This window comes from Psychrobacter sp. CX97 (assembly GCF_057396285.1).
The window spans coordinates 1-57,671 of the sequence record NZ_JBXYJE010000012.1 but is presented as its reverse complement, the minus strand read 5'-3'; the positions used below and the strand labels follow the sequence as shown (position 1 = coordinate 57,671).

Sequence of the window (57,671 nt, the reverse complement as noted above, 5' to 3'; positions counted from 1 at the left end):
ATAGCGTCGCTCAATCTCAACCACCAAGTGACTAACCAATAGCTCAGCTTCAACGGCTGCCTGTCGACGTTTTTCCAAGTTGCCTGCAATAACATGTTGCAAATCATCAATAGAGTAAAGATAAACATCATCAAGCTTACCAACGCTTGAATCGATATCCCGAGGTACCGCCAAATCAACCATTAACATCGGCTTATAACGGCGCATTTTAAGCGCACGTTTTGTCATTTTTTTGTCAATCAATACGTTCATGCTACCACTACAGCTACTGACAATATCAGCATGAGGCAGTAATTCTGATAACTCAGATAGTGAATGAACTTCAATCTGTAAATTAGGATGTTTCAACTCTGCAGCAAGCCGTTGTGCCCGCTCAGGTGTGCGATTGCATATCAAAATGCGACTTACCCCTAGCTCTGCAATGTGCTGAGTAACCAAACGATTCATTTCGCCCGCAGCAATAACTAACAGTGTAGTCTCGGTTGGATCATCAAATATTTGCGTGACTAGTTTTGCAGCGGCAAACCCAAGAGAGATTGCCTGTGTACCCACATCAGTGTCATTACGCACACTCTTAGCCGCCGCAAAAACCTGCTCAACTACCCAATTTAAATGATTGGTAAGGTAACCCTCTGCTTTTGCCTGATTGACTGACTTTTTGATTTGCCCAAAAATCTGAGGTTCACCCAAAATCATAGAATCTAGTCCAGCCGCTACACGCACCCAATGCGTTAACGCCTGAGAGTCAATAAAATCATATAAGTAGGGTTGTACTTCAGTCAGAGGTAGGTGTTTAAAATCTGCTAACCACTGGGTCAGCTGCTCAGCAAATGAATGAACAGCACGAGTGGTGGTATCCGTTGATTTAGTATGTTTCGATTTTCGCTTCGCCATCTCGGTATCTGGTGCTAACGCATAAATTTCAGTACGGTTGCACGTTGATATAATCACGCTTCCAGCGCTAATTTTCTTCAACTCTGCTTGGGCAATACGAATATCATCATCCGCAAACGCTAGTCGCTCCCGCAAGGCGACGGGCGCAGTTTTATGATTAACACCGATGACCACAAAATTCATGTACAGTTTACCAAACTAACGAAGTTGAAAGCTTACAACACAGTTCGTTCAAACATGCTATGGATTGCATATTTATCACTAAACCAAGATCTATTAAGTATTTAAAAATCAGGACTACTGATAGCTAAATGTTTGAATATTCAACAGACACTAAGAACCTGTCTCATAAGCTATAATTGGCTATTTTCGCCTAGAATAAACCACTACTTCGTTAAAATTAGGATTAAATAGAGTGACTATTCAACCCAAGGTTTAACTTAATGGTGCCTCGTATTGACTCAAATTATTCTAAAAATCCCCTAACTTTCGCTTATAAATACAGGTTCTAACAATTATTAGCCAATTAAATACTTTATTGAAAATTTACACCATAAATTCTGATGCTAAGCAATAAAACTGTGAATTATATCATTGAATGCTAATTCAATCATGAAAACTATAGCCAATCTATAATATAGTTGATATAAACATAACTCATTCAACAAAATACCGGTTAATGACACTGATGTTTCCCACAACTCTTTGTTCAGTCAGATGAACAACTTATAATTTTGACCCAAATATGCATTTATAATTCAACTACAGAGTCATCTTTTAGCAATTATTACTACTATTACTCCACTTAAAGATGACAATCAAATAAACTCAAACGTGAGCAACCCACCAATGTCCTATTCTAAGCACGATAAACATAGACCAAACTTAGGCTCTAAAGCCGTTGAAAATTATGCAAGTAGCTCAAAAGGTAAGGCCGGTTTTAATCGTATTCTTAATGCTGCTAGATTTTCTATAGATGGTTTTTTAGCGGCCTATAAGAATGAAGCAGCATTTCGCCAAGTCTTTTGGTTAAATCTAGTTTTGTTTATCGCACTGGTGTTTATTCCATTTGTCATGAGCATTAAAATGGTTTTGGTATTTGCCTCCTTTTTATCCCTCATTGTAGAGCTGTTTAACACAGGACTTGAAGCCAGTATTGACCATACTTCTACTGAGCGTCATCCACTTGCAAAAATAGGTAAAGATGTTGGATCAGCAGCTCAGTTTTTAGCATTAACTTTGTTAAGCATACTATGGATAATGGCACTCCGGTCAACCTATGTGTAATTTGAGGCATGCTCTTTATTTGTTATTGAATAACGTCATACTCTATTAAACAGTACTCATTAAATCCATAGCCTATGAAACAGCATTTGTCATTAACATCATGTTCCTATAACGAGCTTATATTATGAGTACCTCAATATTGACTGCCCCATCAGCTGACCTAAGTACTACTATCTGTCCTACTGTTTATCTAGGCACAGGTGGCTACAGTGATACTGATATGCTCGGAACACTATACCCTGTTGGCACAAAGAAAACGGATTTTTTGGCTGAATACGCCAAACAGTATGGTGCGGTTGAGATTAATAGCACCTTTTACGCGCCAATAGGGCATAAAGCTTTCGAGGGTATGCTAAGAAAATCTGAGGCCCGTATAAGATTTGCTATTAAACTGCATCAGGACTTTAGTCATGCGCGCAATGCGACGGCTGAACACGCCTCAGCATTTATTAGTGCTCTACAGCCAATTATTGAAGCGGACTGCTTAGCACCATTACTAATTCAATTCCCGCATGGATTTGATAGAACGGTTGCCAATCGTTTGTACTTAGCAAAATTAACGGATTGGTTCAGTGATTATCCGTTAGCGGTTGAGTTTCGTCATGCCAGCTGGCACACTGCACAGGTTGAGCACAGCTTTCAGAAACATGGGTTAATTTGGTGTAGTGTTGATTACCCAAAAGTAAGTGGATTACCTAGCTCACGTTTGTTATTCACTCAAACCAATAATCAATCAAGAGTTCATCAGAGTCGAAAACGCACTGGCTACCTACGTATGCATGGCAATAATTTAAACTGGTGGAATGTTATGTCTGCCAGTGAGCGCCATGATTATCGTTATTCAAATGACGAAATGAAAGCATGGGCTCAAGCGATTGCTAACCAACGCCAACACTTTGATGAGCTATATGTATTTTTTCAAAACTCAACCAAAGCTCATGCTTATTATAATATAGCCATGTTACGAGATGCTTTGACTGATTTAGAGTTTAAAGTTTTATGACCTTCTTTTGATTTTTTTAGTCAGACCTGAAATTATTTAACCCTTACATTCCAATAACATACACTACCTTACCAATAACATACTTAATATCTACCCACCCCATATCATCCTCACTGACACTTGCCGCTGGATTATCACCGCGTAACCTTAGCCTGACCAATCGAGACTTAGCTGACTGTAGATTTAATAGCTCTGAAGTTATTGGCTTTAAATCAATGAGTTGCTGCTGTTTAATCGCACCACATTTATTCATAGCACATTTATCAATAGCATAATCAAGCTTTGTCACTCGTTTGATAATCTGTCCGTATTTCGGATGATTGACCACCACTATATCCCCGACTTTAAGCGCTGTTGCTAATGCTAAATAATGACTTATAAAATGACCTATAAACGGCAGTTTGTTCAATAGGTGTATAGGCTTATTAAACCGTTTTGATTGCCATACCAATACAAAAGCACCCGACTCAAGGGACGGGTGCATGCTACTACCAGTTACTTTTAAAATACTTAACTTCATTAGGTGGATGATCCTTTTAAGGGGAAATTACCCTGGCTTAACTTAGCCTAACCTTGGATAAACTGTTTCGACTTTTGGCTCATAAGGACAAGTCGCTCGATACGTTTCGATCCCTTTTGAATCCCAAAAAACTTCAGCGAATTCATTGACCAAGGCGACTAGCTTTTCAGCTTTTTCAATACTGGTATTTTGCTTTGCGGCAGAGCCTGCCAGCATAATGTCATGTGCTAGTTTATGAATATTCGGGTACTTATCTAATAAGTTACCTTTAAAGTAATCGCCCCAGATAATACGAATTTCATGTTTAACAGATTCTGCGTGCTTTTCTTTATCCTCGACTAAACGCACAAATTTTGCCATGTCTTCACGGCTATCACTTAAGCCGTCAATTTGTTGACAATAACGTAGTACGCTTAAAGCAAAAATCTGAGCTGGTGTCGTGTCATATATACCGCATGGGATATCGCAATGAGCCGATACTTGATTAAAAGGTATAATTCTATCAATCTTATGTAATAGAGCATGTAACATAATAACTTCCTTATATTAAGTTTAAAGTGGCTTTACTACTTTGTTATTTTATTTTTTTTGTTTCGCAAACTGACGATAAACAAACCAACCACAAACAGCAATTGCTAAGGTAATTGAACCGTAAAATAGAATATGCATAAGCATAGATTCATTAGCATCATGATCATGGCCTGGATGGGCTATTGCGCTGTTAGCCATGACAACATAAGCAAATACCACCATGACTGTGGCAGATAATAGCTGAGGGAACCTTTGTTTTTTCATAATAGTCTCATTCATAATAGTGTCTTCCATAGATAACAGATGGACATTAAGGTAAGTCGTACGATTTATTAATTTCTATTGTGAGCGGATTTAAAAGTAAACCAGAGCCCCCCAACAAAGGGGCTAACTTTTGAAACAGTAAAATTTAGATTTAGCACGATTAACTACTTATTAAACTCTTAATACCCACATAATCTAAAAACTGTTGAATTTACCTTACTAAAATACCATAACCTGAATAATTAAAAATGTAAATGATAATTATTAATGTTTGAGAATATTATATATAAAATTTTGCCAAACTATAAACCAAAAAAAGGATGCTCTAAGGCATCCTTTTTTGGTTAAACTAATGGTTAATAAGGTTTTAAGCTAGGACATGTATTAAACTGGTACTTGACACATCGTTCAAATATCTAAATACAATTTACTCTTCAACCCCAGCGTCTTGACCTTTATATTTCGCATTCGCATAATCCCAGTTTACTAACTTATCTAAAAAAGTGTCGACATAGTCAGGACGGCGATTACGGTAATCAATGTAATAAGCATGCTCCCAAACATCACATGTTAGAACGGCAACTTTATCATGAGCAAGTGGTGTGTCTGCATTAGCCGTTTTCATGATAGAAAGCTTACCGCCTTCAGAATCAGCAACTAACCAAGCCCAACCTGACCCGAATTGGGAAGTAGCAGCATTTTTAAACTCTTCACGGAATTTATCATATGAACCAAAATCTTCTTCGATTTTAGCTTTCAAATCACCAGTAGGTTCGCCCCCACCATTCTGTGGAGTCATGCAGTTCCAGTAGAAAGTGTGGTTCCAAACTTGAGCAGCTTGGTTAAACATAGTTTGCTTACTATCATCTTTTGCTGTTGCTTTGATGATTTCAGATAACTCTTTATCCTCAAGACCAGAGCCAGGTAATAGTTCATTGAGTTTGTTCACATAAGCTGCATGGTGTTTGTCATGATGGAATTCCAAAGTTTCAGCACTAATGTGTGGCTCTAAGGCATCTTTTGCATAAGGTAGATCTGGTAGAGAAATCTTTGACATATTATTTTATCCTTGGCTGATTTAGTCTTCTGTTATACAGACTGTGCTCTGTTATAAAGTTATATAAACAGGTTACACAAGCTAAAGTGGCTATTTTTTGTTAATGTCTCTGTTTTAACGTATTGGTCACACGTCTATTAAAAAATAGAACTTCTGAGTGATAGTTTTTGATCACTGCAAAAGCAATACTATCATAACTTGATAAACGTTTTAATTAAATACCAGTTTCTAATCACGCTCACTCTAATCACGCTAAGCAATACGTTTTTTAATTAATCAATGTTTTAATGAATCATGGTAAGTGCTTAACAAGTCATATTTTCATTATAGCAATTGATGTTGGCAAACTCAGTTACACAATGTTATCCACTGTAACTTGTTAACATCAACGACTAGAACAGCCCTTTTATTTAAAAAATTTCAAACAAAAGCAACCATATATAGCAGACCTTTTTTATAGGTAATGACTTTTGAATGGTCATTCAATATTTTTAAAGCTTTATGCACTTTTTTCTATGTAAAATAACTTAAATGCAATAATTATATGGAGACAATAACAATAAGGATATCGAAAGCAAAACTAACAATCTAATAATTAAAATAATGGGTGTGTTTATGATCGCTAAAACAAAGGTTAAACCTAACTTTAACAATGATATTAAAAATGAAGAAGCTTGTTGGGTGCTGGCTAGCAACAACAAAGGCAAGTTAGCAGAATTTAAGCGGATGTTTGATGAGGCTCATTTAAACATCAACATTTTGCCTCAGGGCGAACTGGGTATTAAAGAGGCTGTAGAAGATGGCTTGAGCTTTGTTGAAAACGCAATTATTAAAGCGCGACATGCTAGCCGTATCAGCGGTTTGCCAGCAATAGCCGATGATTCAGGGCTTTGCGTGCCTGTGCTGGGTAATGCGCCTGGTATTCATTCAGCGAGATACGCAGGCGAACATGGTAATGATGCCAAAAATAACACCAAGCTTATTGCGGACTTACTGCCCTTTAGAAACTCTAATAGAAGCCGTGACTCCGATAGTGGTAAATCACTTAATTCTACAGTCATGGGCTTCACTACTGCAAAGACTGCTACTGCAATAAGTCCTATTCCGATTAGCTCTAGCCCAATCAAAGCGTACTTTGTTTGTGTATTAGTTATGGTGCGACATGCCAATGACCCACTTCCCATTATTGCTCATGGTTTATGGCAAGGTGAAATATTAGATAGCCCACTAGGCGAACATGGCTTTGGTTATGACCCACTATTTTGGATACCTGAGCTACAGAAATCTTCCGCCCAACTCGATGCCGCAACTAAGAACCAAATGAGTCATCGTGCTCGTGCTATGCAAAGTTTGTTGCAACAACTCAAAGATTAATTGTGCTTATAGGGCAATACTTATACCACCATCTTCATAGCACTACTTAACGGATAGAACCATTAATAATTATGATTTATATAGATGTATTAGTGACTTAATAGCAAATATTTCATTATAGAGCTGTCATAGCACCTCGTTTAAATATCTCTTATATTCACTACTGGTACTAGCCGTTGATAATAGAGTTAATAATAGTTATGGGAAATGTGATGAACATGGCGAGTTGAAAAAGTAGATTATTTTTTACTTTGATACACAGATAGACTATACTGTTCTACTTTTAAAATTTTACGGAAATTTTGTTCAAGCTCATAAGACATATGGCGTATGCTTAATTGTCCAAGTTTGCCGTTTTCAAATACTTAAGTTTGAATAAAAACTCCTTCAATAAACATATCTACACTTAAAAGTTATGATGATTATAATCAAACTTTTAAGCGTTTAGAGTATATGCAGTGATAGAGAAGTGATAGTTCCACTTATGATTTTTATGGCAGCGTAGGCGCTCATATTATATAAAGCCTATATCTATATATGATGCATACTACCACTATTCAACCTGTTAACATTTAAATACTTATCAACTAACGACTAATCAACATTAAGGGTTATCCTCCATGGCTAAAGACTTACAAATTACCACAAACAAGCTAAGCGAAAATCAGACTCAACTAACCGTTAAAGTGCCTGTTGAACAAATTCAAAACAAAGTTGAAGGCCGTATTCGTAACGTCGCAAAAACTGCAAAAATTGATGGTTTCCGTAAAGGCAAAGTGCCTATGTCGCACATCCGCTCACAATATGGTGCTGGCATCCAGCAAGAAGTTATTAACGACGTCATCCGTGACACTGTGTTTGAAGCCATTAAAGCCGAAGACGTTCGTGCTGTGGGTATGCCAAACATTGATGACGTAAAACTTGAAGATGAATTCTTAGTCTATCAAGCAACGGTTGAAATTTTCCCAGAAATAGCAGTTGAAAGCATTAAAGATGTTGAAGTTGAACATCACACGGCATCAATCAGTGATGAAGACGTTGAGACTATGGTTGAAAATCTTCGTAAACAACGTCAAGAATTTGCGGATAAAGAAGGCGCTGCTGAAGAAGGGGATCAAGTCACTTTTGATTTTGAAGGGTCTATTGATGGCGAAAAGTTTGAAGGCGGTTCAGCTGAGGACTTCAAACTTGTATTAGGTAGTGGTCAGATGATTCCTGGCTTTGAAGACGGTATCAAAGGCATGAGTGCTGATGAAGAGAAAACCATCGATGTTACCTTTCCAGAAGATTACCAAGCTGAAAACCTAGCGGGTAAAGAAGCACAGTTTAAAATTAACGTGAAAAAAGTTGAAGAGTCAAAACTTCCAGAGATCAATGAAGAGTTCTTAGAACTATTTGGTGTGAAAGAAGGTGGCGTTGAAAAACTTAAAGAAGACGTTCGTAAAAACATGGAACGTGAAATCAAAAATGCCTCACGTAGCCAAGTAAAACAAGCCGCTTTTGATGCTCTATTAGAGAAAAACGAATTTGAAGTACCGCAAGCAATGATTGCTCAAGAAACAGAACGTCAACGCAATATGATGATGCAACGTTTTGCCCAGCAGTTTGGTGGCAGTACTGATAACTTTAGTAAAGACATGCTTCCTGATGAGCTTTTTGCAGAGCAAGCATTGCGTGCTGCCCGTCTTGGCATTCTAGTGGCTCGTGTTATCGAAGAAAACGATCTTAAAGTGGATCAAGAACGTGTTGATACCTTTATTAAAGAAGCCGCTGAAAACTACGAAGACCCAGCTGAGGTTATTGAGTTCTACACCAATGACAAACAACAACGTGCAAACATTGAGTCCGTCGTTCTAGAAGATCAAGTCGTAGACTTTTTACTCAAAGACGCTAAAGTAACTGAAAAAGAAGTCGGTTATCAAGAGCTTATCGCTGCTCAACAACAAGCTGCACAAGCAATGTAATCGATGCAAATAACTTGATTAATAAATAGTTTATTGACGCAACACTCTATTTGTTAATAATGTTAAAAAAGCCCTAACCTATCTAGTTAGGGCTTTTTTTCTAAACGCATCGTACCCTTTTATATAGTTAAAGAAGTCTAAAATGGTTACAAGGCAACCGAGTGCAAGTACCACTGGAGTAGGCTTAACGAGGTTAACGCCGTAACCGTTTAGTAGTTCGCTGACTATAGTAGGCAGTTCTTAGTAGGTCATTAAGTATGGTATACAGTGACTTACCGTTAAAGATATAAGTAATATATCTTGACAGATCAACAACCTAACTCGTTATCTTGCCTTTGATGATAGCTGTTTTTTAGTAGCGCTTATGCCCCATTACCCAAATAATGTGTTCAAAGATGTCTTAACAGGGTTATGGGAGCCCTATGTCGTCATTGAGCTGATTGGTTTGCTATAAATGATTTCAAGTTGTTTAAAGATAAAATGGTAAGATAAAGAATGGCTATAAGCATCACTGATTCGAAGGTAGACTTTAACATTTGAAAGCTAACAATCTCAGCTTAAAATTATTATAATCATCACCGCGCTTGATTTATCTGATAATACCCCAAATTATAAGAAACAGATTCACACCTCATATACCTAGTTTTTAATAATATTAATTTATAAATTGAAGAACTGAAAAGACCTAAAGGATTATTTATGACCCAGTCTCAAGCTCAGCAAGATTTCAACCGCATTACCAACAACCCTCACTTCGATAGCTTAGTAAGCGCCCACGATAAGGTGTTGCGTGACCTACAAGACGCTACCATAAGCACTCCCCAAGCAGCTCTAGTACCTATGGTTGTTGAGCAGTCAGCTCGAGGTGAGCGATCGTTTGACATTTACTCTCGCCTACTGCGTGAGCGCGTTATCTTCTTAACAGGTCAAGTTGAAGATAATATGGCCAACTTAATTGTGGCACAAATGCTATTTTTAGAAGCTGAAAACCCAGATAAAGACATTCACTTGTATATTAACTCGCCAGGTGGCTCTGTCAGCGCTGGTTTAGCCGTTTTTGATACCATGAACTTTATCAAGCCAGAGGTATCTACCATTTGCATGGGCGGTGCTTACAGCATGGGATCATTCTTATTAGCAGCTGGCGAAAAAGGCAAGCGTTATGCACTTGCCAATTCTCGCGTAATGATTCACCAGCCATCTGGTGGTGCTCAAGGTCAAGCAAGTGATATCGAGATTAATGCCCGTGAAATTCTAAAAATTCGTGACCGTCTAAATCGAATTTTAGCTGAGCGCACTGGGCAACCTCTTGAAAAAATTGCGCAAGATGTTGAACGTGATTACTGGTTAGATGCTGTCGAAGCCAAAGAGTATGGTCTGATTGATGAGGTATTAGAACGTCGCCCTGAAGATCTGAAATAAACCTTCTTAGACCTTTATCTTATATGGCTCTAAAACTCATCAACTCGATGTTATTTAGAGGTTATTTAATCAGCGAGCTTATTTAAATTAGCTTAATCGAATTGGCTTAATAAACATGAGCCAATCCACTTAAGCTAATAAGACTAAGCTTTTTTGCTTTATCAGATCAAAAGTTATGAATTACTGTCGCTACTGACACATATTGCTTAACCGTTAATGTCAATTTTATAAAAATTCAAGCAGTCATCAAGTGTTATGCAGTGAAATGACAGACCTATTATTGAGGAGCGCCAAGCATGGCTAAAGACAAAACACCACAGTGTTCATTTTGTGGTAAGAAAAAAAATGAAGTAACCCAGCTCATTGCCGCCGACGATGCCAATATTTGTAATGAGTGTGTAGCGCTATGCACTGATTTGATTGAAGACAGTCGTCAGACTGAAGCCAATGAAGAAGGTGACGATACGGTTATAAGTTCATGGTTAGATAAAAAACTACCCACGCCAAAAGAGATTCGTGAACATTTAGATGGTTACGTTATTGGTCAAGAGACTGCTAAAAAAGCGCTGTCTGTCGCTGTTTATAACCACTACAAACGCTTAAAAGTAAGTGCTAAAGATGCAGCCAATAAGCGAGATAACAAGGTCAATAACGAAAAGGTCGAGCTTACCAAGAGCAACATATTACTCATCGGCCCAACGGGATCTGGTAAAACGCTTCTGGCTCAAACCCTTGCTCGCATGCTGGATGTCCCCTTTGCTATGGCGGATGCCACCACGTTAACTGAAGCGGGCTATGTAGGCGAGGATGTTGAGAACATTGTACAGAAGCTACTCCAAGCCGCTGATTATGATGTTGAGAAAGCAGAGCAAGGCATCATTTACGTTGATGAGATTGATAAAATCAGCAAGAAAGGTGAAAACATGTCCATTACCCGTGATGTCTCGGGTGAAGGTGTTCAGCAAGCTCTGCTTAAGCTAATCGAGGGAACCGTCGCCGCCATTCCCCCTCATGGCGGACGTAAACACCCAAATCAAGAGTTAATTCAGGTAAATACCAGCAATATTTTAGTCATTGTTGGCGGTGCCTTCTCAGGCCTTGATAAAGTCATTCAGCAGCGCACTGAAAAAACAGGCATTGGCTTCAATGCTGAGGTTAAGTCTAAGGATGAAGGCAAGCAAATCTCTGAACTCTTTAAACAAGTAGAGCCTGAAGATTTAATCAAGTTTGGGTTAATCCCTGAGTTAATTGGTCGTTTACCCGTCATTGCCACACTTGAAGAGCTTGATGAAGATGCGTTAATGCAGATTCTAACTGAACCAAAAAATGCCATCGTTAAGCAGTATCAATACCTATTCGAGATGGAAGATGCGGAACTTAAATTTACCGATGATGCTTTAGAAGCCATTGCTAAAAAAGCAATGGCACGAAAAACAGGAGCACGTGGACTGCGCTCCATTGTCGAAAATGCCTTGTTAGATACTATGTATGACCTACCTTCAATGACTAATGTGACCTCTGTGCTGGTTGATGAAACCGTCATCAACGATGGTGCAATGCCCAAAATAGCGTAATACAGCTTTAACTTTACACTGTATAGTGGTTTATGGAAGCGCTTATCATCAAGATAAGCGCTTCTTTTTAGCTATACTCGAACTATTTTAAGAAGGGTATAAATCCAGTGAGATTAACACCGAGGCGACTTATACATATTTCGACCATATTAGCTTAATTAAACAGTGGAGTGCCTATGCAACCATTGAAAACAGCAAACCCAGTATCTCCAAACGCTAATACATTCACTTTTGTGCTTAAATTGACAGTAATGCTTATTGGCGCATTTGCCTTTTTACAGGTCTACTCAATTCAATCCATTTTGCCAATATTGATGGTGGATTTTGACGCCAGCGAAGTCCAAGTCGGAATGGCGGTTGGCGCAACTGTAATGGCGGTTGCCGTTATGTCTCCTTTTTTGGGTATGGTATCAGATGCCATAGGACGTAAATCCATCATTGTCGCAGCCCTTATATTTTTGGCACTGCCTACCGCTTTAATTGCCACAAGTAATACCGTAGAAACCCTTACTATCTGGCGGTTTTTACAGGGGTTGTCTGTACCTGGCATTACCGTCGTTACTATTGCCTATATAGGTGAAGAATTTAAAGGTCGTGCCGTTGCTGATCTGATGGCTTATTATGTTTCAGGATCAGTATTTGGCGGATTTTCTGGTCGATTTATATTAGGACACTTACATGAGTGGATAGGTTGGCGTATGGCCTACTACGTTATGGCAGCCTTAACTTTAGTTGGCGCACTGTGGGTAGCCAAGACCTTACCAGCGTCAACAAACTTTGTGCCAAGTCCTAGATTTCGGGACACATTAATCACGTTTGCTCATCATTTAAAAAACCGCTACGTCATCTCTGCTTGCCTATTGGGGTTTTGTGTGCTGTTTTCTCTAGTAGGTTGCTTTACTTTTATCAATCTACACTTAGCTGTCGAACCCTACACCTTAAGCACGGGGCAGCTGGCTAATATATTCGTGGTATATCTTATTGGGGTGTTTATTACCCCACTCTCTACAAAAATCGTGCACCGCTTTGGTTCAGCTCGCAGCATTATTTTCGCTGTTTTCGTGTCTATGTGTGGTGTTTTGCTGACCCTAGCATCTCCCCTTTGGTTAATTATTGTTGGTTTATCTATTATGTCTTCGGGTGTGTTTATTACTCAGTCCGCCACTATTGGTTATATTGCGACGAATGTTTCAGAAGGACGTTCTTTAGCTTCTGGAATATATTACATGAGTTATTATGCCGGAGGCACATTTGGTGCTTGGCTGTGTGGACTTGCTTATGCGAGAGGTCAATGGTCTTATACCGTTTGGTTGTTGGTAGCAGTGCAAGGATTGGCTTTATTCATTGCTGGTTTCGGTATGATAAAGACAAAACTTAGCCATTGAGCTATTATTTTTTAAAATGCTATTATTCGGCTAAGTTACCAAATAATACAATTGCGTATTGTAAAAGAGTTTGTCAACACTGATGTTTTTATAGCAATTGGTTAATTTGTTATACGATTGACCTGTTATGCCATTGACCTGTAATCAATACTCTGTTAAATTCAAACGATACGATCTGTATCATTAAAACCATTAATCAATATTCTTTAAAACAGTTTAAAATAGTCGAACTTTTTAACACTGTTATTATGCGCAATAAACTGTTATAAAATAAATTGTTATAACGCTAAAAAATTTCGTATTAACAGTGAATTAGCAAGGAATGCTAATTTCAGGCAACCTCAAAATAGCTGTCTACTTTGTCACTTTTTTATCTTGTGATTATATCTATCACTTTTGCTAGCTAAGGAAGGCAATATGCACAACCAATATACGAACTATACCGCTACCTCTACTGAGTCATATTCAGATATCTATAACTCTTCTATAAGTAACCCAACCGAGTTTTGGCGTCAGCAAGCCGAGCGTATTTACTGGCACAAACGCCCTGATCAGATACTAGATGACAGCAATCTACCCTTTGCCAAATGGTTTGTTGGCGGCGAAACCAACCTTTGTTACAACTGCATTGACCGCCATCTGGAAGATCGAGCTGAGCAAGATGCTTTTATTTGGGTTTCTTCAGAAATTAATCAAGAATTACTTGATAATCATCCTGACGTTAAAAAGGCGTTTAGAGCCCTTGATAACTATGTCGAATACTACACCGATTATGCCAAACGTCGACTCACTTATAACACGCTTTATAAAGAAGTGAATTACTTTGCCGATGTATTACAGCGTATGGGAGTTGGCAGAGGTGACCGAGTAATTATATACATGCCCATGATTTTAGAAGCCACTTATGCGATGTTAGCTTGTACACGTATTGGTGCCATCCATTCCGTAGTATTTGGTGGCTTTGCCTCTCACAACTTAGCCGTACGTATGGATGATGCGGAAGCCAAAGTGCTGATTACTGTGGATGCCGGATTACGTGCGGGTAAAGTCATTAACTATAAAAACTTAGTGAATCAAGGTATTAAAGAAGCTAAGTGTAAGCCTGAAAAAGTTATAGTAGTAGACCGCGGTATTATGCCATATAAACCTGAAGACAGAGATGTGGATTATGCTACCGAGCGGCGCATCAGTTGCGATGCAGATGCTCGAGTAGCGCCAGTATGGTTGGAGTCAAGCGAGCCTTCTTATCTACTTTATACCTCAGGCACAACGGGAACCCCAAAAGGTGTACAGCGGGATACGGGGGGTCATGCTGTTGCCCTAGCTACCTCAATGGACTACATCTATGATGGTAATCCCGGCGAAACATTTTGGGCTATTTCTGACATCGGCTGGGCCGTTGGGCATTCTTATACCATCTACGCCCCTCTCTTACGTGGCATGACCAGTGTCGTGTACGAAGGTCTTCCTCATAAACCCAACCCAGGTATGTGGTGGCGTATTGTGGAAGCCAATAAAGTAAACATTATCTTTACCGCTCCTACTGGCATTCGTATGTTGAAGAAACAAGATGAAAGTTGGATAACACGTTATGATTTAAGTAGCGTCAAATCCTTCTTTTTAGCAGGCGAGCCGCTTGATGAGCCAACTGCTGATTGGCTAACAGGTCATATGGGTGTACCAATTTTAGACCACTACTGGCAAACTGAATCCGGTTGGCCAATTCTGAGTCATGTTCCTAAATTTAATCATAAAGCGCACAAATCTGGTTCTCCAGGCTATCCCATGTATGGCTATAACGCCAAAGTGGTTAACGAAGAAACAGGGGAAGACTGTGCCCCTCACGAAAAAGGCATGTTGGTTATTACAGCACCTTTACCCCCAGGTTGTTTAAGTACTGTTTGGCGAAATGATGAGCGCTTCATAAAGAGCTATTTTAACTTGTTGGATGGTAGACAATACTCCACCTCTGACTATGCCATGACCGATGAAAACGGCTATTTTTATATCCTCGGTCGCACTGATGATGTGATTAACGTGGCAGGGCATCGTCTTGGCACTCAAGAGATTGAAGCGGCAATTAGCCAGCATCTAGAAGTTGCCGAGGTCGGCGTTGTCGGTATTAAGGATGAGTTAAAAGGCGAATTACCGATTGCATTCTGTATATTACGAGATCCTTCTATCATTTCAGATACCGAAAATCGTTTTCGTGTTGAACAACAAATTATCGGTACTGTCGTAAAATCTTTAGGAGGTCTGGCTCGTCCTGCGGCTGTTTATTTCCCGAAAGCTCTACCAAAAACCCGGTCTGGTAAAATCTTACGCCGAGCTATTCGGGCGCTTGCCGAGGGTAAGTCGACAGGAGATATGTCAACACTTGATGATCCAACAGCCATTGATGCGGTAAAAGAAGCGTTAGAGCATTATTAAGTTTTGTTCACTATCAGAAATTAAGTTTTGTAAACTATCAGAGAAAGTTAAAGGCGTTATCTTTATTAAAATGCACACTATTAAAATGCACACTGTAAATGATTCATATATTTCCTAACTTCAAGGTAATTCTATTTTACTAGTGGCTAATTATTTAACGCCTCTAAAACTAGATAGCCCTGAGAAATACTTTACTTCTACATTTTTGCAAGGAAGCAATAAATGACCATTTTCGCGATTGTTTTATCTCTTGGTCTGCTGATGTATTTTGCCTATAAAGGGGTTAGTGTGCTAATACTAGCACCTATTCTCGCATTGCTTGCCGTCGTTTTAAGCGGTCAAGCAAACGAATCAATGGGCATTTATACTCAAGTATTTATGAAAGGCATGGGTAGTTTTGCTGTTAAATATTTCCCATTATTTATACTTGGTGCCATCTTCGGAAAGTTAATGGAAGATTCAGGATATGCCTATAGCATCGCCAAAAGTATCGTCGATAAGTTAGGCAGTCATCATGCGTTACTCGCTATTGTGTTAGCGTGTGCCATTTTAACCTATGGCGGTGTTTCCGTTTTTGTCGTCGCATTTGCAGTCTACCCAATTGCAGCAGCCTTATTTAAAGAAGCAAATATTCCTAAGCGTCTTATTCCCGGTGCCATTAGTATCGGTGCATTTACGTTTACTATGACCGCACTACCGGGCACACCCGCCATTCACAATGCCATTCCCATGCCCTACTTTCAAACCGATGCCTTTGCGGCACCCGGCATTGGCATCATTGCTGCTGTCATAATGTTAGGCGGAGGTATGCTTTGGATGAATTATCAGCTTCGCAAAGCTAAATCCGCAGATGAAGGCTATGGTAGCCATATCCTAAACGAAAAAGACTTTGATGTATCCGGCAAAGTCCAAAACTTTTGGCTCGCTTTACTCCCTATTGTTATCGTGGTAGTCGGCAACTATCTTTTCTCAAAAATAATCATACCTATGTGGGACAACAGCTATTTAGCGGGAGAACAGTTTGGCGGAGTGGAGATTAGTTCATTAATCGGGATTTGGTCTATCATTATTTCACTCGCCATTGCCTGCCTTTTTGTTATTATCCTAAACTTTTCTAGAATTAAAAGTTTATCGGAGACCCTAAACGAAGGAGCAATGGGATCATTATTGCCAATATTTAATACCGCATCTGAAGTTGGCTACGGTTCAGTAATAGCGAGCTTAGCGGGATTTGCGGTTATACAGCATTTCTTAATGGGTATCGCCTCAAGTAACCCTCTTATTTCAGAAGCCATTATCATAAACGTATTGGCAGGTATTACAGGATCAGCCTCTGGTGGTTTGGGAATTGCCTTAGAGGTCATGGGTGAAAATTATATGCTTTTGGCCCAACAGTACAATATCAATCCTGAACTAATGCATCGCATTGCTTCGTTGGCTTGCGGTGGCTTAGATGCCCTACCGCATAATGGCGCCGTTATTACCATGCTGACAATCTGTGGTCTAACCCATAAACAGTCCTATGTTGATGTCTTTATTACAGCCGTCGTCGTTCCTATTTTGGCAACTATTGCGGTTATCATACTAGGCACTATGTTTGGCTCTTTTTAAAAATACAATGAAAAGAAAGTTACAAACACATAAGTCACTAAATTTTAAAAAATAACAACGCTATTTATAAAAATTTCCTTGTAAAATGATTTTATATGTATCATTATTTACTAAATTTATTCATTTAATTTCAATAATCTCAATGATATCAGGTCTAATATCATGAGACTTAGTTTAATAAGATTAGTGTAACAAGACTTGGCTTTATATCATTATTTATAAAGAACTAAAACTTTAACAGTTAAAAGATAAGGACATCCTATGCAACAAGTAAAACAACTCATTAACGGTCAATTTATTGACTCAAAAACGCAACAGTGGATTGAGCTAACCGATCCAGCTACCCAAGAAGTCATTGCTAAAGTGCCTCAAACTACCGATGATGAAATTAATGAAGCAGTAGCAGCAGCTAAGGAAGCGTTTAAAACGTGGCGCAAGACCCCTATCTCTACTCGTGCCCGTATTTTCTTAACTTATCAAGCACTTATCCGTGAACATATGGATGAGCTTGCCGAGCTACTAACATCAGAGCAAGGTAAAACTATCGCCGATGCTCGTGGCGATGTGTTCCGTGGATTAGAAGTGGTCGAGCATGCTGCTGCTATTGGCAACTTACAACAAGGCGACTTTGTTGAAAATGTAGGCAGTGGCGTCGATACTTATAGTATTTGGCAACCACTGGGCGTTTGCGCTGGTATTACCCCCTTTAATTTCCCCGCCATGATTCCGTTATGGATGTTCCCGATGGCTATTGCCACTGGTAATACCTTTATATTAAAACCTTCAGAACAAGACCCAATGGTAACCATGCGTTTGGTTGAGCTTGCTGTTGAAGCAGGCGTGCCTAAGGGCGTTTTAAATGTGGTGCATGGTGCCAAACCTACGGTTGATGCGATATGTAATCATCCTGATATCAAAGCGGTATCTTTTGTGGGATCAAGCCATGTGGGCCGTCATGTATATGACCTTGCTAGCAAGGCTGGAAAGCGCGTACAGTGTATGATGGGTGCAAAAAACCATGCGGTTATCCTACCTGATGCGAATAAAGAACAAACCCTAAATCAATTGGCTGGCGCAGCATTTGGCGCAGCAGGTCAGCGCTGTATGGCATTGCCTGTTGTTGTGCTTGTTGGTGAGGCCAAACAGTGGGTAAATGACATCAAGGCTAAGGCAGAAACACTGGTGGTTGCAGCGGGTAAAGATGACAAAGATTTAGGGCCGCTAATTAGTAAATCCGCCAAAGAGCGTGTTGAAGGTTTGATTCAATCAGGTGTGGATGAAGGTGCTAACCTAATTTTAGATGGTCGTGGCGTGGTCGTCGAAGGTTATGAGAATGGTAACTTTGTTGGTCCTACCATCTTTGATAATGTCACTACTGACATGCAGATTTATACGCAAGAAATCTTTGGCCCGGTCATGTGTATCATGCATGTCGATTCTCTAGATGATGCCATTGAGCTAGTCAATGCCAATCCATATGGTAATGGTACCGCAATCTTTACCCAGTCTGGTGCGGCAGCGCATAAGTTCCAGCAAGATATTGATGTTGGTCAAGTCGGTATTAATTTACCCATTCCTGTGCCACTACCTATGTTCTCATTCTCAGGCTCTCGTGGCAGCAAACTTGGCGATTTAGGCCCTTATGGTAAGCAAGCAGTGCAGTTCTATACCCAAACCAAAACTGTTACCGCCCGTTGGTTTGATGATGAGGCCAGTAAAGGTAAAGTAAATACGACTATTTCGATGTAAACATCGGCTATATTCTGCTAGAACGAAATAGCTTTTTTAGCGATAGATTGAAGAAAAATAGTTCTGGATAATTTAGAATATGCTTATTAATGAAAAGTAACTTTTATGAATCAGCTGTTTATGAATCAGCTGTTGACGAGTAGCTTAAAAGAGGTATTTCTTTACAAGTGGCTTGTTGAAAAACAGCTACCAAAAGACAGTCTTTGAAAGAGCAACTTTAGAAAAATATCTGTCAAAATTTGTTGCCCACTGTTCATTATTAGCATTGATTATTAGCATTGATTCAATTGTTTTTTATCAGCTAATCCTATTAATTAACCTTGGGCAGCACCTCTATATAGGACACTTCATGGATTTTAAATTAAATGATGATCAATTAGCATTTCAACAAGCAGCCCGTCAGTTTGCAATAAAAGAACTAAGACCCAACGCCGCAGAATGGGATAGAAATAGCCATTTCCCCATTGATGTGATTAAAAAAACAGGCGAATTGGGCTTTCTGGGCCTGTACACCAATCCAGACTATGGCGGATTAGGACTACCCCGTCTTGACTCTGCTATTGTTTTTGAAGAACTGGCGTGGGGGGACACATCTGTCGCATCCTATATCAGTATTCATAATATGGTTACATGGATGATTGGCGAGTATGCGAAAGATGACATACGTAGTGAAATTATACCTAAATTAGTGAGTGGCGAGCTTTTAAGTAGCTATTGCTTGACCGAGCCTAATGCAGGTTCTGACGCAGGATCCCTAACCACAAAAGCAGTAAAAGAAGGCAGTGGCGATGACAGCTATTATATCTTAAACGGTGAGAAAACCTTTATTTCAGGTGCTGGCTCTACTGATATTTTAGTGGTCATGACTCGTACTGGTGCTGAGGGCCCAAAAGGTGTTTCTGCTCTGGTAGTCGATGCCCATAGTGAAGGTATTAGCTATGGTAAAAACGAGCACAAGATGGGCTGGAAATCTCAACCCACCCGTACCATCCATTTTAAAAATGTAAAAGTACCTGCTAAAAACTTACTGGGTAATGAGGGCGAAGGCTTTAAGTTTGCCATGAAGGGCTTAGATGGCGGTCGTATCAACATTGGTATTTGTGCAGTTGGCACCGCACAGTCGGCATTAGAAACAGCCTTAAACTATGTACAAGAGCGCAAGCAATTTGGCAGTACGCTTGCAGAATTACAATCCGTTCAGTTTAAGCTGGCAGATATGCTGACGCAAACGGTAGCTGCACGTCAAATGCTATACCTTGCGGCAAGCAAAGTTGATAGCAATGATGCGAATGCCACCACTTTTTGCGCGATGGCAAAACGCCTCGCTACCGATTTAAGTTTTGATGTGGCTAATCAAGCGTTACAGCTGCATGGTGGTTATGGCTATCTGAATGAATATCCGCTTGAACGACATGTGCGTGACCTACGCGTGCATCAAATACTTGAAGGGACAAACGAGATTATGCGAGTAATCGTTTCTCGTAAAATGATGGCAGACGATGCGCTAATGAGCTTACGTTAGACTATAAATCATATAGAAACTATATAATAAACAAAAGGTGCAACATGACAACTTATACAAACCTAGACCTATCCATTGACGGTCATATCGCCACATTAACACTGAACAATCCGCCAGCTCACACATGGACTTATGACAGTCTTATGTCATTAAAACAGCTTGTAGAAGACTTAAACAAGAATGATGAGGTTTATGCCTTAGTCGTGCATGGGGATGGTGAGAAATTCTTTTCAGCAGGGGCAGACTTAAACAGTTTTGCTGATGGCGAAAAAGGCAATGCAATTTCTATGGCTATCGCTTTTGGCGAAGCGTTTGAAGCCTTATCAAACTACCGCGGAGTAACAATTGCCGCAATTAACGGCTATGCCATGGGTGGTGGATTAGAAACTGCATTAGCTTGTGATATTCGTATCGCTGAGGCGCATGCAGTAATGGCGTTACCTGAAGCCAGTGTAGGCTTGCTACCTTGTGCCGGCGGTACACAAAACTTACCCTTGTTAGTCGGTGAAGGCTGGGCAAAACGTATGATTCTGTGTGGCGAGCGAGTGGATGCTGAAACAGCATTACGCATTGGCTTAGTCGAGGAAGTAGTAGAAAAAGGAGAAGGGGTTAACGCTGCTCTTGATCTTGCTAAAAAAGTTGCTAAACAATCACCTGTTGCCGTAACTTATTCAAAGCAACTTATTCAAGCCGGTAGACATCAACCTATTGCAAAGAACTTAATCAACGAACGTGAAGCATTTGTTAAGTTGTTTGATACAGCTGATCAAGCTGAAGGAGTTAATGCATTTTTAGAGAAACGTAAGCCAACATGGAAAAACAAGTAGATTAAGCGAGATATCTTAAGTTAAATCGTTGAAATCATTTATATTTAACCCCTTCATTAATATCAGTAATGATCTTAATATGATCTTGATATATAGGTAGGGGTTAGTTAAGCGCCAGCTTATTGGTTTACATACATGCTATTTTAGAGACCACATTAATTAAAGTGTATGATTAAAAAAAGAATGATTAGCCATAAGCCAAATAAGTAAAAGTGCTGTATTGAGTAGAGTAAACGCATTTAATAACCCTACTCTCATGTTGGAATAGTATGATTTTTACCAAAGATCTTTTTTAATTCAACCGTTTAAAATGGTAACCTATATGCAAAACGATTCTAGCCCAACTTCTATCAACGATGACTCTGTATTATTTCACACCTACCCAACCGATTGCGGACACCTCATAGGTGAAATGACTTTAAACTCACCAAAATCACTCAATGCATTGAGTGTAGATATGTGTGAGCGGATGGCAAGTCAACTAGCGCAGTGGCAACAAAATGAAAAGGTTGTTGCTGTATTGCTAAGAGGTAGTGGCGACAAAGCATTTTGTGCAGGTGGTGATATCCGTAAACTATATGACAGCATGGTAGATCATCCACCCTCGCCAAATCCCTATGCCACTGAGTTTTTTAGTACAGAGTACGATTTGTATCGACAGATGCACTTTTATACTAAACCCCTTATTTTATGGGGCAATGGTATTGTCATGGGTGGCGGTATGGGTCTTATGGCGGGTTGTAGCCATCGCGTTGTTACTGAAACCACAAAGTTTGCCATGCCAGAAATAACCATTGGTTTGTTCCCAGATGCTACAGGAAGCTGGTTTTTACAACGTATGCCCGCCAAGTCGGGATTGTTTTTAGGTTTGACTGGCGCTATGTGTAACGCAAGTGATGCGCTACTGGTTAATCTTGCGGAATACGCTATATCGAGTGAGAGTTATGAGCAAATGGTTAAAGCGTTAACCTCAACATCGTGGCACAGCGATTCTGTAAAGCCAGACACGGCGCATATCATTACAAGCCGCTGTTTAGCAACGCTATCAAGCTCCACTAAAGTTGATTTAAAGCCAAGTAAACTGGCCCAATACTGGCAACCCATTCATAAATTAATGACTACTGGGGGGCTAAAAGATATTGATGCTGTATTACAAGATGACAGCAAACTACACCAGTTAGACTCAGACTTTGCTGAAGATAAATGGACTCAAAGAGCAGTGGCAACGTATCGACACGGGTGCCCAGTATCAGCAGCATTAACTCACGCGCTGTATGAGCGTGTCAGTAATTTATCACTTGAGCAGGTGTTATACTTAGAAACAAACGTGGCTGTTCACTGTGCCAATAATCCAGATTTCCAAGAAGGTGTACGGGCCCTGCTTATTGATAAAGATAGAAACCCAAGCTGGTCTCGAACACTTGATGAGTGTTTAACTGCTGAGGGGCAGCAGTACATTGCCAATCATTTCAGTAACCCTTATCCCGAGGCAGCCCACCCGTTTACTAGTTGGCTAAGTGCCGATGCTTTTGGTAATAAAGTGGTTCGATAAGCTAGCCACCCGGTAATTAAACTCATTAATCTTCAATTTATTTTCATCCTATATTCATCAGGGAGTGATGACATGACAACCAATAACAATACGCATATTGCCTTTATTGGCCTAGGTAACATGGGTGGCCCCATGGCTAAAAACCTATTGCAGAGTGGCTATCAAGTTACTGTATTTGACTTATCTGATACGGCCCAGCAAGCTCTAGAAGAAATAGGCGCTAAGATATCCAATTCGCCACAGGAAGCGGTTAGAGGCGCTCAAGTTGTTATCAGTATGTTGCCTGCCGGCAAACACGTAAAAAGCGTTTATTTAGGCGACTCAGAAAGCGGTAAGCTAACTGAAGATGGCTTACTCAATCATTTAGAAAAAGGTACTTTAGTGATTGATAGTAGCACCATTGCAGCGGCAGACGCCCGTATTGTTGCTGAGAATGTGCAAGCACTTGATATAGAGTTTATGGATGCTCCAGTCTCGGGAGGAACAGCAGGTGCAGCAGCAGGCACGCTTACGTTTATCGTTGGGGGCGATGCCGACACCTTTAAACGTGCTAAACCCATACTGAGTGCCATGGGCAAAAATATTTTCCATGCGGGGTCTCATGGTGCAGGTCAGGTTGCCAAAATATGTAACAACATGCTGCTTGGCGTACTCATGAGCGGGACCTCTGAGGCGATAAACCTTGGCGTGCAAAATGGCCTAGACCCCAAAGTGTTATCGGATATTATGTTGCAAAGTTCAGGTCGCAACTGGACACTTGAGGTTTATAACCCCTACCCTAACGTATCCGCTGATGTACCTTCAAGCAAGGGCTATACAGGCGGTTTCATGAGTAAACTTATGCACAAAGACTTAAACCTAGCCTTACAAACAGCTAAAGACACAGGTGTTGATGTCCCCATGGGTACTAAGGCAATGGAACTGTATGATGAACATATTGAAGCACATGGTAATAAAGACTTTTCAAGCATCATAGCCCGTTTTGATAAAAGTCTTTTGAATAAATAAGTTAACTATAGTCAACGCGGTTTGTTATCGCCGTTGAGTTATAAGAATAGTAAACGCTTATAATAGCTGCGGGTTAAAAAAAAGCTCATATCGAATCGATATGAGCTTTTTTATACAAATCCAAAAGGGCATATATAATCTAACCCATTTAACCTGACTTTAAGGAAACCCAGCGCAGCCTATGCAGTAAAATGGCTAGCAAGGGTGACACCATAGTATTTAAAATTAGTTAGATTATACATCAGTGTGACAAAACCCATGGTCAATATGTCTAAACTAAGCGGCTATTAGAAATATATTAACCCTACAAATCATAGAGTAACGCCTTTATATCGCTTGCTGCTCTTTGTAACCTTGGTACCATATTGAGTAAATCATCAACCGACACACGAATAGTCGGTGCATGCACATATAAAGAGGCGACGTAACGCTCTTTTTTATCTAAAATAGGAACTGCGACAGCCACCATTTCAGAAATAAACTCTTCGTTATCAACACTTATGCCTGTTTTTGCAAAGTCATCAAGCTCTGCATTTAATTTATCTGCTTCTACAATGGTATTTTTAGTAAACCTATCGAGCGACATATTATTTAGCATTTTTTTGCGGCTGCGCTGAGACAACTGACTTAAATACAATTTACCGGTAGCCGTACACCACATGGGCGATTTTGCGCCTACAGGTAAATTAATTTGAATAGGCAGCTTGGTTTTTACTCTATTGGTATAAATCATATGCATATTATGAGGCACACCAATTCCACAAGTCTCTTTGACATCACTGACTAAACGCTCAAGCACCACCTGCCGCTCACCGTAAAATTGACGCTGTTGCCATAACTCTACACTTAAGTCTCTGACTCGCCTGCCCGCAATGATACCACCACCGATATCTACAGCGACATAGCCCTCATCTATGAGCTGCTGTAATAAGCGGTGAATCGTTGGTTTAGGTATATCAAGGTCTTGGGATAACTCTAAAGGCGTTATTGGCTTTGCCGAATAAGAGACGGCTTCAATAATTTGTAAGACACGGGTAATCGAGGAAACTTTAGGCATAACACACTCAAACTCTTTAGATTATTGATTGTAATAAGAATACTAGCGACGTTGCTCAACAATCAAAGAGTCTATGCCATTATTCTGTAGCTTTTGCTGTGCGGAGATGACCGTTTGGCGACTATTCATTGGTGAGGATATTACCTGATAAAACACTTGACCATTAGCCATTTTAGTTTTAACAACTCTTGCATCTACTCCTGCCATTAAAACTTGAGCGCGGCGTTTATCAGCCTCTTGTGCGCTACTAAAACTATTGATCTGTAAAATATAAGTCTGTTTCGGTGCGGTGGCCTTAATCGAAGCTGAGGAAGCACCCACTTGCGAACGACTGCTATTCCCAGCACCTTGTGCATTTTGATTAGCAGCATTACTAGGATTGTCGTTCATTGGCTCATCATAGGTGCCTTCTTCCTCAACAATAACCATTTCTTGCTCGCCATCTGCCGCCTGTGGGCTTTGAGACTGCATCGGATCACGTATGATATCTTCAGAGATACCATAGTTATCTGGGTCTTTACTCGTATTATTATCAGTGCGGGGTTCGGTCACTACCACGTCTGGTTCAAGCTCAGCACCATTATTACTGGGCTCTATACTCACTATCGCTTCGTCTGGAATACTGGTAATTTCTTGTTCAGGCAGTAATTCATAAAATTCATAATCATCAGATTCAGATTCTGGCTGATTGATAGGCGCTACGGTTCGCTCTTCAGGTGTACCCGTTGAACCCATATCAATTGGATTAAATAGATACAAAGCAAGGCCTATCATCAAAGTTAGAATCGCCCCAACAAACATCCACAATAAACCTGATGCTCCACTGCTCTTTCTCTTTTCTGTCGCACCCTTTGGTTTTTTTGCTAACATCCACTCTCTCCGTTTTTGAAACTGTCTACTGGTTACTATCTAACTTTAGCATGATTAACTTTAGCATTATTAACGTTAACAATCCAAGCCGAAAATAGCAGTTTGCCTTCCTATCTATTTTACTTACGCCATTGTATATAACCCATCTTTGATCTTTTATTTAGGCCATCATCATGCCAATATATCAGACAACTGCAAGTTAATTTACCAGTCATTTAATTGACAACTTACTACATGCTTGTTGGTGCGGATAGCCCAAGCAGATTTAACCCATTAGCAATCACTTGGCGTACCGCTTTTGACAGACGCAGACGAGCCTGCATCAGTGACAGCTCCTCTTCACTTGGTATCTCATCAGCAATAATACTGACTGGTAGAATACGATTATCGTTATACCAACCATGGAACAATGCTGCTAAATCTTTAAGATAATTGGTCAAAACATGTGGCTCATAGCCTATTGCCGCACGTTTTAACGTCGCAGGGTATGCAGCCAATAATTTTATCAACTCACTTTCAGCCTCGGTCGTCAACAGCTGTTGATGGGCAGCACCTTTAGCATCATCGACTGTAAAACCTTTGTCGACAAGCTTTTCTAGAACACTGCACACGCGGGCATGTGCATATTGGATGTAATACACGACGTTGTCTTTGCTTTGTGATTTGGCAAGTTCTAAATCAAAATCAATATGTACTTCTGGTTTACGCGCCACATAGTAGAAGCGTGCTGCATCGTTGCCGACCTCATGACGCAGTTCACGTAATGTCACAAACTTGCCTGAACGTGATGACATTTGAATTTTTTCATCGCCACGCCATAGTGCCACAAACTGAACCAAGATAACTTCTAGACGTGTCTCATCAATACCTAGGGCAGTTAGCGCTGCTTTTACCCGAGGAATATAACCATGATGGTCTGCACCCCAAACATTAATGACCGTATCAAATCCGCGTTCAAACTTATTTTTGTGGTAAGCAATATCAGAGGCAAAGTAGGTAGTCAAGCCATTAGCACGGCGCACTACTCGGTCTTTCTCATCGCCAAATTCGGTTGATTTAAACCAGGTGTTGCCATCCTTTTCGTATAAGTAGCCTTTTTTATCAAGTTCAGCCAAAACCGGCTCAATGTCATCAGCAATGGACTTTTCACTAAACCAATTTTGAAAATGTACGCCAAAGTCGCCTAGGTCATCTTTGATATCATCCAAAATGGTATTGAGTGCCGCATTTAGAAACAGCTCATAACCGTCATGACCTAATAGTTTTTTGCTATTGGCAATCAGTCCATCAATGTGCGCATTTTTATCGCCAGATACCAAGACTTCCTCGCCATCGGCGCCATCAAGTTCAAATTTAGCATCTTCGGCCACACTGTCACTAATGTCAGCATAGGCATGTACATATTTAGCACCATGCTCATCTTTAACAGACTTAGCAATGTCAGACACATAATCGCCTTTGTAGCCATTCACTGGAAACGTTAACTTCTCTCCATTCAGCTGTAGATAACGCATATACGTACTGGTTGCCAATATATCCATTTGACGGCCAGCATCGTTGACATAATACTCGCGAGTTACCTCATAGCCCACCGCTTCAAGCAAATTTGCCACGCTCATGCCAAATGCAGCACCACGCCCATGACCGACGTGTAAGCTTGAAGTTGGGTTAGCAGAAACAAACTCAACTTGAATCTTCTTGCCCGCAAAATCATTGGTTAACCCATATCGCTCATGTTTATTAAATATGGCGTCCAACACGGCAAACTTAGCATCGCTGTTTAAAAATATATTAATAAAACCCGGTCCTGCCACTTCAAACTTAGCAATACTATCGTTATCGGGCACCGCTTGAATCAGCTGTTCTGCTAAGGCACGAGGGTTGATTTTAGCCGCTTTTGCTGCGGTTAGTGCGATATTACAAGCGTAATCCCCATGTTCAGGATTTTTACTGCGGGTAATTTGACTATGATTTTCCCAACCTTCTGGCAAAACATGGTTTGCAATGAGTGAACTAACGGCAGTGTTAAATAACGACGCAATTTCATCAATTTGAGCTTGTGACATAATTTAATAAACTCTAGTAGGTGTTTAAGTAAGTAATCAGTTAAATATTTACAATAATTTGTGTTAGCGATAGGCTGTTATCAACAGTTGGGGCAAATATTTTTAGCAAACCTGTTAATATATCAAGGTTTGGCTTACATTACCATACTCTTACAACTATGTTAATTTGTAGCGATGTACCTTTCTTCATAGAATTGCCATCTGTGACTGCTTATAATAGTATCAAACCACATTAACGGGACTGATTTATGATTGCTACCCTCTTTGCTGTATCTGCTGACACCATTACCAGTTTAGGCTTATATATTCTCTTGCCTATTTTTATTGGTACGCTGGTTTTCATTATGTTTGACATCTCTAAAAAATCAAATGCAGGTAAAGCAGGGACTTTCTGGATCTTTTTAGCACTGGGTGCAGGATTTGCTGGCTTTATTTTGAAATTAATACTTGAATTTGTATTTGACCGTTGGGTATTGTAACGGTTTAATCACTGCCTATTTTTTCTACTTCTCTACCCTCCTATTATAAAGTATATAGATAATGGAGAAGAACGTTGCAAAGCTTTTAAGGTTCTACAGCCTCCTATATGCAGCTCCTACCTATATGTAGCTATAGTTACTTACACTTTGCATAAGTGATACTCATAAAAGTCAGATGAATGACGCTTGTAATGCATGACGCTTATTTAGTAGCAATCAAGGTTGCTCGCATTGGTGCAGGATAGCCTTCCACTGTTTTAGTCGAATCATTCGGGTCTAAAAAGTCTTTCAGCGATTGATAAGTCATCCACTCCGTTGCCCGTTGTTCATCGACGGACGTTACATCAACATCGACACATGTCACATCACTAAACCCAACCTTCTCAAGCCAGCCTATCAAGGCATCAACTGACGGAATGAAGTACACATTGTTCATTTTGGCATAGCGGTCATGCGGTACTAATACCGTATTTTTATCTCCTTCAACTACTAAGGTTTCTAATACCAGTTGCCCACCTTTAATCAGCTGATTTTTTAGCTGATTGAGGTGCTCAAAAGGCGATTGACGATGATATAACACCCCCATACAAAACACCGTATCAAATAACTGATTGCCTTGGTCGGAGCTGGCTGGCAAGTCCTCTAACCCGACTGGAATATAATGGGTACGATACCCTACCCCAGTCTTGCCAATATCCTTATCCGCATCAAAACCACCGACAAAATGGCGAATCGCCATAAACTGATGATAAAACAAACATGACGGATCAATCACAATTACCTGTTTAGCACCTGCTCCTGCCATACGCCAACCGTGATAGCCAGATCCACCGCCCACATCCAGCACATAACGCCCTTCAAGCGTACCAATATGAGTAGCAATACGCTGCCATTTCCAATCACTGTGCCATTCGGTGTCTATATAAACCTTGTTCTTACCTGACCCAATTTGAAACGGCCCTTTGCGCCACGGCATCAATTGTTTCATCAATGCCTGTATCTGCTTACCTTGTCCGACGGTCAACTCAGCATCAATGGTTAACACATCACTGCTTAAATCGACACTTTTGGCATCGATTTTCGGGAGATTTTCAACAGAAGACAAATAAGCAGGGGCATGCGCATATCGACGCTTGTCTTTGATATCGCTGAGCCATTTTGGCAGGTGTGCCAACCATTCGTTGGCAATAGGACGATACTTCGCTCGTCCTATTAAGGCAAGATAGAGCTCACGTTCGGCAGTGGCGATGGTTTGGTTTGTCATAGGTAGGTCATTATGTCTTTGAATGTAAGATGGCTATTATAAAATATAGTATAGTAATGGCTAAATTTCTAATAATAACAGTAAAAATGCAAGACTAAAAAAGCATAGCCTCGGTATCGTCGTTCCGTCAAAGGGGAGAAATATGCGAGTCATCATTAGGCGTTTCTTTAATAGCTATGTCCGCCCCTCGTCCCTCGGGAAGAGCAGGCATCGGCATAAATTTTAGACTTTATTTAAGATGTTGGGGGCGGCAAGCCCCACCCAACCTACAAATGGAGTATGAATTTAAGAATATCACAAAGTTGGTGTCGAGGTACGTAACCCAACAACTTTTTATATTAAGATAATATTCTTCTATTAACTCCTAACCATGTCGCAATAGTTGTCTTGGGAGCTGTTTATCCCCAACCTACTTAAACGCCACCATCGATGCAAAGTTTAAAAACTGAAACCACGTTAAACTACGGTTAAAGCCGACTTCTGCCAGGCGTTTGTGATGGGCATCTAAGGTGTCGGTGATGAGTACGTTTTCTAAGGCATTGCGTTTGCCACTAATCTCAAGCTCGCTATAGCCATTGGCACGTTTGAAGTCGTAATAGCGCTCAACCAGCCAAGCGTCATCTTGCTCATCACCAGTGTGGTTTTTTTCGGTAAGTACCAAAATACCGCTGTCATTTAGGGCGTTGTAGACGGCTTGTAGGACTTGCGTTCTATCTTCAGGCGGTAAAAACTGCAAGGTAAGATTTAATATCACCATGTCACAAGGCTCAAACTTAAGCTCGCGGATGTCTGCGGTAATGACGTCGATGTCATGTTCAGGATAATTGTCGTGGAGTAGCGTTGCGGCTTTTTTGGTCATGGCAGGAGAGATGTCCACTGCTTTGATTTGCAATTCGTCTGGGGCAAATCCGCCAGTGTCATTGAGTAATGCCATCGTCGCACCGCCCAATGAACAGCCCAAATCATAAACACGGCTGACACGCTGCCCGTCATCATTGGTCTGCCCAAACTGACAGTGACGTTTGGCAAATATGGGCAACATGGCGAGCATCTGCCCGTAACCGGGCACACTACGTCGTATCATATCAGGGAAGCAGGCCACCACTTGTTCATCGAAAGAAAACCGAGCGGCTTTGTCGAGCGGTGTTGTGAAGACGTTGTCGTAAACCACAGTATCTTTAGCCATATTTTCGCTATCAATGGCTGGGCGCTTAACGTCGGCATCTACTGTATTAGACATATTGAGTCTCTTATTCACTGTTGAACACGCTGTATTATATCATTACTGTTTTTAACTTATTGGCAGTTTGTATTTTGATAGAATTAAGACCAAGCTAATTAATTACAAGGATAACTTATGCAAACATTAGTATTAGGTGGCGGTTGCTTTTGGTGCACCGAATCTGTCTTTCAATCGGTAAAAGGGGTCGAAGAAGTTACCTCAGGCTATATGGGTGGTGATGAAGCCTCGGCCAATTACAAAGATGTGTGTACGGGAGAGACGGATCATATCGAAGTGGTACGAGTTGATTTTGATGAGTCTGTCGTGCCGTTAGAGGTCATATTGGATATCTTTTTTGCTACACATGACCCCACCACACGGGACCGCCAAGGTAATGATGTGGGCAGTCAATATCGCTCAGTGGTGTTTTATACCGATGAAGAAAAACAAAAACCGACCATCGATAGAGTGATTGGTAAGCTGCGGGATGAGCTGGGTCTGAATGTGGTCACAGAAGTACAACCTGTGCATGAATTTTACGCTGCAGAAGACTATCATCAAGACTATTTTAATAAGAACCCAACCCAAGGCTACTGCCAAGCGGTTATCCCACCTAAGCTAGGCAAGCTGCGTAAAGAGTTTAAACAGTATATGGTGAAATAAGTCACTACTATTATCGGCAAAGGCTGGGGTTATTGATAATAACGCCAGCCTTTTTTTGACTTTAAAATTAGCCCTATACTTATCAAAATTCGGTACAATTAAAAAGAATCGTTTAATACCCTTAAACCTTATACCAATTTAATAAGAGCCCCAATATGACTCCTGACTTTTGGCAAGATAAATGGCAAAGTAAACAAATAGGCTTTAATCAATCGGAGCCAAATTCACTACTTACTAAACACTTTTCAACGCTTAACCTTGCGCCTAAGAGCCGAGTTTTCGTGCCATTGTGCGGCAAAAGTATTGATATGGTTTGGCTGGCAGAGCAAGGCTATGATGTTGTGGGTGTTGAGCTAATTGAAACGGCGGTGGTTGAGTTTTTTGAAGAAAATGCCATTGTTTCGTCTATTACCCAACATCCCAAACATCCTGATATCAAAATTTATAAGGGAAGCTATGGGGGTGAAACCATTACTATCTGGGTGGCTGATATTTTTAAATTGACGGCTCAAGATATCGGTCAGGTCGATGCTATTTATGATCGAGCGGCGCTAGTCGCTCTGCCTGATGATGGTGCGGACGCTTTGAACAATCATTCGCTACGAGTACGGTATACCCAGCATTTAATGTCTATAACGAAATGTGCAGATCAGTTATTATTAACCTTTGGTTTGGGGGATGAGTTTGAAGATAAATATGACAAAATATCTGGTCCGCCCTTTTTTATCACTAAGGCCAAGATACATTCGTATTATGCAGACAGCTATACCATAGACATAGCAGAAGAACAGCAAGCGCCAGCGCTCACTACGAAAGGTAGACCCTATTTAAATATTGCTTGGGTTTTAACCACTAAATTCACAAGCCGCTAAACTTATAAACCACTATACTTGCAAACTACTAGACGCTAAGACTAAGTACTTAATCAAACTCCTTAATACCTACTTAAAAGAGGTTGTATGGCTACCCAAACATCCCTTCCCAATGTACAACTGCATCACCATAAAATAGATGAGCTTGACACAGTCACTATAACGGGTAAGGACTATCGAGCTGTGGTGTTATTGCAAGGTGCTCAGCTGATTCATTTTTCTAATAATAAAGTTGATGAGGACGGGTTAGAGGACGGCTTAAAGGATGACGCTGAAGTTAGGAATACAAGTTGCTCCATAAATTCTCCAGACAACTGGTTATGGGTCAGTAACAAAGCCGAATATAAACAGGGTGAGTCAGTTCGGGGCGGTGTGCCTATATGTTGGCCCGTCTTTGGGCAATTTAATGCCAATCCACAAGCTGTAATAGATAGCTTTAAACACTGCCTCCTCGACTTAACTCAACACGGTTATGCCCGTGTGCTGCCCTTTATGCTTGATAGCTTTCAGCCATCGGTTAGGATTAACACAACAGGTATTAAAGACGAAACCGATAAAAGCGCAATTCTTGAAACACTGGGGGAGACTTCACAGCTGATTTTGAATTTGCAACAGTCTGCCACAATTACCCCACATCTTGATTTAAAAGTGCAGTTTAATTTTAGTCAGCAAGGCTTTGCCATTACCTTGATTACTCAAAATAATAGTGATGATACGGTTCACTTTTCTCAGGCATTGCATACTTATCTGCCGACTGAAGATATTAAGCAAACGTCGATTACTGGCTTTGGTGGCATACCTTATAGCGATACCTTAGATCACTGGCATACCAAGACTCAGGAAGGTAATATCACATTTGCAAGCGAGGTAGATCGTATTTATCACAGCGCTCCGGATATTACTTTAAACACGCCAGCGCAGACTTATCATCTTCATGCCGAAGGTAGCAATAGCACGGTTGTTTGGAACCCTTGGATTGAGACCGCAAAAAAAGTGTCTCAGTTTGCCGAAGATGACTATCAGCGTATGTTGTGTATTGAGACGGCCAATACCCATTTGGATGTGGTGACCTTAGAGGCTGGAGAGGTGCATAATATGTCTGTCAAAATACAGCGCAATACATATAATGAAGCCTACAACCAATAACACACATTCGTTGTTACCCTCGACAGTCGGTATCGCCCTACTTTCACTAAGCTCTATCGCACAAGCCTGCTTACCTGCATCGCCTCATGATGTGTTTATAGGTAGACTAAATACGTCAGATACTCAATCTATCTCTTCAATACCCGATCATCAAACAACCTTCCCCATATTAACAGTGGATAAGTCTAAGTTTGTCTTTCGTCCCTTTAACTGGTTGTCTTTATTTCAATCAATCGATGGTTGGCAAACCAGACTACCGTTAGACCGCCTGCATGATGACAGTTTGATCATAGGTCTAGCATATGATGCCAATGGTGGAGACGATAAAAATATTTATACCATTGAAAATTTTGCACTTTTAACCTGCAATAACAATATTATTTCTGTTAGCGAGCCTGTGACCAAACACTACGGATGGAATAGAGAAAACGAGAGTTGTCGTCATGATGACCCTACAGGTGTGGGTCTGTTAGATGGCTTTATGGATAATGATGAGGCATATTATCTCAGGAAGCTACAAGAGAAATATCCCACTTGTGCAAAGTTGGAAGCGGCTTTTCCCAACATTAATGATTCTGCCAATGCTACCCCCAGTTTGACGATTTGGAATAGGGTTAAGGGGTGGTTTGGTTTTTGATATTTGAGAAAATTTAAACACTACTCTCTTAAAACTTACCTAAAGGTTATCGCTGATAGAATATAAGTAACTAACTTTAGAATTTTAGATCTGTCTGCTTTATCAAAGTTACCATAGCACGTTAAGCGTAACTTTTAAACTTCATGGTTTGTCTTCCTACCTTCAAAGCCTATTACCCTGAATAAGGGACTAAACTTAGGCAAGTTTTAGGAAAAGTGATAAAAAACCATCACAACCAAACCGCCACGTTATCAAAGCCCGATTGTAAGGAGCTATCCGCCACCATTAACGCCCGCTGACCACTCATACAAGTAAATACCAAGCGTTTATCTTTGGGGAGTTGTTTTAGCTGTTCTGGGTGCATGAGCACCTCACTTACTGGCAAATGCTGATGGCAAAACTTGGGCGACTGTTCAACTTCAGCAAGGCTACGCACATCAACTACCCAGTCTTGACTGCTCTGCTTATTATGATGTTTGTTTTGCGATTTATGGATGTCCGCTTCAGCAATAATACGCACATAATTATCAGGCTCTGGCGCACCAGTGAAATCAATAATGGTTTGGCGATAGCGCCATAAATCCATGCTTAATAGCCGCCCTGCAAGCTGTTGCTCATCGCCTAAAATGACCTTTATGACTTCTTGCGCTTGTAGCGTTCCCATAATGCCTGCTGCCGTACCAATCACGCCGACACTGTTACAATCTTGACCAACAGGGGGTGGATTAGGAAACACCGCTCGCATACTTGGGCAAGCCGAGCCCTCGCTTTTAGATGAATTCAATACAGTTGACGGCAAGGTTGAATGGCAAAACACACCCACATAACCTGTTACGCCCATAACCGACGCTGATATTAATGGTTTGCTATGCTGTATACAGTAATCACTGAGCATATAGCTTATGGCAAAGTTGTCTGTCGCATCCACTATTATTTCGGCATCTGATAATAATGCTGTTATATTATCCGCATTAATTCTTTGCGCATGTTTAACAACATCAATGTCACTATTTAGCTCTGTCAGGGTGCGATGAGCAGCATCAACCTTTAATAGTCCTACATCACTTTCACGATACAACACTTGACGATGTAAATTGGTTAAGCTAACGCTATCATGATCAATTAAGGTAAGCTTTCCCACGCCTGCCCCCGCCAAAAAAATGCTGGCGGGACAACCCAGGCCGCCCATACCGACAATAGCCACATGGCTTGTTATCAGCTTTGTTTGCCCTTGTATACCTAGTTGCGATACCATCATTTGACGTTGGTAGCGCTCTAAATTATCAGCAACATTGGCACTATTTTTTATGCCATTTAAAATTGGGCTATCGGGCTTGAGCTGAGGGGCAATACTCATCACTTTATTCTTCAAACTCATTAAACCAAAATGGCGTACCAATAATGGGGGTAGAAGGACTTGCCATATCGCGAGGCAAAATTGGTGTTGATTGGTAAGCCTGCCTGCCTGATGTGATTGCACTGGCAAAGGCAGTTGCCATGGTAATGGGATTACCAGATTTAGCCACTGCTGTATTGAGCAGAACGGCATCATAGCCCATTTCCATCGCTTGGCAAGCTTGAGAGGGCAAACCAATACCAGCATCAATAATTAAAGGGACATCTGGGAAATACGCCCGCAAAGTCTGCAAAGCTTTGGGGTTTTGTAGGCCTTGACCACTACCAATCGGAGCACCCCATGGCATGAGCACCTCACACCCAGCTTGTAATAACTTTTCTGCCACGATTAAATCGTCAGTGGTGTAAGGGAGCACTTGAAAGCCGTCATCGCTGAGTATTTTCGCAGCCTCGACTAACGCAAAAACATTGGGCTGCAAGGTATCTTCATTGCCAATCAGCTCGAGCTTAATACGCGGGGTATTAAATAACTCACGTGCCATATGTGCCGTGGTTACCGCTTCTTGCACAGTACGACAGCCTGCCGTGTTGGGCAAGATATGGGCATTTGTTTGTTTTATGAGGTTCCAAAACTGTTGCCCTGCCCCGTCGGCACCGGCTTCTCGTCTGACCGATACCGTAATCATCTGAGTACCAGACATGGCAATGGCATCGCTGAGTATTTTAGGTGAGGGGTATTGCGCCGTACCCAATAATAGACGGCTGTCTAAACTAAGGTCATACAGCTTTAATACATCGTTTTCTGCGTCAGCTTGACCATTACCATTGGCTTGCATGCTAACCTCCTTGCATGGGTGCAACAACTTCGACTTGGTCGCCGTCACTAATAGGCTGGCACTCTCGAGATGCTTTGGCGATAAACTTGCCATTAACTGCCGTAGCAACATGGCTGTTTGCCTCAAAACCTTGCTCCAATAACACCTCTAGCAGCGTGTTGGCTTCGGTTTGAATGGGTGTTCCGTTAAATTGAATAGTCATCATAAATTAAAGAGCTTTTTTGTTGGTAAATGATAAAATCGCTAACAATTTTGGCGAAGGCTGGAGACAGCAAGTACCCGTGGCGATACATACCATTAACCAGCAAATGCCTACCTTGTTTTATAATTTTTGGTAGATTGTCAGGATAGGCAGGACGAACATCAACGCCAATCTCAACAATTTCCGACTGTGAAAATGCAGGGTTAACCGCATAAACTGCTGACAACAGCTCCAAAACCGACCTCACTGAGGCACGCTCCCGTGAAGCACTTTCAATCATGGTTGCACCCAACATGAACTGACTGTTAGCACGGGGCACAAGATAAATTGGGATACGAGGGTGCAGTAAGCGCACAGGGCGAGATAATTCAAGCTCTGGGTTATAAAGATGCAACATCTCTCCGCGTACGCCTCGTAAGTCAGGCAAATCGGAACGTGCACTATAACCTCGACAGTCCAGCAACCAGCCTCCCTGCTGATTTGCTTTTTTAGCCAGCTCTTTTATCTCCGTATCACTAAGCGTAGTATCTGCTATCACTTCAGCATTAGCCTTGATTTTTCTCCACAGCGCACGTAACACTTGCCGCGGCTCAATATGTGCTTCGGTTGGATAAAACAGCGCATCACGATGTTGATGTAATATAGGCTCTAAACTATGAAGCTCATTGGCATCTATCTTTCGCCACTGCTCGGTACGCTGTGCAAAGTGAGTCAGCATATTTTGGTCACGGTTTGGCGAAATAACCAGCGTTCCATTTGCGGCGTAGTCGCAGCCCTCATTATTCTCACAAAATGACTGCCAGTACTGCATCGAAACATCAGATAACTCGCCAACCAACGGCTCAGCTGATTCCATTTCACAATAAGGAGCAAGCATACCACCTGCCCACCACGAGCATAAACTCTCATCCACACCTTTACTGGCTGTGATAACGCTTACCTCTTGTCCAGCATCAATCAGCATATCAGCACAAGTTAATCCGGCGACGCCTGTTCCTATTATTGTAATCATCTTATTTTATACTTTTAGGTTATATGCCCAGCCTCATTTTGAGTATTGGCAACAATGACTTTTGTTAGGTTCATTTCAATGAATCACGAGCAGGTAAACTGCTATGTTCATGACGTCATCCTATCTCGCATAATGACACAATCATAACTCAACACTTTTTTATAACATGGTTTTTTATATCATGGTTTTTTACAGCATAGTTCTTCACAGTATGGTTTTTCACAGCATGGTTAAATCGAGAGCTATAATAAAAAATTTAACTACGAATAAAATGTATCATAGTATGGCCTAAATCCTACTAGCTAAATAATGCTGCTTAAAGGACGACTAACTATGAAAGATTAAACATTTAGATTATAGCACGGTCATTGGAGCTGGTTACGTGGCATGGCCATGATGAAGTAGTCCACCTGCCCTATTTTGACGATATTGATTTTTAGTAAGGCTTACCTACATTTATTTGATAGCTGATTTAATAATTCGATAACTTATTTTATAATTCAATAACCTATTTCATAAAAAACTATCTGCGATCAGCAAGAAAGTCGAACTACTGACATCAGCCTGTTATTGCTGATCTCACACTTAACCTATTGCCACGTCATATTATCGTAACCAAATCGATCATTCGCTTTTATTTATAAGTCAATTTGGTTACCCTTATCTATTTGGCTTTAACTCAGATATTTAGTTTAGTAGTTGGATCTTAGTTAATTAACTCTTAATGATTCATATTGTGACTGATGTTTATGTTGTGGCTATTTTAAAGATGTCAACTTACAATATTCTCATTAGCACAACTTGAGAAATAATCAGACCGTTTGAACCAGTATACGTTTTAAAACGTAATAATGAGTTAAAAAGGGTATGAACTGCGTTGCCTTTTTACCCACATAATGACCCAGATAATAACACCCGCTTTATTACCTATATTGCAATGTTCGTAAACTTCATAATAATTGACTTATAACAGACAACTTATAACAGACAAAAGGACAATCATCATGCAACACGCAAAGACCTACTGTGTTTTAACTGCTGCCATTGGCTTTTCAATGGTTGCCACCTGTGCTCATGCCGGCAGACCTCCCGCCCAAAATTTATCAAACGCACATTTTCAGCAGTGTTTAGACGGACTAAAAGGGTCTAGACAGTTTCGAGGCGTTGATAGCTTTACCTTTAATACCTACCGCCCAACTGAACCTGATCCTAGTGTTATCCAGTCCCTCAATTACCAACCAGAATTCCAAAAAGACGTGTGGGATTACTTGTCCGTTTTAGTAGATAAAGAAAGAGTTGAAGATGGCATTCGTGCTAAGCATGAAATGGCAGACACCTTGCGACGCATTGAGTCACGTTATGGCGTTAAGGCCGAACATGTTTTAGGCGTATGGGGTGTCGAATCAAACTTCGGGCAAACTTTGGGCAAAAATGACTTATTCAAATCTCTAGCTACATTATCTTGCTTTGACCGTCGCCAAACATACTTCCGTGGCGAATTCGCCAATGCGCTAAAAATTGTTCAAAATGGGGATATCGCCCCAAGCGACATGACAGGTTCTTGGGCAGGGGCCTTTGGACAAACTCAGTTTATGCCCGGTACATTTTTAGACTTAGCAGTAGACTTTGATGGAGATGGTCGCCGAGACTTGGTAAATAGTAAGCCAGATGCGCTGGCATCCACGGCCAACTTCCTCAAAAAACGCGGGTACCGTACTGGCGAACCTTGGGGTTACGAAGTTAAAATGCCATCAGGTTTTTGGGGTTCAAATAGCCGTAAAAACAAAAAATCAATGAGCTACTGGCGTGACAAAGGTTTTACACTTGCAGATGGCCGCCCTCTACCTTACGACTTAGATCGTGCAGGTTTGTTATTGCCTGCAGGTATGGAGGGTCCTGCGTTTTTAGTGGGTAAAAACTTTGATACGTTTTATTCTTACAATGCGTCTGAAAACTATGCGTTAGCGATTGCGCATTTGTCAGACTTAATTGCTAAAGAAGACAGCAGCAAGACTGACTTTGTTAACGCTTGGCCAACTGATGACCCTGGTATTAGCCGTCGCCAAGCTAAAGAAATTCAGCAGGCACTTTTAAATGCAGGCTACGATATCGGTGATGTAGATGGTATTATCGGCGATAACACGCGTACCGCTATCCAGCAATATCAGACCACTAAGGGCGTATTCCCAGCTGACGGGCATGCTGGTCAAAAATTCTATCAGTTGATTATGGGTAATCAAGGGCAAAACAGCAATCGACCTTATCAACAGCCAATGCGGTCACAGCAGCAAACCTACAATCAGCAAAACTCGCAGATTAGTCAGTCAAATGACAGCATTGCCCAGCTTATCGAAAAGCAAGATGGTTATCGCCGTGTGGCTGATGCCAATGGCAACGTTCGTTTAGTTCGTATTGATAATGGTAAATAATCCTAAAACATACTTAATTTCATATTAGGGGCAGTATAGTCTGTAAGCTTTATGCTATAAATGATTCACATATGGCCAAAGGCAAGATCAAGAGTGACGATGTCGATCTCCCTTGATATACTATATGTATCATCTAGGGTTGGTCGCCGCGTACCGTATTTAATTGCCTCAGAATACACCTCTTACTATAGCGGGTTTAAATAGTAAAAAATAATAAAGCCATGCAATATGCATGGCTTTATTACTTTACGGTTTATATTTACACATTAAATAGAAATTTTAGACGATAGGCGGTGGGTTTGGCTTTCCGTTTTCTCCATCCCACTTTTCTTGCGCTTTTTTATCTAAGTCAGCAGGGGATTTTGGTTCCCATTTACCATTTTCTTTCCAAGTTTCATCTCCCCAGTCATCCTCTTTATCGTCGTCCCATTTTTTATAGGCCTCTTTAGGATCAATACCGCGGCGCTTCATATCTGCTATCTGCTCTTCTAATGTATGAGGTTTATCTGCCTCATGCATTGTCTCTTCAAGTTTATTTAACTCAACTTTCAACTTATCATCTTTAGGGTTGCTCATGTTGTTTTCCTCAAAATAGAACACAATGATTAATTTTTTATATCTAACACTTCGACCATTTAGGCGTAATCAAAACAGCAGTATAAATAATTTTAGAGTTTAAAAAAAACTATTCAAATTGGAATGTTTGCCTCTCTTTCGTTGATATTGACTGATATACGATATACATTGATATATCTAAGTCTGTATTCAATATTAAAGTCTACTGGATGATATTAGCCTTCACAATCTGAACACGTATACTTTATATTAATGATTTGTATATCCAGCATAAACCCCAAACAACACTATCAAAACTGACCGCCTACTAACCGTTTAACCATTTGCGAAGTAGCAGCAAAATCCCCTTTTATAGATGTCGTAACAAATGCCAACTTGGCACTAGCAGGTATCTGACCCCTTATTTTTGAGTCATCTATCACCTTTGAGGCCTCTATATTAGTGCCCTCTACCTTTAAGCTATCGCTACTATCTACAATGCCAATATAAAGATCATCATAAAGCTGATCTAATGGGCAGTTAGATTTATGAGTAGAAACCACAGGAGTATTAGAAGGCTGACTAGAGCATTGAGCAAACATTTGCCTTGCTGACAATATTTCTTTGACACGGCTGGCAATGGCCGCTCCAGAATCGACAATAGATATCCCAAGGTTATGAGCGGCGACCTCTTCCATAATAAATTCTTGAAAAAAAGGATAGTGGGTACACCCTAACACTAAATGATCGACTTGTTGTCGAGAAAACTCATGCAACTGTGCCTTAAGCTCATGAGCAGCATCACTGTCTACCCGCATGCCCGACTCAACCCAAGGCACAAGGTTTGGATTAAAACATTTAATGACATTTACTTCAGCGGGCATGGCGTAATCCCTAATAACATCATTAAGTAAAGCACCTTCAAGGGTCGCTTTAGTGGCTAAAACCGCCACATTTTTACTTTTACTGTTCAGCACCGCTGGCTTTAATGCAGGGACTAACCCCACAATGGGTAAATCAGGATATCTGCTGCGAATCACGTCCAATGCATGGGCAGACGCACTATTACAAGCGATAACAATTAATTTACATCCAGCAGCTACCAGCCAATCGACTGCAGTGACAGTCAAATGTGTTATCTCTTCACTTGAGCGCGCGCCATAAGGTACATTGAGCAAATCAGCATAATAAATATAGGACTCATTTGGCAACACCTGTTTTAGATGCGTATATACCGACAAGCCACCCACTCCTGAATCAAATAAACCTATGGGTGCTTCACTCGAATCTATACTTAAAACACTCGGGGCTAGACTGACAGCACGATCCTCTACCAACTGCTCATCATTTTGATCGATATCATAAGAGCCGGAAGGCGTGATTGATTTAGTCGATGTCTTTCCTAACATTAAGGCTGTCTCACTGTCACAAAACCTAATTTAATTTGAATTTTTGGCCGACTACTCATGGTAATTTTTTGAATTCCTATTGTTAAAGACCTGTTTTTAAAGTCCTATTTGTAAAGACCTGTTTTTAAAAACACTGTATAAAGGAATTTAGAGTTCACAGTTACCTTGAGTAGGTCAAGTTATTTTATGATACGAGACTCTATAATATTACCAACTAACTAGGAACCGATATCTCGTATTTTTTTTCACCACTTTGCAAGGTCAGCGCGGTTCTACCTTTTTGCTCACTAAGCTCGCCCAATTTAATAAGATGCATTAACACATTACGTGAAATAAGTGCTTTCATACCAAAGCGCACCTCAATATAAGGTCTGTCCTCGCCTTGATAGGTACTCATTTCAAGCGGGTGGTCGTCATCTAGATATACGATATCACCCGTACTGGTTATAAACTCAATCATTTGAACCTCATTTTTTTCAACAACATTCACTTGATTGACTAAAAACGGAACATCTTCTACGGTAATACGAATTTTTTCAACGGGAGTTTTAAGATAATACTCAGTCGATTTGCCACTATCTTCAGGATGTTCAGGCCATAGGACGGTCGAGAATAAATCTATTAATGATTGCCGAGTAATTCTACTACCCTCATGCCACCATTCCCCATTTGCTTTAATGATCAAATCCATGTTACCGCAGTTTTCAGGGTGCCACTTATCTAATGGCGGAATAGCTCGACCACGGCGCTCGCTAGTCTCTTGTTTAATATATTCTGAAATTGAGTCTAAACTAAGGTTAGACATCGGTGGTTTTGACTTAGAGTTTGTCATTGCTATTATCTCCTGATGTGAATTCTGCATAAACTTGGGAAAACAGACGACTTTTACTACTTTATCACGGCCTAGTCACAAATCGTGTCGTCTTTATCCAACTTTTATTTTATAATAGGTAACTAACTGCAAGCCTTTTTTTATATTAAGTTCTATATTTAAGCCAGCTAATGTCATGATAAGTATTGTTCATATCTGTCTGATGATAGTTGCTACTATTACTTATTTCCACTATTAGATATATTTTAATAGCGTCATACTAAATTTTCGCTAGCAAGAAATTAACATAATTTACGACCACTTATTAGCTGTGGTCGTGGCATTATTGAGCCAGCTATAAGGAGTCTGAAATGCAAGATGAACAGGTAGAACGTGAATCAATGGAGTTTGATGTTGTCATTGTTGGGGGTGGCCCCGCTGGACTTTCAGCAGCCATTCGGCTTCGTCAACTTGCTCTTGAAGCTGGCAACGACGAATTTATGGTCTGTGTGGTCGAAAAAGGCTCCGAATTTGGTGCGCATACGTTATCGGGTGCCGTTATTGAGCCACGTGCACTTAATGAGCTTATCCCTGATTGGAAAGAAAAAGGGGCACCACTTAATGTACCTGCTACAGAAGACCGTATTTATTATTTAAACTCTGCTACCCGCTCCATGAAGGTTCCTGATGCCTTTGTTCCTAAGCCTATGCATAACCATGGTAACTACATCGTATCATTAGGTAACGTGGTGCGCTGGCTTGCTGAACAAGCAGAAGAGCTTGAGGTCATGATGTTCCCAGGCTTTAGTGCGTCAGATATCTTATACAGAGATGATGGTTCCGTACGTGGTGTATTAACAGGCGATATGGGGGTGGCTGCAGATGGGTCACATAAGCCAAGTTATGAGCCAGGCTATGAGCTATTGGCTAAATATACTATCTTTGCAGAAGGTTGTCGTGGTCATCTAGGCAAGCGTTTAATCAGCCGCTTTGCTTTAGATAAAGACAGTGATCCACAGCATTATGGTATTGGCTTAAAAGAGCTTTGGGAAGTTGACCCAAGCAAACATGAGCAAGGTGTTGTCATGCATGGTCTTGGTTGGCCATTAACTGAAACAGGCTCTACGGGAGGTTGGTGGTTATACCACGATGAGAATAACCAAGTCAGCTTCGGTTTGGTTGTCGATTTATCCTATCACAATCCTTATGTTTCGCCGTTTGACGAAATGCAGCGCTTAAAAACTCATCCTGTTATTAGACAAGTGTTAGAAGGCGGAAAGCGTATCTCTTATGGTGCACGTGCGCTCACTAAAGGCGGTCTAAACTCACTGCCTAAGCTGACTTTTCCAGGTGGTGTATTGGTAGGGGATGATGCTGGATTCTTAAACCCTGCTAAAATCAAAGGCACCCACACCTCAATGAAATCAGGCATGTTAGCTGCTGAAGCGATTTTTTCAGCACTACAGGCTGGCCGTCAGCATGATGAAGTTGAAAGTTATAGTAAACTTTATAAAGAGTCATGGTTATATGAGGACAACAAGTCTGCCCGTAACTTCTCCCCTGCTATCCACCGTATGGGGCTATTTATGGGAGGCGCATTTACTTTTATCGAGCACAACTTGCTTGGTGGTAAAATGCCATTAACCCTTCATGATAATAAGCCAGATTATGACGCTTTAGACAAAGCCAGCCAAACGTATCAACCAGATTACCCAAAACCAGATGGTAAATTAACTTTTGATAAGCTATCTTCAGTGTTTGTCTCTAATACTAACCATGCTGAAGATCAGCCCAACCATTTGAAGCTGACAGATCCAACTGTGCCAATTAGCGTCAACTTACCTATCTATGCTGAGCCTGCTCAACGCTACTGTCCTGCAGGTGTATATGAGGTAGTGAAAGATGCAGAAGGTGCTAAGTTTGTGATTAATGCCCAGAATTGTGTGCATTGTAAAACCTGTGATATTAAAGACCCTTCCCAAAATATAACTTGGGTTACTCCTGAAGGCGGTGGCGGACCTAACTATCCAAATATGTAATGGTTTTGATTAACCTGGATCATTCGTTACAAATCCTCCTGCTCTATTGATAAGCTGACCCCCATAAGTTGGACACGACTTATGGGGGTTAGCTCCTTTAGGGCTTTAGGGAGACTTTTTATTATTTAGATTCAACTATAGTCAGAGAAGTCTAAAATGGTTACAAGGCAACCGAGTGCAAGTACTACTGGAGTAGGCTTAACGAGGTTAACGCTGTAACCGTTTAGTAGTTCGCTGACTATACTGAATATTAACTTATACCCTCATACTATTTGATAATTTTATAGTTCATATAATTAAAAAGTAAAAATAAAATAATGATGAGGTAAGTATATGGTTCTTATGAAGTAAATAACTCACGGTTTTTAGACAGGTACCATATGTATATATATTTACTTGTAACACCACAAATACTTGTAACACCACAAAAATAAAGGGGAATTGTAAAGAAAATCTAGATCGAAACACAACCGTAGAAATGCTAAAAAGAACCTTTTATGAATTTACCTTTAATATCAATAGTTAAGTCTAATTGATTAAATTTCTGATAGTGTTTGATTTGTCCCTTGCTATCATTTAATTGCGACTGTAAACTACAGTATGTATTGAAAAAAATACTAAAAGTTACATTGCCGATGTTTTAAGTGTAAAAACCTTAACATTGGATTACTAATTGTAAACATATGGTTTTAAATTTTGCTTGTCACCCATTTACATGACAAAAGGAGTTTGTCTCATGAGTAATTCTCGTGATGCCTCAGGCTATTGGAAAGCCAATGTGCGTCTTATCTTAATATGTTTAACCGTATGGGCAATCGTACCTTACGGATTTGCAATATTATTCCGACCTCTACTCGCCGGTATCCAGTTTGCTGGAGTTGACCTTGGTTTTTGGTTTGCCCAGCAAGGTTCAATTGCAACCTTTATGGCTATCATCTTTTTCTACGCTTGGCGAATGAACAAGCTAGATAAGCAATTTGGCGTAGAAGAGGAATAGACGCATGAGTCAGTTTTTAATTAATATTTTGTTCGTTGGTGCGTCATTTGTACTTTACTTCGGTATTGCCATTTGGGCTCGTGCTGGATCAACTAAAGAGTTTTATGTCGCTGGGGGTGGGGTCCATCCTATCGTAAATGGTATGGCTACCGGTGCTGACTGGATGAGTGCCGCATCTTTTATCTCAATGGCAGGCTTGCTAGCTGCTGGTGGTTACGGTGCGTCTACTTACCTAATGGGTTGGACGGGCGGCTATGTACTACTTGCTCTGCTACTAGCACCTTACTTACGTAAATTTGGTAAATTTACAGTACCCGACTTTATTGGCGATCGATTCTACTCCAAAACCGCAGCGCTTGTTGCGGTTGTGTGTTTGATTGTGGCATCCACTACATATGTTATTGGTCAGATGACGGGGGCAGGCGTTGCTTTCTCACGCTTTTTAGAAGTTGACAATACCACCGGCCTGATTATTGCTGCCGTTGTTGTATTCTTCTATGCAGTACTGGGTGGTATGAAAGGTATTACCTATACACAGGTCGCACAGTATGTGGTACTAATTATTGCTTATACTGTCCCTGCTGTATTCATCTCCCTTGAGTTAACCGGCAACCCGATTCCAGGTTTAGGTATGTTCTCAACGCATACTGAGTCAGGGCTTCCTTTACTGGCTAAGCTTGATCAAGTCGTTCAAGAATTAGGTTTTACAGCTTACACAGCAGATGTTCCTAATAAATTAAACATGGTTCTGTTTACCTTATCTCTAATGATTGGTACAGCTGGTCTGCCTCATGTTATCATCCGTTTTTTCACTGTCCCTAAAGTAGCTGACGCTCGTTGGTCTGCAGGTTGGGCACTCGTGTTTATTGCACTATTATACTTTACTGCACCAGCAGTAGGGTCTATGGCGCGTTTAAACCTTATCGATACGGTCTATCCTAACGGTACTGCAGAAGCGCCACTTCCCTATGACCAGCGTCCAAGCTGGATGCAAACTTGGGAAGAAACGGGTCTAATTAAGTACAACGACTTTAACGGTGATGGCCGTATTCAGATGTATAACGATGGTGGCCTTCGTGAAGCACAGTTGGCGTTGGCTGCTGCTGAAACTGATGGTGGCGATGTTGCTGCTGCTCAAGCCGCTGTTGAAGCTGCTAAAGTTGCTCAAGGCGAAATACTTGATGGTAAGTTTAATAATGCTGGATGGGAAGGAAATGAGCTTGATGTAAACAAAGACATCATGGTACTTGCTAATCCAGAAATTGCACAGCTTCCACCATGGGTTATCGGCCTTATTGCAGCGGGTGGTCTTGCCGCAGCGTTATCTACCGCAGCAGGTCTATTACTGGCAATATCTTCAGCCATTAGTCATGATTTAATTAAGCGTAATCTTAATCCTAACATCTCAGATAAAGGCGAGTTATTGGCTGCGCGTATCTCGATGGCCGTCGCCATTATTATCGCAACGTATCTTGGCTTAAATCCACCAGGTTTCGCGGCTCAGGTTGTTGCTTTAGCCTTTGGTATCGCAGGTGCATCACTATTCCCAGCCTTAATGATGGGTATATTTTCAAAGCGTATCAACAGCATTGGGGCTATCGCAGGTATGCTCGCTGGTTTAATTACTACCCTTGTTTACATCTTTGTATTCAAAGGCTGGTTCTTTGTCAGTGGCACAGCGAACTTCCCTGATACTGCTGAATACTGGTTATTAGGTATCTCGCCACTATCATTTGGTGCTATTGGAGCATTGATTAACTTTGTAGTAGCATTTGCTGTATCTTCAGTGACTGCGCCTCCTCCTGCTCATATTCAAGAGCTCGTGGAAAGCGTACGTACGCCTCATGGTGCTGGCGGTGCGGTTGATCACTAACCATTAAGTTATTCACAGTCTGTTTATTAATGAATAAGCCAGAAATTCTGGCTTATTTTTTTTCAAATTTAGGCTCTGTTGAATAGACTCAACTTTGTAGTAAATAAACCTCACTTATGTATAGCGCTAAAAACTTAAGTGAGGTTTGTTTTCAAAATCAGAATAAGTTATCAAATAACGACATTTTAAGGCCTAGTGCAATAGGTGTACTATGATTGGCATAAATAAGAGCTAGGATGGACCCACATGATTTATGAGTTTATAGCAACCATCAGTGCAGGTTTTGCCATGGCAGGACTGGCTTTAATTATTCGTCACTTGAGTAAACTGGCGGGTATAACCACCCCGAGATGGTTGATCCCCGTTTTTGCTGGTTTAGGGATGTTAGGCTTTCAAATTCATCAGGAATATAACTGGCAAGAACAACAGACTAACAGACTGCCTGAACAAGTGACTGTCGTAAAAATGGTAAAAGGCAGTGAATGGTTTCGCCCGTGGAGTTATATAAAACCTCAGACTATACGTTTTATGGCAGTAAATAACGGCCAGAATGTGAGTAATGAATTTAACAACATACCTGAACTTGCCGCTGATAGCATCAAACGAGTCAATATTTATCTATTTGAGAGACGACTAAGTACCAAAATCGTTCCACAGCTTATTAACTGCTCAAAGCAACAACATGCCGATTTAATCGGCGTTAGTGAAACATCGTCTAAGCAAGCAATAGCAGCAGATAATACAAATAACACTTCCGAACCGCAACAAGCACAAATCGCTAAAGACAAGCTGGTTTGGATGCCGTTAGAGACTCAAGATGAATTATACAAAACTGTTTGCACTGATTAACTTATAATCGGCGCACTTATAAAACGCTACGGTTTTGACCTCGTTTGCTGGACAAAAGCACCATCCAAACTCGGTTGCCTTGTAACGACTTTAAAGCTCTCTGATTATAGCTTATTGAACAGTAAGTCTGGAACGATTGTTTTCAACCGTTTTTTTGCCAATTCCTTTTACCTTAGTCAGCTCATCCACACCTCTAAAGTAGCCTAGCCCCTCTCGGTAAAGAATGATATCTTTAGCCTTGCTACTGCCAATACCTTTTAGAGTCGTCAATTCACTTTCAGTGGCGGTATTAATATTAATCATAAACACCGCTGCATCTTTACTGTATTTTTTGTCACTCTGCTCTTCGCCTATCAGATAGTTATAGGCTGCTTTGGCGTCATTAAAGCATTGCTGGGCGTGTACGGGCTGCATAACCAAACTTTGTAATAAGAGAATGACAAAAATACCTGACCTATTCATATTTTTTCGCCAAGTCCCACAAGGCATCCATGTCATCTAATGTGCTTTGTTCTGGTGTTAATCCCCGCTTCGCAAGCTCTGCTTCAATAAAACCAAAGCGAGATTTAAATTTATGCACGCAGGTTAGTGTTGCCGCCTCAGCATCTAGGTTTAACTTTCGAGCCACATTAACCAGCCCAAAAAAACAGTCGCCCATTTCCTTTTCTAGTTCGATATGCAGCTTGTCTTCTTGTTCTGTACTTCTTGCCTCATCTTTTTGTTTGATGGCCACTTTTAATTCCGCTATCTCTTCTTCTAGTTTTTCTAAGGCGCCCTCAACCCCTCCCCAATCAAAGCCCATCTTACTAGCCGCTTTCTGAATGCTTTGCGACTGCATGAGCGCGGAACCGCCTTTTACTTTGTCTAAGCGACGTTGGGGTTTGCCTCGACTTTCTCGTTCAGCATCCTCCTCGGCCTTAATTTCGTCCCAACGTTGTTTAACCCCCTGTTCATCAGCTAGCTTATCGGATTCAAACACGTGAGGATGGCGCCTTATCAATTTTTTTTGCAACAGATTAACCACATCGCCTAAATCAAATAGGCCTTGTTCTGCATAGAGTTGACAGTGGAATACCACCTGTAGTAGCACATCGCCAAGCTCGCCTTTAATGTCTTCAATATCACCAGACTGCACTGCCTCAGCCAGCTCATACGATTCTTCGATGGCATAAGGGATTAAGCTATAGTTGGTCTGCTTTATATCCCAAGGACAATCAGCTCTTAACCTTGCCATAAGGGCTAATAAGTCATTTAAATCATTAGTGGGTCTTGGCTTACCCTGTACAGGTTTCGGCACAGTAACCTTATGCGGCTCTTGCGATTCGTATGCTTGGTCTAAATATTGTCTTTGAATATCTGACATTTACCCCTCCCTTTTATCATTTAGATATTGTCAAAGTAATCTAAAGTATCCGCAAGCCAATTAGCCTAGCCAGTAACGGGCTTAGTTATTCAAGCAGCCGCAGCCAACTAGATTAACCTTGTCACTGTTTTAAATTACCTTAACTATAAGTGATTTTGCAGATCAATTTATTGCTTTTTTGATCTACAACCTGAGCTGTTATAAATTTGTCATGGTTAATGTGTATCATTTTGAGACTTGTAGGCGCGATGTGCATTATTTGAATCAGATTGAATACATTGAATAAGAAGATAACTATGATAGATATGAATGATATTAAAAACCCTAACTTAAAGCGGCAATCAGATTCTCAATTAAATCCACAACCTTCGTTATCACGCATTGTGATCATTGGGGCGGGCTATGTTGGTTTATCAAACGCTATCTTATTAGCGCAATCTAGCCTTAATACCAATGTTACTTTATTCGATATAGACACTCATAAAGTTAACTTACTCCAACAGCGTCAATCACCCTTAAAAGATAACGACATTTGCAATTTTTTAGCAAATAAGCAGCTGAATCTTAATGTGACAAATGATGCCTCAAAAATCTATACAAACTGTGATTTAGTCATCATTGCAACGCCCACAAATTATGATGTCGCTTCAGGCGAGTTTGATACCAGCTCAGTGCAAACTAGCATTAAAGCGGTTAGAGCACAAAACAGCAGTGTGCCAATCGTCATTAAATCAACCATTCCCATTGGCTTTACTCAAACTATGCATCAGCAGTTTGACAACAATATTATGTTTATGCCAGAGTTTCTGCGTGAAGGTCAGGCGTTGTACGATAACCTGCATCCTTCTCGTATCATATTAGGCTGCACCCCTGAACAAAAAAACGACGCTACCGCCTTGATGAAACTTTACCAACAAGCCAGTCAAGAGGAAACTATTGAGCAGTTGTTAATGACCCCTACTGAAGCAGAAGCAGTTAAGTTGTTTGCCAATAGCTATCTGGCAACTCGCATTGCCTTTTTTAATGAACTCGATAGCTTTGCAGAAAAGTACAACTTAGATAGCCAGTCTATCATCACAGGGGTAGGACTTGATCCACGCATTGGCCAACATTATAACAACCCCTCTTTTGGTTATGGGGGTTATTGCCTACCTAAAGACACTCAGCAGCTAAAAGCAAACTATAAAGGGATTCCCGCCAATCTAATCCACGCTATTATTGATGCAAACAATACGCGCAAACGCTTTATTGCTCGGCAAATTATTGATAAAAACCCAAATAGCGTCGGTATCTATCGACTGAGCATGAAAAAAGATGCCGATAATTTCCGAGATTCTGCCGTCCTTGATATTCTGCAAATTCTAAAACAACACGGTATTACCATCTCAGTTTATGAGCCTGCATTAAAAGAAGCCAGCTTTGAAGGTTGTGATGTGGATAACAATTTGACGACTTTCAAACAAAACAACGACTTAATTATTGCAAACCGTTGGCATGATGAATTAACCGATGTGAAAGATAAGGTTTATAGTCGAGATATCTTCGGGGTCAGTTAAACTAACGCTAAACTGTTAGAATAAGACTTCTATAGTATATTTATGACATCACAACATTAATAACTTCACAACTAGAGCCTAACAGGATTGCAACGATGACGACCGTATTTCCGCCCAAACCAATTACCTCTTTTAAAGCGTACGACATTCGCGGTCAGCTTGGGGTCAACCTTGATGAAGACATCGCCTACCGGATTGGTAGAGCATTTGCCCAGATTCTGGTTAAACAGCGAACCGCTAACCAAGTTGCTGATACGATTAAAAATGCTATTGTCATAGGCTGTGACATTCGAGACTCTAGCGAAGCCCTTAAAAAAGCAGCCACACAAGGTATCTTGGATGCAGGCGTAGACGTTATCGACCTAGGCATGGCCGGTACAGAAGAAGTTTATTTTGCGACCAGCCATTACGATACATTAGGGGGTATTGAAGTAACAGCCAGTCATAACCCCATTAATTACAATGGATTAAAACTGGTGCGTGAAGGCTCAAGACCCATTAGTGCTGACTCAGGACTCGCAGAGATTCAAGCGGCTGCTGAACGAGGTCAGTTCGCTGAAACAAGTACACAAGGCAACCTCATCTCTAAGCTTGATAAAACGGCCTATATCGACCATTTAATGAGTTTTATAGACACCAACAAGCTTACACCGTTAAAAGTTGTCATCAATTCTGGCAATGGTAGCGCAGGTCCCGTTGTTGACTTGATAGAACAACGATTGGCAGATTGCGGCGCACCCATTACACTCATTAAAGTGCATCACACACCTGACGGAGGCTTTCCAAACGGCATACCAAACCCAATGATTTTGGCAAATCGTCAATCAACCAAACAAGCCATCATCCACCATCAAGCTGATCTCGGTATCGCCTTTGATGGCGACTTTGATCGCTGCTTTTTGTTTGATGCTCGAGGAGAGTTTGTTGAAGGCAGCTATGTCGTTGGTATGCTGGCACAAGCATTTTTACAAAAGCATCAGGGCGAGAGTATTGTTTATGACCCTCGTGTCCTCTACAACACTGAAGCCATTATTCAAGAAGCTGGTGGACAAGCCATTATCAGTAAGTCGGGGCACTCGTTTATCAAACAAGTTATGCGTGAATCAGGCGCTATCTATGGCGGAGAGATGAGCGCACACCACTACTTTCGTGACTTCTTTTACTGCGACAGCGGCATGATACCTTGGCTGCTAACCATTGAACTGCTATCAACAACCGGAAAATCTCTTGGTCAGCTTGTCGATGAGCGTATCAGCGCCTATCCTAGCTCAGGCGAGATTAATTTTAGATTGACCGATGTGAGTAGTGGCGACATTATCAACCGTATTGAAAACCAATATGCCCATGCCGCACCAAGTACAAACACACTCGATGGACTCAGTCTCGACTTTGGAGAATGGCGTTTCAACTTGCGTGCCTCTAACACCGAACCCCTCATTCGACTTAATATTGAAACCAAAGGGGATGAGGCGTTACTAGAAGACAAAATCACAGAGATAAAAGAATGGTTAGAGGGTCAAGGCGCTGTATTGGCCTAACGTTCAATATTAATACCAACAAAACATAAAAAAGTCAAAAACAAAAAATGAGCCTCAACATCGGAGACTCATTAAAAGGGAGAAATATGCAGTGGATGGGTAGTATCTCTTTAGACACTATGGCCGTGCCTCGTCCCTCGGCGAAAAGCAAAAGCCTGACTTTAGCTGTAGACCTAGGCTTTAGCCCAGCTGGCGACTCGACTCACTTACCTCGTCCAATCCCAGTATAGCTCCCTACCAACGCCTGTATCTCTGCTTTGCTAAACGCATTTTGCGCATCAAAAACGGGCAATACAACCTCATTTATTGCGGCAATTGGTAGGTGTTGAGCATTAGACCATGCCATCAAAAATAACGCATCGACTTCGTTCAACTTATCTGTTGGCTTATCAATAAACTCTAGTAAAGGCTGATCTGGATACAATCCAACCAACTCAATTTGAGCCTCAGCCGCATAGACATAAGTGGTTATATTGTAAGACCATAGCAAACGCAATAGAGGGTGGATAGCAGAAGATGAGGTACGCCCTGAACCTGACTTATAACTCGCACCCCAAATACACACTGATTTCCCCTCTATCATGCCATCAAAGTATTGCCAAAACTTGCGGAATATCAGCTCTTTCTGATCATCGTTGATGTCTTGCACAGTTTGCATTAATCGATGCTCTACTTGCGTGCTCGCTAATGTATCCGTTAATGCCGATAGTTCAGCGGGTAACGTATGGCCACCAAATCCCCACCCTGCTTTAAGATAGCTTTTACCAATACGCGGGTCTAAACCCATGATTGTGGCTACTTCTGTAATATCAACGCCTTGGTGATCTGCCAGTCTCGACCACTCATTCATAAAGCTGACACGAGTGGCCAGCATACTCATTATGGCACTACGAGCAAACTCAATGGTCGCAATATCTGATATGTAACTCTGGTTGGCTTGGGATATGAAGGGCTGTAATGTCTGGATTTTATCTAATGAGTCTGGCGTTTTTTCTCCCATCAACCATAGCATCGGAGTAAGCATAGAGTCATACGTACGCCCGTCTTGCATAAACACAAAAGGAACGTAATATACCCAAGGTCTTTTACACTGCTGAGCAATATTATCAAAGACACCAAGCGTAGAAATGCCACTTAAAACCACGGGTATTTGTGCGGAAACTTGGCTTTGATTTAGCTTGGTTACCCAATCGGGTTGCTCATCTTTTTGTGCCTGCCAGTGATTGGGCAACTCAGGGTAAAATAGCCAAAATAAACTGGGTGTCGTATCTTGTGTGAAATTCTGACTAAACAGCATAGAGGCATCTTCAGGTATTGCGCTTACTATTAGCTTTTGTTGACTAATATAAAGTTGCCAAAGCGCTTGCTGCTGATGCTCAAAAGTGTAATTTGTTAACGTGCGCGCCAGTCCTGTCTCGTCAGCATATAAACTAACGGCATGACCCATACTCACTAACACAGTAGCTGTCGTGATGGCATAAATTGAGTGCCCCACAATGACGCAGCGTGGTTTAGATGTAGATGGAGGAGATAAAGGTTTCAGTAACTTATTCTGTGCGACAGACATAGACTCTATACCTTTTTTTTATTTCGTATATTTGCTTTTATTGAAATGCTATAAAGTTACATAATTGAATGTTCAACATACCCTAATGCGTGCTGACGCCATCGTTAGTCATTAGTATAATTAGCGTTTATTCGGTTAAGTAATGCCTCAGTAGAGCCATCAAATACAGCTGCGCCTTCCAAGTTATCCTGATTATTCATAGTCACATCCCTATTTGCACTATTTTTAGTTTTTGCACTATTTTTGTCAGATAAATTGTTATCAGATAAATTTAAATGAGCAAACACCTCATTAGCGACTTGCTTGCCCATCTCTACACCCCATTGGTCAAAAGGGTTAATATTCCACATACTGGCCATGACAAATACTTTATGCTCGTACAAAGCAATCAATGCACCAAAGCTTTTTGGTGTCAGCTCATCTAACAGTAGCGTCGTTGAAGGCTGATTACCTCTATAGCGTTTAAACTTATCAAGATGAGTCTCTAAAGTTGGCTCCAATGTTGATACCGCCTGATTACCAAAAGCAAGCACACGACTTTGTGCCAAACAATTGGCCAATGATAATGCATGCTGATGCTTTAGCTCACCTGTATCCGACGCTTCGTAATATTTTATACAGGCAATAAAATCACACGATACTTTTTGCGTACCTTGATGCAGTAATTGATAAAAGGCATGCTGAGCGTTTGAACCAATCTCTCCCCATAATATAGGACATGTTGGGTAAGCAACAGGTTGACCATCTTGAGTAACTGACTTACCGTTGCTCTCCATTTCTAATTGAGTAAGATAGCTTGGAAAATACTTTAAGCGCCCATCATACGGCAGTACGGTATGAGCATTAATACCTAAAAAGGTGCTATTCCAAACTCCAATCAACCCAAGTAGTACCGGCAAGTTATCCTCAAAATCTGTCCTTCTAAAGTGCTCATCCATCTCATGCGCACCCGCCAACATGTCATGGAATTTATCCATCCCAATACGCACTGCAATGGCAAGTCCAATGGCCGACCACATAGAAAAACGACCCCCTACCCATTCCCATAGACGTAGCTGATGATCCTCAGGAATTCCCCAAGCAGTGACCTTATCCAAATTAGCCGAGATGCCAATAAAATGACGACGTAGAATTGTCGTCTGACTCACACCAGTTGATAACAACCATGCTTTTGCTGTTTGTGCATTAGATAAGGTGTCAACTGTGCCAAACGATTTGGAAGAAATGATAAATAGTGTGGTTTGTGGGTTTAAAAGCTCAAGAAGGCTACCAAGTTGTGTACCATCCATGTTCGACACAAAATGCACTCGAATACGACTATCACTCCATTCATCTAGGGCAGCTGTCGCCATGACAGGTCCAAGATCTGACCCACCGACACCGATATTCACAACATCTGTAATCGCCTTGCCAGAATAGCCACGCCATAATCCATTCCGGATACGTGACACTATGCGTGCCGCTTTTGCTAGGCTGTGATGAACGTCAGCGACAATATCTTGGCCATCGACCTGCAACTCTGCATGCTTAGGTAAGCGTAGAGCTGTATGCAACGCCGCTCGATTTTCGCTTCTGTTTATCTTATCCCCTTTGAATAATGTCTCAATTTTAGCTTTTAACTCACAGGCATTGGCAAGGTCGATTAAGCCAGACTTAACATCGCTATTAATACACTGCTTAGAGTAATCAAAAAAAATACCTTGTGCAGATATACTAAACTGTTGAACACGATTGTTATCTTGTTTAAACAGCTCAACAAGCGACCATGACCGATCGCCTAACTCAACTAATTTTTGCCACTCTGGCAACTGATTAGGTAATTTATTAAGCGGTGTCTTAACAGAATTTTTAAACTGAGTCTTCATTATTTTGACACCGGAATACTGACACTTTCGCTGTTATCTTGGTCTTGAGCCAATTGCTGCTGTGCAAAATAGATGAATGCCTGCATATAGCTGGTCATATCGCCCGCATCAAAGCTCTCTCCACGCATGGTGGTAACCTTAACCCCTTCAGTACTAATTAATGCATCAATGGCATCGGTTAACTGTATCTCACCACCCACTGAGGCTTTAGTTTTAGCTAAGTAATCGAAAATACTGGCACTAAACACATAGCGTCCAACGACCGCTAAGTTAGAGGGGGCTTCTTCTAGGCTCGGTTTTTCTACAAAACCTGCCACACCAAAGCTGGCATTTTCGTCTTTATTAATACGTGCTAAATGATCAGCCTCTTTTAGCTTGGCAATGCCATATTTATAAACCTCACTATCTGCCACTTCATTCACTAAGATTTGTGAGTGATTTGAATTATCATACTCACGCATCATAAATGCTAAATTATCTTGTTGCATATCTGTGGTAAAAGGATTTAATACCACATCTGGCAATAATACGGCAAAAGGGTTATTACCCACAATGGGACGTGCTTGCAGTACGGCATGACCAAGCCCTAGCGGTCTACCTTGACGTATCATAGAAATTGAAACATCATCGGGCAACCAGTTTAGGCTATCCGCCAATGCCTCTTTTCCTTTAGATCTAAGCTGGTTATCAAGCTCAGCATTCACATCAAAATAATTCTCAATCGCACTTTTTTGCGCATGACCGACTAGCACGATATGTTTAATTCCGGCAGCAATGGCTTCTTCTACCACATAATGAATGGCGGGCTTATTGCCAAGGGGCAGTAGCTCTTTAGGAATAGATTTTGAAAGGGGCAGCATACGAGTGCCAAACCCTGCGACTGGGATTACGGCGTGGGTAACGGATTTTAAATTACTTGTTTTAGTTATCATATATTTTAAATACCTTAGATTATTATTCTTATAGGCTAGCGTATCATAATTATATATTTAGTTCGTTAACGCTTTAATCATATCTGGACAATACTATAAAACACCTTGAACCGCCCCGACTATATCGGAGAGTGGATTGCTTGAGTCAGGCAGCTTTGTCTGACTCACTAAAACTATCATAGTATCGTCTCTCAAACTCAAAAGGCGACACATAACCAATCGTGCTATGTAA

At 40.9% G+C, this 57,671-nt stretch carries 48 protein-coding genes and 1 pseudogene (1 of these 49 running past the window's edge); 27 read left to right on the top strand and 22 right to left on the bottom strand.

All coding sequences use genetic code 11. From position 1 onward, the window contains the following. On the bottom strand, nucleotides 1-1,077 hold the 5' portion of the coding sequence (gene hemA / locus AC2SLL_RS10150) for a glutamyl-tRNA reductase (protein WP_486531576.1). The gene continues 264 nt to the left of window position 1, outside the view; the window shows 1,077 of its 1,341 coding nt (coding positions 1-1,077); its start codon is at nucleotides 1,075-1,077; its stop codon lies off the left edge, out of view. 666 nt (nucleotides 1,078-1,743) lie between these two features. Here hemA and AC2SLL_RS10145 point away from each other — a divergent pair. Next, entirely contained in the window at nucleotides 1,744-2,181 is a 438-nt protein-coding gene (locus AC2SLL_RS10145) for a diacylglycerol kinase (RefSeq protein ID WP_486531575.1), read from the top strand. A 124-nt stretch (nucleotides 2,182-2,305) separates the two neighbouring features. Beyond that, a complete protein-coding gene (locus AC2SLL_RS10140) occupies nucleotides 2,306-3,184 on the top strand; it encodes a DUF72 domain-containing protein (protein ID WP_486531574.1) in 879 nt (292 codons plus the stop codon). Between the two features lie 43 nt (nucleotides 3,185-3,227). Here the strand turns inward: AC2SLL_RS10140 and AC2SLL_RS10135 are convergent, their stop codons facing one another. From AC2SLL_RS10135 to AC2SLL_RS10120, 4 genes are all read right to left on the bottom strand, one after another. Next, on the bottom strand, nucleotides 3,228-3,704 hold the full coding sequence (locus AC2SLL_RS10135) for a S26 family signal peptidase (RefSeq protein WP_486531573.1): 477 nt from the start codon (nucleotides 3,702-3,704) through the stop codon (nucleotides 3,228-3,230). 42 nt (nucleotides 3,705-3,746) lie between these two features. Further along, complete coding sequence (sodN, locus tag AC2SLL_RS10130) at nucleotides 3,747-4,235, bottom strand: superoxide dismutase, Ni (RefSeq protein ID WP_486531572.1); 489 nt, start codon at nucleotides 4,233-4,235, stop codon at nucleotides 3,747-3,749. Nucleotides 4,236-4,283: 48 nt separating this feature from the next. Next, nucleotides 4,284-4,499: a hypothetical protein gene (locus AC2SLL_RS10125; RefSeq protein WP_486531571.1), complete on the bottom strand. Its 216-nt coding sequence runs from the start codon at nucleotides 4,497-4,499 to the stop codon at nucleotides 4,284-4,286. A gap of 427 nt (nucleotides 4,500-4,926) precedes the next feature. Continuing rightward, on the bottom strand, nucleotides 4,927-5,556 hold the full coding sequence (locus tag AC2SLL_RS10120) for a superoxide dismutase (RefSeq protein WP_486531570.1): 630 nt from the start codon (nucleotides 5,554-5,556) through the stop codon (nucleotides 4,927-4,929). Nucleotides 5,557-6,234: 678 nt separating this feature from the next. On the opposite strand from AC2SLL_RS10120, the pseudogene AC2SLL_RS10115 reads away from it, so the two are divergent. The 12 genes and pseudogenes from AC2SLL_RS10115 to mmsB form a co-directional block, all read left to right on the top strand. Then, nucleotides 6,235-6,930, top strand: a pseudogene (locus tag AC2SLL_RS10115) (non-canonical purine NTP pyrophosphatase); the annotation flags it as partial. A 620-nt stretch (nucleotides 6,931-7,550) separates the two neighbouring features. After that, the gene (gene tig / locus AC2SLL_RS10110) at nucleotides 7,551-8,894 is read left to right on the top strand and encodes a trigger factor (RefSeq protein ID WP_486531569.1); all 1,344 of its coding nucleotides are present in this window, start codon (nucleotides 7,551-7,553) and stop codon (nucleotides 8,892-8,894) included. 699 nt (nucleotides 8,895-9,593) lie between these two features. After that, on the top strand, nucleotides 9,594-10,316 hold the full coding sequence (gene clpP, locus AC2SLL_RS10105; protein ID WP_486531568.1) for an ATP-dependent Clp endopeptidase proteolytic subunit ClpP: 723 nt from the start codon (nucleotides 9,594-9,596) through the stop codon (nucleotides 10,314-10,316). A gap of 296 nt (nucleotides 10,317-10,612) precedes the next feature. Then, entirely contained in the window at nucleotides 10,613-11,890 is a 1,278-nt protein-coding gene (clpX, locus tag AC2SLL_RS10100) for an ATP-dependent Clp protease ATP-binding subunit ClpX (RefSeq protein WP_486531567.1), read from the top strand. 251 nt (nucleotides 11,891-12,141) lie between these two features. Further along, a complete protein-coding gene (locus AC2SLL_RS10095) occupies nucleotides 12,142-13,275 on the top strand; it encodes an MFS transporter (protein WP_486531614.1) in 1,134 nt (377 codons plus the stop codon). A 417-nt stretch (nucleotides 13,276-13,692) separates the two neighbouring features. Further along, nucleotides 13,693-15,705: a propionate--CoA ligase gene (locus tag AC2SLL_RS10090; protein ID WP_486531566.1), complete on the top strand. Its 2,013-nt coding sequence runs from the start codon at nucleotides 13,693-13,695 to the stop codon at nucleotides 15,703-15,705. 222 nt (nucleotides 15,706-15,927) lie between these two features. Continuing rightward, the gene (locus tag AC2SLL_RS10085; RefSeq protein ID WP_486531565.1) at nucleotides 15,928-17,316 is read left to right on the top strand and encodes a GntP family permease; all 1,389 of its coding nucleotides are present in this window, start codon (nucleotides 15,928-15,930) and stop codon (nucleotides 17,314-17,316) included. 261 nt (nucleotides 17,317-17,577) lie between these two features. Next, on the top strand, nucleotides 17,578-19,065 hold the full coding sequence (locus tag AC2SLL_RS10080; RefSeq protein ID WP_486531564.1) for a CoA-acylating methylmalonate-semialdehyde dehydrogenase: 1,488 nt from the start codon (nucleotides 17,578-17,580) through the stop codon (nucleotides 19,063-19,065). A gap of 349 nt (nucleotides 19,066-19,414) precedes the next feature. After that, nucleotides 19,415-20,587, top strand: a complete 1,173-nt coding sequence (locus AC2SLL_RS10075) for an acyl-CoA dehydrogenase family protein (RefSeq protein WP_486531563.1) — start codon at nucleotides 19,415-19,417, stop codon at nucleotides 20,585-20,587. 44 nt (nucleotides 20,588-20,631) lie between these two features. Beyond that, the gene (locus AC2SLL_RS10070) at nucleotides 20,632-21,414 is read left to right on the top strand and encodes an enoyl-CoA hydratase (RefSeq protein ID WP_486531562.1); all 783 of its coding nucleotides are present in this window, start codon (nucleotides 20,632-20,634) and stop codon (nucleotides 21,412-21,414) included. Between the two features lie 322 nt (nucleotides 21,415-21,736). Next, nucleotides 21,737-22,966, top strand: coding sequence for an enoyl-CoA hydratase/isomerase family protein (locus AC2SLL_RS10065; protein WP_486531561.1), 1,230 nt, complete (start codon nucleotides 21,737-21,739; stop codon nucleotides 22,964-22,966). Nucleotides 22,967-23,038: 72 nt separating this feature from the next. Further along, the gene (gene mmsB, locus AC2SLL_RS10060; protein WP_486531560.1) at nucleotides 23,039-23,974 is read left to right on the top strand and encodes a 3-hydroxyisobutyrate dehydrogenase; all 936 of its coding nucleotides are present in this window, start codon (nucleotides 23,039-23,041) and stop codon (nucleotides 23,972-23,974) included. 304 nt (nucleotides 23,975-24,278) lie between these two features. On the opposite strand, the gene AC2SLL_RS10055 is transcribed toward mmsB, so the two are convergent. The 3 genes from AC2SLL_RS10055 to argS form a co-directional block, all read right to left on the bottom strand. Beyond that, nucleotides 24,279-25,031: an IclR family transcriptional regulator gene (locus AC2SLL_RS10055; protein WP_486531559.1), complete on the bottom strand. Its 753-nt coding sequence runs from the start codon at nucleotides 25,029-25,031 to the stop codon at nucleotides 24,279-24,281. Nucleotides 25,032-25,073: 42 nt separating this feature from the next. Next, nucleotides 25,074-25,901 (bottom strand): SPOR domain-containing protein, encoded by an 828-nt coding sequence (locus AC2SLL_RS10050; protein ID WP_486531558.1) that lies wholly within the window; start codon nucleotides 25,899-25,901, stop codon nucleotides 25,074-25,076. A gap of 230 nt (nucleotides 25,902-26,131) precedes the next feature. Further along, on the bottom strand, nucleotides 26,132-27,967 hold the full coding sequence (gene argS, locus AC2SLL_RS10045; RefSeq protein ID WP_486531557.1) for an arginine--tRNA ligase: 1,836 nt from the start codon (nucleotides 27,965-27,967) through the stop codon (nucleotides 26,132-26,134). Nucleotides 27,968-28,215: 248 nt separating this feature from the next. Here argS and AC2SLL_RS10040 point away from each other — a divergent pair, with 248 nt between their 5' ends. Beyond that, the gene (locus tag AC2SLL_RS10040) at nucleotides 28,216-28,446 is read left to right on the top strand and encodes a DUF2788 domain-containing protein (protein ID WP_486531556.1); all 231 of its coding nucleotides are present in this window, start codon (nucleotides 28,216-28,218) and stop codon (nucleotides 28,444-28,446) included. A 202-nt stretch (nucleotides 28,447-28,648) separates the two neighbouring features. On the opposite strand, the gene cmoB is transcribed toward AC2SLL_RS10040, so the two are convergent. After that, complete coding sequence (gene cmoB, locus AC2SLL_RS10035; protein ID WP_486531555.1) at nucleotides 28,649-29,710, bottom strand: tRNA 5-methoxyuridine(34)/uridine 5-oxyacetic acid(34) synthase CmoB; 1,062 nt, start codon at nucleotides 29,708-29,710, stop codon at nucleotides 28,649-28,651. A gap of 409 nt (nucleotides 29,711-30,119) precedes the next feature. Further along, complete coding sequence (cmoA, locus tag AC2SLL_RS10030) at nucleotides 30,120-30,896, bottom strand: carboxy-S-adenosyl-L-methionine synthase CmoA (protein ID WP_486531613.1); 777 nt, start codon at nucleotides 30,894-30,896, stop codon at nucleotides 30,120-30,122. A gap of 171 nt (nucleotides 30,897-31,067) precedes the next feature. Between cmoA and msrA the strand changes: the two genes are divergently transcribed. The 4 genes from msrA to AC2SLL_RS10010 all read left to right on the top strand — a co-directional run bounded on the left by msrA (nucleotide 31,068) and on the right by AC2SLL_RS10010 (nucleotide 34,250). After that, entirely contained in the window at nucleotides 31,068-31,595 is a 528-nt protein-coding gene (gene msrA, locus AC2SLL_RS10025) for a peptide-methionine (S)-S-oxide reductase MsrA (RefSeq protein WP_486531554.1), read from the top strand. A gap of 155 nt (nucleotides 31,596-31,750) precedes the next feature. After that, on the top strand, nucleotides 31,751-32,467 hold the full coding sequence (locus tag AC2SLL_RS10020) for a class I SAM-dependent methyltransferase (protein ID WP_486531553.1): 717 nt from the start codon (nucleotides 31,751-31,753) through the stop codon (nucleotides 32,465-32,467). An 87-nt stretch (nucleotides 32,468-32,554) separates the two neighbouring features. Beyond that, nucleotides 32,555-33,613, top strand: coding sequence for a D-hexose-6-phosphate mutarotase (locus AC2SLL_RS10015; protein WP_486531552.1), 1,059 nt, complete (start codon nucleotides 32,555-32,557; stop codon nucleotides 33,611-33,613). Next, nucleotides 33,594-34,250 carry a hypothetical protein gene (locus tag AC2SLL_RS10010; RefSeq protein ID WP_486531551.1) on the top strand — a complete coding sequence of 219 codons (657 nt, stop codon included), beginning with the start codon at nucleotides 33,594-33,596 and terminating at the stop codon, nucleotides 34,248-34,250. The genes AC2SLL_RS10015 and AC2SLL_RS10010 overlap by 20 nt, the downstream gene beginning before the upstream one ends. A gap of 229 nt (nucleotides 34,251-34,479) precedes the next feature. Here AC2SLL_RS10010 and AC2SLL_RS10005 read toward each other — a convergent pair whose 3' ends face one another. Genes AC2SLL_RS10005 through AC2SLL_RS09990 form a run of 4 tightly spaced genes read right to left on the bottom strand, consistent with a single transcriptional unit; the run spans nucleotide 34,480 to nucleotide 37,656 of the window. Next, nucleotides 34,480-35,607 (bottom strand): ThiF family adenylyltransferase, encoded by a 1,128-nt coding sequence (locus AC2SLL_RS10005; RefSeq protein ID WP_486531550.1) that lies wholly within the window; start codon nucleotides 35,605-35,607, stop codon nucleotides 34,480-34,482. 4 nt (nucleotides 35,608-35,611) lie between these two features. Beyond that, nucleotides 35,612-36,442, bottom strand: coding sequence for a thiazole synthase (locus tag AC2SLL_RS10000; RefSeq protein ID WP_486531549.1), 831 nt, complete (start codon nucleotides 36,440-36,442; stop codon nucleotides 35,612-35,614). Between the two features lies 1 nt (nucleotide 36,443). Next, the gene (gene thiS / locus AC2SLL_RS09995) at nucleotides 36,444-36,647 is read right to left on the bottom strand and encodes a sulfur carrier protein ThiS (RefSeq protein ID WP_486531548.1); all 204 of its coding nucleotides are present in this window, start codon (nucleotides 36,645-36,647) and stop codon (nucleotides 36,444-36,446) included. Further along, nucleotides 36,628-37,656, bottom strand: a complete 1,029-nt coding sequence (locus AC2SLL_RS09990) for an FAD-dependent oxidoreductase (protein WP_486531547.1) — start codon at nucleotides 37,654-37,656, stop codon at nucleotides 36,628-36,630. The genes thiS and AC2SLL_RS09990 overlap by 20 nt, the downstream gene beginning before the upstream one ends. A 1,055-nt stretch (nucleotides 37,657-38,711) precedes the next feature. On the opposite strand from AC2SLL_RS09990, the gene AC2SLL_RS09985 reads away from it, so the two are divergent. Further along, nucleotides 38,712-40,085 carry a lytic murein transglycosylase gene (locus AC2SLL_RS09985; RefSeq protein WP_486531612.1) on the top strand — a complete coding sequence of 458 codons (1,374 nt, stop codon included), beginning with the start codon at nucleotides 38,712-38,714 and terminating at the stop codon, nucleotides 40,083-40,085. A 279-nt stretch (nucleotides 40,086-40,364) separates the two neighbouring features. Here the strand turns inward: AC2SLL_RS09985 and AC2SLL_RS09980 are convergent, their stop codons facing one another. The 3 genes from AC2SLL_RS09980 to AC2SLL_RS09970 form a co-directional block, all read right to left on the bottom strand. After that, nucleotides 40,365-40,661, bottom strand: a complete 297-nt coding sequence (locus AC2SLL_RS09980) for a hypothetical protein (RefSeq protein WP_486531546.1) — start codon at nucleotides 40,659-40,661, stop codon at nucleotides 40,365-40,367. A 290-nt stretch (nucleotides 40,662-40,951) separates the two neighbouring features. Continuing rightward, nucleotides 40,952-42,049 carry a glutamate racemase gene (gene murI / locus AC2SLL_RS09975; RefSeq protein WP_486531545.1) on the bottom strand — a complete coding sequence of 366 codons (1,098 nt, stop codon included), beginning with the start codon at nucleotides 42,047-42,049 and terminating at the stop codon, nucleotides 40,952-40,954. A gap of 214 nt (nucleotides 42,050-42,263) precedes the next feature. Continuing rightward, nucleotides 42,264-42,911 (bottom strand): DUF1285 domain-containing protein, encoded by a 648-nt coding sequence (locus AC2SLL_RS09970; protein ID WP_486531544.1) that lies wholly within the window; start codon nucleotides 42,909-42,911, stop codon nucleotides 42,264-42,266. Between the two features lie 320 nt (nucleotides 42,912-43,231). Between AC2SLL_RS09970 and AC2SLL_RS09965 the strand changes: the two genes are divergently transcribed. The 4 genes from AC2SLL_RS09965 (at nucleotide 43,232) to AC2SLL_RS09950 (ending at nucleotide 48,618) form a co-directional block, all read left to right on the top strand. Continuing rightward, complete coding sequence (locus tag AC2SLL_RS09965; RefSeq protein ID WP_486531543.1) at nucleotides 43,232-44,899, top strand: electron transfer flavoprotein-ubiquinone oxidoreductase; 1,668 nt, start codon at nucleotides 43,232-43,234, stop codon at nucleotides 44,897-44,899. Nucleotides 44,900-45,635: 736 nt separating this feature from the next. Beyond that, nucleotides 45,636-45,896, top strand: a complete 261-nt coding sequence (locus AC2SLL_RS09960; RefSeq protein WP_486531542.1) for a DUF4212 domain-containing protein — start codon at nucleotides 45,636-45,638, stop codon at nucleotides 45,894-45,896. A 4-nt stretch (nucleotides 45,897-45,900) separates the two neighbouring features. Continuing rightward, nucleotides 45,901-47,769, top strand: coding sequence for a sodium:solute symporter family protein (locus AC2SLL_RS09955; RefSeq protein WP_486531541.1), 1,869 nt, complete (start codon nucleotides 45,901-45,903; stop codon nucleotides 47,767-47,769). A 246-nt stretch (nucleotides 47,770-48,015) separates the two neighbouring features. Beyond that, nucleotides 48,016-48,618 (top strand): hypothetical protein, encoded by a 603-nt coding sequence (locus AC2SLL_RS09950; protein WP_486531540.1) that lies wholly within the window; start codon nucleotides 48,016-48,018, stop codon nucleotides 48,616-48,618. 111 nt (nucleotides 48,619-48,729) lie between these two features. On the opposite strand, the gene AC2SLL_RS09945 is transcribed toward AC2SLL_RS09950, so the two are convergent. Next, nucleotides 48,730-49,080 (bottom strand): ComEA family DNA-binding protein, encoded by a 351-nt coding sequence (locus tag AC2SLL_RS09945; protein WP_486531539.1) that lies wholly within the window; start codon nucleotides 49,078-49,080, stop codon nucleotides 48,730-48,732. Next, entirely contained in the window at nucleotides 49,073-49,981 is a 909-nt protein-coding gene (gene mazG, locus AC2SLL_RS09940; protein WP_486531537.1) for a nucleoside triphosphate pyrophosphohydrolase, read from the bottom strand. The genes AC2SLL_RS09945 and mazG overlap by 8 nt, the downstream gene beginning before the upstream one ends. Before the next feature lie 296 nt (nucleotides 49,982-50,277). On the opposite strand from mazG, the gene AC2SLL_RS09935 reads away from it, so the two are divergent. From AC2SLL_RS09935 to AC2SLL_RS09925, 3 genes are all read left to right on the top strand, one after another. Further along, nucleotides 50,278-51,537: a nucleotide sugar dehydrogenase gene (locus tag AC2SLL_RS09935; protein WP_486531536.1), complete on the top strand. Its 1,260-nt coding sequence runs from the start codon at nucleotides 50,278-50,280 to the stop codon at nucleotides 51,535-51,537. A 95-nt stretch (nucleotides 51,538-51,632) separates the two neighbouring features. Then, on the top strand, nucleotides 51,633-53,075 hold the full coding sequence (locus AC2SLL_RS09930) for a phosphohexomutase domain-containing protein (RefSeq protein ID WP_486531535.1): 1,443 nt from the start codon (nucleotides 51,633-51,635) through the stop codon (nucleotides 53,073-53,075). Between the two features lie 47 nt (nucleotides 53,076-53,122). Beyond that, the gene (locus AC2SLL_RS09925) at nucleotides 53,123-53,305 is read left to right on the top strand and encodes a hypothetical protein (RefSeq protein ID WP_486531534.1); all 183 of its coding nucleotides are present in this window, start codon (nucleotides 53,123-53,125) and stop codon (nucleotides 53,303-53,305) included. Here the strand turns inward: AC2SLL_RS09925 and AC2SLL_RS09920 are convergent. The 3 genes from AC2SLL_RS09920 to AC2SLL_RS09910 form a co-directional block, all read right to left on the bottom strand. Continuing rightward, nucleotides 53,278-54,642: a UDP-glucose/GDP-mannose dehydrogenase family protein gene (locus tag AC2SLL_RS09920; RefSeq protein ID WP_486531533.1), complete on the bottom strand. Its 1,365-nt coding sequence runs from the start codon at nucleotides 54,640-54,642 to the stop codon at nucleotides 53,278-53,280. The genes AC2SLL_RS09925 and AC2SLL_RS09920 overlap by 28 nt on opposite strands. Nucleotides 54,643-54,746: 104 nt before the next feature. Next, nucleotides 54,747-56,450 (bottom strand): glucose-6-phosphate isomerase, encoded by a 1,704-nt coding sequence (gene pgi, locus AC2SLL_RS09915; protein ID WP_486531611.1) that lies wholly within the window; start codon nucleotides 56,448-56,450, stop codon nucleotides 54,747-54,749. Between the two features lie 56 nt (nucleotides 56,451-56,506). Next, nucleotides 56,507-57,439, bottom strand: coding sequence for a UTP--glucose-1-phosphate uridylyltransferase (locus AC2SLL_RS09910; protein ID WP_486531532.1), 933 nt, complete (start codon nucleotides 57,437-57,439; stop codon nucleotides 56,507-56,509). Nucleotides 57,440-57,671: the final 232 nt, after the last annotated feature.

What these genes read in the sequence shown, in the direction of transcription:
- AC2SLL_RS10145 (WP_486531575.1), top strand. Translation starts at nt 1,744, where the DNA reads ATGTCCTATTCTAAGCACGATAAACATAGACCAAACTTAGGCTCTAAA.
- AC2SLL_RS10140 (WP_486531574.1), top strand. Translation starts at nt 2,306, where the DNA reads ATGAGTACCTCAATATTGACTGCCCCATCAGCTGACCTAAGTACTACT.
- AC2SLL_RS10135 (WP_486531573.1), bottom strand. Translation starts at nt 3,704, where the DNA reads ATGAAGTTAAGTATTTTAAAAGTAACTGGTAGTAGCATGCACCCGTCC.
- sodN (WP_486531572.1), bottom strand. Translation starts at nt 4,235, where the DNA reads ATGTTACATGCTCTATTACATAAGATTGATAGAATTATACCTTTTAAT.
- AC2SLL_RS10125 (WP_486531571.1), bottom strand. Translation starts at nt 4,499, where the DNA reads ATGAAAAAACAAAGGTTCCCTCAGCTATTATCTGCCACAGTCATGGTG.
- AC2SLL_RS10120 (WP_486531570.1), bottom strand. Translation starts at nt 5,556, where the DNA reads ATGTCAAAGATTTCTCTACCAGATCTACCTTATGCAAAAGATGCCTTA.
- tig (WP_486531569.1), top strand. Translation starts at nt 7,551, where the DNA reads ATGGCTAAAGACTTACAAATTACCACAAACAAGCTAAGCGAAAATCAG.
- clpP (WP_486531568.1), top strand. Translation starts at nt 9,594, where the DNA reads ATGACCCAGTCTCAAGCTCAGCAAGATTTCAACCGCATTACCAACAAC.
- clpX (WP_486531567.1), top strand. Translation starts at nt 10,613, where the DNA reads ATGGCTAAAGACAAAACACCACAGTGTTCATTTTGTGGTAAGAAAAAA.
- AC2SLL_RS10095 (WP_486531614.1), top strand. Translation starts at nt 12,142, where the DNA reads ATGCTTATTGGCGCATTTGCCTTTTTACAGGTCTACTCAATTCAATCC.
- AC2SLL_RS10090 (WP_486531566.1), top strand. Translation starts at nt 13,693, where the DNA reads ATGCACAACCAATATACGAACTATACCGCTACCTCTACTGAGTCATAT.
- AC2SLL_RS10085 (WP_486531565.1), top strand. Translation starts at nt 15,928, where the DNA reads ATGACCATTTTCGCGATTGTTTTATCTCTTGGTCTGCTGATGTATTTT.
- AC2SLL_RS10080 (WP_486531564.1), top strand. Translation starts at nt 17,578, where the DNA reads ATGCAACAAGTAAAACAACTCATTAACGGTCAATTTATTGACTCAAAA.
- AC2SLL_RS10075 (WP_486531563.1), top strand. Translation starts at nt 19,415, where the DNA reads ATGGATTTTAAATTAAATGATGATCAATTAGCATTTCAACAAGCAGCC.
- AC2SLL_RS10070 (WP_486531562.1), top strand. Translation starts at nt 20,632, where the DNA reads ATGACAACTTATACAAACCTAGACCTATCCATTGACGGTCATATCGCC.
- AC2SLL_RS10065 (WP_486531561.1), top strand. Translation starts at nt 21,737, where the DNA reads ATGCAAAACGATTCTAGCCCAACTTCTATCAACGATGACTCTGTATTA.
- mmsB (WP_486531560.1), top strand. Translation starts at nt 23,039, where the DNA reads ATGACAACCAATAACAATACGCATATTGCCTTTATTGGCCTAGGTAAC.
- AC2SLL_RS10055 (WP_486531559.1), bottom strand. Translation starts at nt 25,031, where the DNA reads ATGCCTAAAGTTTCCTCGATTACCCGTGTCTTACAAATTATTGAAGCC.
- AC2SLL_RS10050 (WP_486531558.1), bottom strand. Translation starts at nt 25,901, where the DNA reads ATGTTAGCAAAAAAACCAAAGGGTGCGACAGAAAAGAGAAAGAGCAGT.
- argS (WP_486531557.1), bottom strand. Translation starts at nt 27,967, where the DNA reads ATGTCACAAGCTCAAATTGATGAAATTGCGTCGTTATTTAACACTGCC.
- AC2SLL_RS10040 (WP_486531556.1), top strand. Translation starts at nt 28,216, where the DNA reads ATGATTGCTACCCTCTTTGCTGTATCTGCTGACACCATTACCAGTTTA.
- cmoB (WP_486531555.1), bottom strand. Translation starts at nt 29,710, where the DNA reads ATGACAAACCAAACCATCGCCACTGCCGAACGTGAGCTCTATCTTGCC.
- cmoA (WP_486531613.1), bottom strand. Translation starts at nt 30,896, where the DNA reads ATGGCTAAAGATACTGTGGTTTACGACAACGTCTTCACAACACCGCTC.
- msrA (WP_486531554.1), top strand. Translation starts at nt 31,068, where the DNA reads ATGCAAACATTAGTATTAGGTGGCGGTTGCTTTTGGTGCACCGAATCT.
- AC2SLL_RS10020 (WP_486531553.1), top strand. Translation starts at nt 31,751, where the DNA reads ATGACTCCTGACTTTTGGCAAGATAAATGGCAAAGTAAACAAATAGGC.
- AC2SLL_RS10015 (WP_486531552.1), top strand. Translation starts at nt 32,555, where the DNA reads ATGGCTACCCAAACATCCCTTCCCAATGTACAACTGCATCACCATAAA.
- AC2SLL_RS10010 (WP_486531551.1), top strand. Translation starts at nt 33,594, where the DNA reads ATGAAGCCTACAACCAATAACACACATTCGTTGTTACCCTCGACAGTC.
- AC2SLL_RS10005 (WP_486531550.1), bottom strand. Translation starts at nt 35,607, where the DNA reads ATGAGTATTGCCCCTCAGCTCAAGCCCGATAGCCCAATTTTAAATGGC.
- AC2SLL_RS10000 (WP_486531549.1), bottom strand. Translation starts at nt 36,442, where the DNA reads ATGCAAGCCAATGGTAATGGTCAAGCTGACGCAGAAAACGATGTATTA.
- thiS (WP_486531548.1), bottom strand. Translation starts at nt 36,647, where the DNA reads ATGATGACTATTCAATTTAACGGAACACCCATTCAAACCGAAGCCAAC.
- AC2SLL_RS09990 (WP_486531547.1), bottom strand. Translation starts at nt 37,656, where the DNA reads ATGATTACAATAATAGGAACAGGCGTCGCCGGATTAACTTGTGCTGAT.
- AC2SLL_RS09985 (WP_486531612.1), top strand. Translation starts at nt 38,712, where the DNA reads ATGGTTGCCACCTGTGCTCATGCCGGCAGACCTCCCGCCCAAAATTTA.
- AC2SLL_RS09980 (WP_486531546.1), bottom strand. Translation starts at nt 40,661, where the DNA reads ATGAGCAACCCTAAAGATGATAAGTTGAAAGTTGAGTTAAATAAACTT.
- murI (WP_486531545.1), bottom strand. Translation starts at nt 42,049, where the DNA reads ATGTTAGGAAAGACATCGACTAAATCAATCACGCCTTCCGGCTCTTAT.
- AC2SLL_RS09970 (WP_486531544.1), bottom strand. Translation starts at nt 42,911, where the DNA reads ATGCAGAATTCACATCAGGAGATAATAGCAATGACAAACTCTAAGTCA.
- AC2SLL_RS09965 (WP_486531543.1), top strand. Translation starts at nt 43,232, where the DNA reads ATGCAAGATGAACAGGTAGAACGTGAATCAATGGAGTTTGATGTTGTC.
- AC2SLL_RS09960 (WP_486531542.1), top strand. Translation starts at nt 45,636, where the DNA reads ATGAGTAATTCTCGTGATGCCTCAGGCTATTGGAAAGCCAATGTGCGT.
- AC2SLL_RS09955 (WP_486531541.1), top strand. Translation starts at nt 45,901, where the DNA reads ATGAGTCAGTTTTTAATTAATATTTTGTTCGTTGGTGCGTCATTTGTA.
- AC2SLL_RS09950 (WP_486531540.1), top strand. Translation starts at nt 48,016, where the DNA reads ATGATTTATGAGTTTATAGCAACCATCAGTGCAGGTTTTGCCATGGCA.
- AC2SLL_RS09945 (WP_486531539.1), bottom strand. Translation starts at nt 49,080, where the DNA reads ATGAATAGGTCAGGTATTTTTGTCATTCTCTTATTACAAAGTTTGGTT.
- mazG (WP_486531537.1), bottom strand. Translation starts at nt 49,981, where the DNA reads ATGTCAGATATTCAAAGACAATATTTAGACCAAGCATACGAATCGCAA.
- AC2SLL_RS09935 (WP_486531536.1), top strand. Translation starts at nt 50,278, where the DNA reads ATGATAGATATGAATGATATTAAAAACCCTAACTTAAAGCGGCAATCA.
- AC2SLL_RS09930 (WP_486531535.1), top strand. Translation starts at nt 51,633, where the DNA reads ATGACGACCGTATTTCCGCCCAAACCAATTACCTCTTTTAAAGCGTAC.
- AC2SLL_RS09925 (WP_486531534.1), top strand. Translation starts at nt 53,123, where the DNA reads ATGAGCCTCAACATCGGAGACTCATTAAAAGGGAGAAATATGCAGTGG.
- AC2SLL_RS09920 (WP_486531533.1), bottom strand. Translation starts at nt 54,642, where the DNA reads ATGTCTGTCGCACAGAATAAGTTACTGAAACCTTTATCTCCTCCATCT.
- AC2SLL_RS09910 (WP_486531532.1), bottom strand. Translation starts at nt 57,439, where the DNA reads ATGATAACTAAAACAAGTAATTTAAAATCCGTTACCCACGCCGTAATC.